This window comes from Streptomyces oryzae (genome assembly GCF_017676365.1).
Taxonomy (GTDB): Bacteria; Actinomycetota; Actinomycetes; order Streptomycetales; family Streptomycetaceae; genus Streptomyces; species Streptomyces oryzae.
On record NZ_JADKMA010000038.1, the window covers coordinates 1 to 42,872 of the forward strand.

29 protein-coding genes and 1 pseudogene are annotated in these 42,872 nt (G+C 69.0%); 15 read left to right on the top strand and 15 right to left on the bottom strand.

Features of this window, described 5'->3' with window-relative positions:
* Nucleotides 1-17 precede the first annotated feature (17 nt).
* The 3 genes from ITI46_RS10085 to ITI46_RS10095 all read left to right on the top strand — a co-directional run bounded on the left by ITI46_RS10085 (nt 18) and on the right by ITI46_RS10095 (nt 2,606).
* A complete protein-coding gene (locus ITI46_RS10085) occupies nt 18-821 on the top strand; it encodes a putative protein N(5)-glutamine methyltransferase (RefSeq protein ID WP_209239135.1) in 804 nt (267 codons plus the stop codon).
* Between the two features lie 66 nt (nt 822-887).
* A complete protein-coding gene (locus ITI46_RS10090) occupies nt 888-1,313 on the top strand; it encodes a MerR family transcriptional regulator (RefSeq protein ID WP_209239111.1) in 426 nt (141 codons plus the stop codon).
* A gap of 54 nt (nt 1,314-1,367) precedes the next feature.
* Entirely contained in the window at nt 1,368-2,606 is a 1,239-nt protein-coding gene (locus ITI46_RS10095; protein WP_209239112.1) for an MFS transporter, read from the top strand.
* Here the strand turns inward: ITI46_RS10095 and ITI46_RS10100 are convergent.
* A complete protein-coding gene (locus ITI46_RS10100; protein WP_209239113.1) occupies nt 2,560-3,444 on the bottom strand; it encodes a Gfo/Idh/MocA family protein in 885 nt (294 codons plus the stop codon). The genes ITI46_RS10095 and ITI46_RS10100 overlap by 47 nt on opposite strands.
* 226 nt (nt 3,445-3,670) lie before the next feature.
* On the opposite strand from ITI46_RS10100, the gene ITI46_RS10105 reads away from it, so the two are divergent.
* The 3 genes from ITI46_RS10105 to ITI46_RS10115 are packed head-to-tail and all read left to right on the top strand — an operon-like array spanning nt 3,671 to nt 8,270.
* The gene (locus ITI46_RS10105; protein WP_209239114.1) at nt 3,671-5,137 is read left to right on the top strand and encodes an aldehyde dehydrogenase family protein; all 1,467 of its coding nucleotides are present in this window, start codon (nt 3,671-3,673) and stop codon (nt 5,135-5,137) included.
* A gap of 53 nt (nt 5,138-5,190) precedes the next feature.
* A complete protein-coding gene (locus ITI46_RS10110; protein WP_209239115.1) occupies nt 5,191-6,753 on the top strand; it encodes a GMC family oxidoreductase in 1,563 nt (520 codons plus the stop codon).
* On the top strand, nt 6,753-8,270 hold the full coding sequence (locus tag ITI46_RS10115) for an APC family permease (protein ID WP_247745753.1): 1,518 nt from the start codon (nt 6,753-6,755) through the stop codon (nt 8,268-8,270). The genes ITI46_RS10110 and ITI46_RS10115 overlap by 1 nt, the downstream gene beginning before the upstream one ends.
* 73 nt (nt 8,271-8,343) lie before the next feature.
* On the opposite strand, the gene ITI46_RS10120 is transcribed toward ITI46_RS10115, so the two are convergent.
* On the bottom strand, nt 8,344-10,662 hold the full coding sequence (locus ITI46_RS10120; RefSeq protein WP_209239116.1) for an MMPL family transporter: 2,319 nt from the start codon (nt 10,660-10,662) through the stop codon (nt 8,344-8,346).
* 388 nt (nt 10,663-11,050) lie between these two features.
* Between ITI46_RS10120 and ITI46_RS10125 the strand changes: the two genes are divergently transcribed.
* Entirely contained in the window at nt 11,051-12,259 is a 1,209-nt protein-coding gene (locus ITI46_RS10125; RefSeq protein WP_209239137.1) for a sensor histidine kinase, read from the top strand.
* Between the two features lie 170 nt (nt 12,260-12,429).
* On the opposite strand, the gene ITI46_RS10130 is transcribed toward ITI46_RS10125, so the two are convergent.
* Complete coding sequence (locus ITI46_RS10130) at nt 12,430-14,196, bottom strand: NsdA family TPR-like regulatory protein (RefSeq protein WP_209239117.1); 1,767 nt, start codon at nt 14,194-14,196, stop codon at nt 12,430-12,432.
* 249 nt (nt 14,197-14,445) lie between these two features.
* Here ITI46_RS10130 and lipB point away from each other — a divergent pair, with 249 nt between their 5' ends.
* From lipB to ITI46_RS10150, 4 genes are all read left to right on the top strand, one after another.
* On the top strand, nt 14,446-15,285 hold the full coding sequence (gene lipB, locus ITI46_RS10135) for a lipoyl(octanoyl) transferase LipB (RefSeq protein WP_209239118.1): 840 nt from the start codon (nt 14,446-14,448) through the stop codon (nt 15,283-15,285).
* A gap of 196 nt (nt 15,286-15,481) precedes the next feature.
* On the top strand, nt 15,482-16,423 hold the full coding sequence (gene lipA / locus ITI46_RS10140; RefSeq protein ID WP_209239119.1) for a lipoyl synthase: 942 nt from the start codon (nt 15,482-15,484) through the stop codon (nt 16,421-16,423).
* 214 nt (nt 16,424-16,637) lie between these two features.
* Complete coding sequence (locus ITI46_RS10145) at nt 16,638-16,826, top strand: hypothetical protein (RefSeq protein ID WP_209239120.1); 189 nt, start codon at nt 16,638-16,640, stop codon at nt 16,824-16,826.
* Nucleotides 16,827-16,949: 123 nt separating this feature from the next.
* Nucleotides 16,950-17,642, top strand: coding sequence for a DUF4191 domain-containing protein (locus ITI46_RS10150; protein WP_209239121.1), 693 nt, complete (start codon nt 16,950-16,952; stop codon nt 17,640-17,642).
* An 89-nt stretch (nt 17,643-17,731) separates the two neighbouring features.
* Here ITI46_RS10150 and ITI46_RS10155 read toward each other — a convergent pair whose 3' ends face one another.
* Nucleotides 17,732-18,202 carry an RDD family protein gene (locus ITI46_RS10155; protein ID WP_209239122.1) on the bottom strand — a complete coding sequence of 157 codons (471 nt, stop codon included), beginning with the start codon at nt 18,200-18,202 and terminating at the stop codon, nt 17,732-17,734.
* A gap of 358 nt (nt 18,203-18,560) precedes the next feature.
* Here ITI46_RS10155 and glnA point away from each other — a divergent pair, with 358 nt between their 5' ends.
* Nucleotides 18,561-19,976 (top strand): type I glutamate--ammonia ligase, encoded by a 1,416-nt coding sequence (glnA, locus tag ITI46_RS10160; RefSeq protein ID WP_209239123.1) that lies wholly within the window; start codon nt 18,561-18,563, stop codon nt 19,974-19,976.
* Between the two features lie 123 nt (nt 19,977-20,099).
* On the opposite strand, the gene ITI46_RS10165 is transcribed toward glnA, so the two are convergent.
* From ITI46_RS10165 to ITI46_RS35470, 3 genes are all read right to left on the bottom strand, one after another.
* Nucleotides 20,100-21,872, bottom strand: coding sequence for a hypothetical protein (locus ITI46_RS10165; RefSeq protein ID WP_209239124.1), 1,773 nt, complete (start codon nt 21,870-21,872; stop codon nt 20,100-20,102).
* 176 nt (nt 21,873-22,048) lie between these two features.
* Nucleotides 22,049-23,422, bottom strand: a complete 1,374-nt coding sequence (locus ITI46_RS10170) for a hypothetical protein (RefSeq protein WP_209239125.1) — start codon at nt 23,420-23,422, stop codon at nt 22,049-22,051.
* Between the two features lie 460 nt (nt 23,423-23,882).
* Entirely contained in the window at nt 23,883-24,008 is a 126-nt protein-coding gene (locus tag ITI46_RS35470; RefSeq protein ID WP_280634746.1) for a hypothetical protein, read from the bottom strand.
* 273 nt (nt 24,009-24,281) lie between these two features.
* On the opposite strand from ITI46_RS35470, the gene ITI46_RS10175 reads away from it, so the two are divergent.
* Nucleotides 24,282-25,664, top strand: coding sequence for a WD40 repeat domain-containing protein (locus ITI46_RS10175; protein ID WP_209239126.1), 1,383 nt, complete (start codon nt 24,282-24,284; stop codon nt 25,662-25,664).
* Nucleotides 25,665-26,433: 769 nt separating this feature from the next.
* Here ITI46_RS10175 and ITI46_RS10180 read toward each other — a convergent pair.
* From ITI46_RS10180 to ITI46_RS10195, 4 genes are all read right to left on the bottom strand, one after another.
* Nucleotides 26,434-27,816: an IS1380 family transposase gene (locus tag ITI46_RS10180; RefSeq protein WP_209239127.1), complete on the bottom strand. Its 1,383-nt coding sequence runs from the start codon at nt 27,814-27,816 to the stop codon at nt 26,434-26,436.
* Nucleotides 27,817-27,980: 164 nt separating this feature from the next.
* Entirely contained in the window at nt 27,981-28,358 is a 378-nt protein-coding gene (locus ITI46_RS10185; protein WP_209239128.1) for a hypothetical protein, read from the bottom strand.
* Between the two features lie 509 nt (nt 28,359-28,867).
* Nucleotides 28,868-31,087, bottom strand: a complete 2,220-nt coding sequence (locus ITI46_RS10190) for an NADP-dependent isocitrate dehydrogenase (protein WP_209239129.1) — start codon at nt 31,085-31,087, stop codon at nt 28,868-28,870.
* 121 nt (nt 31,088-31,208) lie between these two features.
* A complete protein-coding gene (locus ITI46_RS10195) occupies nt 31,209-31,448 on the bottom strand; it encodes a DUF6332 family protein (protein WP_209239130.1) in 240 nt (79 codons plus the stop codon).
* Nucleotides 31,449-31,717: 269 nt separating this feature from the next.
* Between ITI46_RS10195 and ITI46_RS10200 the strand changes: the two genes are divergently transcribed.
* On the top strand, nt 31,718-32,443 hold the full coding sequence (locus ITI46_RS10200) for a hypothetical protein (RefSeq protein WP_209239131.1): 726 nt from the start codon (nt 31,718-31,720) through the stop codon (nt 32,441-32,443).
* Here ITI46_RS10200 and ITI46_RS10205 read toward each other — a convergent pair.
* Together ITI46_RS10205 and ITI46_RS10210 are read right to left on the bottom strand one after the other, a co-directional pair.
* Complete coding sequence (locus ITI46_RS10205) at nt 32,440-33,945, bottom strand: glyceraldehyde-3-phosphate dehydrogenase (RefSeq protein WP_209239132.1); 1,506 nt, start codon at nt 33,943-33,945, stop codon at nt 32,440-32,442. The genes ITI46_RS10200 and ITI46_RS10205 overlap by 4 nt on opposite strands.
* Nucleotides 33,946-34,696: 751 nt before the next feature.
* Complete coding sequence (locus tag ITI46_RS10210; RefSeq protein WP_372451893.1) at nt 34,697-37,585, bottom strand: ATP-binding protein; 2,889 nt, start codon at nt 37,583-37,585, stop codon at nt 34,697-34,699.
* A gap of 542 nt (nt 37,586-38,127) precedes the next feature.
* Here ITI46_RS10210 and ITI46_RS10215 point away from each other — a divergent pair.
* Nucleotides 38,128-40,548: a tetratricopeptide repeat protein gene (locus ITI46_RS10215; protein ID WP_247745755.1), complete on the top strand. Its 2,421-nt coding sequence runs from the start codon at nt 38,128-38,130 to the stop codon at nt 40,546-40,548.
* Between the two features lie 358 nt (nt 40,549-40,906).
* Here the strand turns inward: ITI46_RS10215 and ITI46_RS10220 are convergent, their stop codons facing one another.
* Nucleotides 40,907-42,169 (bottom strand): hypothetical protein, encoded by a 1,263-nt coding sequence (locus ITI46_RS10220; RefSeq protein ID WP_209239134.1) that lies wholly within the window; start codon nt 42,167-42,169, stop codon nt 40,907-40,909.
* A gap of 288 nt (nt 42,170-42,457) precedes the next feature.
* Nucleotides 42,458-42,872 (bottom strand): annotated as a pseudogene (locus ITI46_RS10225) (DUF5685 family protein); the annotation flags it as partial.

Consider the following 42,872-nt stretch of genomic DNA (forward strand, 5'->3'; position numbering starts at 1 on the left):
ACAGCCACCCCGAGCACATCCACGGCCATCCCGCGCACCACCCCGGCCACCCCACCGACCTCGTCGCGCAGCTCCGCGCCGCGGGCTGTGTCTTCGCCGAGAACGAGGCACGCCTGCTGTACGAGACCGCGCGCGGCCCGGCCGAACTGCGCCGGATGACCGACCGCCGCATCGCCGGGCACCCCCTCGAACACGTACTGGGCTGGGCGGAGTTCGCCGGCCTCCGGATCGCCGTGGAGCCCGGCGTCTTCGTGCCCCGGCGCCGCACCGAGTTCCTGGTACGGCAGGCCGCCGCATGCGCGTCCAGTGCCGAGCTGCCCGTACTCGTCGATCTGTGCTGCGGTACGGGAGCGATCGGTGCTGCGCTGCTCACCGCGCTGGGCGGTCGCGGCGAACTGCACGCCGCGGACCTCGATCCCGCCGCCGTACGGTGCGCGCGGCGCAACCTCGCCGGGCCGCGGGTGCACGTCCACGAGGGGGATCTGTTCGCTGCGCTGCCCGGACGGCTGCGGGGCCGGGTGGACGTACTGACGGCCAACGTGCCCTACGTACCCACCGCTGACATACCGCTCCTCCCGCCCGAGGCCCGCGACCACGAGCCGCGGCCCGCGCTGGACGGCGGACCCGACGGCCTGTCCCTGCTGCGCCGTGTCGCCGCGGACGCCGCGAGCTGGCTGGCCCCCGGCGGAGCGCTGCTGACGGAGACCAGCTCCCGTCAGGCCGAGGCGGCAGCCGGCCTGCTGTCCGCCGCCGGTCTCACCGTCACCGTCACCACCGACCCCGACCTCCACGCCACCACCCTCACCGCCCGGCGCCTGTAGGCCTGGCGCCATGTCCCGAGCCCGCGCCCGGGAAGACGGTGACCCGGCACGGTGTTGAAGGGGAGCATGTTGATCGGCGAACTGGCGCAGCGCACGGGCGCGAGCAAGCGCTCCCTCCGCTACTACGAGCAGCAAGGGCTGCTCGTGGCGGGGCGGACGGCCAAGGGCTGGCGGGCGTACGACGAGAGCGCCGTCAACCGGGTCCGCAATGTGCGGGAACTGCTGGCCGCGGGGCTGGGTACCGAGGACATCCTTCAGGTCGCGCCCTGTCTGGACATGAAGACCGAGGAGTTCATGGCCTGCCAGGACAGCCCCGCGGAGACGCTGGCGATGTACGAGCGGCGGCTGGCCGCGGTGGAGGAGAAGGCGGCCGAACTCGCCCGGTACCGCACCCGGCTGGTGGCCCGTATCGCCCGGCTGCGGGCCGCCGACCCGGACGCCGAGCTCGGCGAGGTGCTGCGCCGCGCGGAGGAGACCGACCGGACGGTCTGAAGTCGTGCGCCGCGCTTGCAGGTGACACCGGTGTCACTGCCTACCGTGCGCCGCATGACTACCGCACGCAGCACAGCGGGCAGCAGCCGCCTGCCCGGCTGGCTCTACGTCCTCTTCCTCACGCTTCTGGCCACCGCCACCGACGAGTTCATCATCGCGGGGGTCCTTCCCCGGATCGCCGGCGACCTGGGTGTCAGCGTCTCCGCGGCCGGGCAGCTGGTGACCGTCTTCGCCGTCGTCTACGCGCTCGGCGCCCCGACGCTCGCCGTCGTGTGCGAACGCTTCGCGCGCCGTACGGTGACGGCGGCCGGACTCGCCCTCTTCGTCGTCGCGAACGTGGCGGCGGCGCTCGCACCGGGCTACTGGTGGCTGCTCGCAGCCCGGGTGGTCGCGGCGTTGTGCGCCGCGGTCGTCACGGCGGCGGCCTTCGCCACAGCTGCCGCCGGGGCGCCGAAGGATGCGCAGGGACGCTATCTCGGTGTCGTCACCGCGGGGATGACGGCGGCGCTGTTCACCGGCGTACCCGTCGGCTCCTGGCTCGGTGGCGCGTTCGGCTGGCGTGCCACCTTCTGGCTGATCGCCGCCGTGGGCGCCCTTGCCACGGTCGGTGTGCTGGCCACCGCGCCCGCCGTGCCTGGCGGCGAGCCGGCACCGCTGCGTCGACGGCTGGCGCCGCTGCGGGAGGCGGCAGTGCTGCGCGTGGTGGCGGTGACGTTCCTGGCGGCGAGCGGCGGGCTGATGTTCTACACCTATCTGGGCGCCTACGCGGCCGAGGTGGCCTCCGACTCGTACGGACTGCTCTCCTTCCTGCTCTTCCTCGTCGGCGCGGCGGGGCTGGCCGGGGCGCTGCTGGCGGGCCGGGCCACCGACGCCTGGGGGCCGCGGCGCGGGCTGCGACTGGTGCTCGGCGGCCACGCGCTGATGCTGGCGACGGCGGCGGCTCTGGTCTTCAGCGGCGTACACAGCACCGCCGTACTGGCCGTCGTCATCGGCTGCTGGGCGGTCTTCGCCTGGGGCCTCAACCCGCCGGTGCAGGGCAGTGTGCTGGCAGCGGCCGGTCCTGAGGCGGGGATGACGGCCTCGGCGCTGAACATCTCAGGGCTCTACCTGGGCACCGGTGTGGCGGGCGCGCTGGGCGGCGCCGTCGTCGGCACGGCCGGTGTCCGGTACGTACCCGTGGCGGCCACGGCGCTGCTGCTGTGCTCGTTCGCCCTCGCGCTGCTGCCCGCCCGGAGCACCGGCCGGATCAAGCGGTCGGCAGCTGCTGCTGCGCCTCGTGCAGCAGTGAAGTGACCGTCTGAGCGAACCGCGCCCCGCACAGGTGCCCTTCGCCGGTACGGACCGCCGTCAGCAGCGCTTCGATCGCGCGGCCGAACGACGCGGCGGGAGCCTCGTCACGTACGGGGAGCTGCGCGACGCCCGGGGCACCCCGCACCTCCGCCGTGACCCCTGCCGCCGCGGGGGTCACCGAGTGGGTCAGCGTGCAGCTGCTGGAGGCACCCGAGGTGTGCCGCAGCACCAGGTGCACGGTGTCGCCGGTGCCGCCGCGCGCCGCCGTCACCTCCGCGACGGGGCCGAGCAGCGGCAGCAGTACGGACAGCGCGTGCGGTCCCACGTCCCACAGCGCGCCCTTCTCCCGCCGCCAGGGCGAGGCGGTGTACGGCGAGTCGGCCCCGCCGAAGACGGGGGAGAGCCAGTCGGCGCGGCCGACCTGCCAGCCTTCCGCCGCGGCCTGTTCGCGCAGCCAGCCGCCGGTCGACTCGCAGAAGTGCAGCGTGAAGAAGACGACGCAGCCGACCCCGGCCCGCTCGACCGCCTCCGCGACACCGCGGGCGCCCTCGGGTGTGGTGGCGACGGGCTTGTCGAGCAGCAGATGGCATCCGGCGTTCGCAGCCCGGACGGCGAGCGGCGCCTGGATGTCCGGCGGGAGCGCGACGGCGACCGCGTCGCAGGCGTCGAAGAGCGCGTCCAGATCGGCGTACGGCCGGGTCCCAAGGCGCTGGGCGAGCGCCCCCGTCGGCTCGGGGCGCCGCCCCCACACCCCGGCCAGCTCCACGTCCTGGTGCGCGGCGAGCGCGGGGCCATGGGTGCGCTCGGCCCAGGGGCCCGTCCCCAGCAGTCCGAACTTCATACCGGCAGCCTACGAGGTCCGGGGCCCGGTCCGGGGATGCCCGGGGCGGTCCGTCCCGTCCCCCGGGGCGTGCGGGCGGCCCGGCCCGGCCGCGGGTTGCCCCCCGATTGCCCCATCAGTGCCGAATATCCCGCTCCACGGTCCCTCGTCCGGTGTGCCCCGTAGCCAGGGATGAGGCGCTGGCGCAGTCTTGGCGCCGGTCGGGCGTGAGCGAGGGAGACGGGCGATGGCGGAGCTGTTCATCGACGGGGAGTGGCGGCAGGCCACGGCGGGCGGGCGGCGGGATGTGCTCAACCCGTTCGACGCCTCCGTGATCGCCACCGTCGACGAGGCGGACGAGACCGACGTCGACATGGCCGTACGCGCCGCCAAGCGCGCCTTCGAGCGGGCCGGCTGGTCCTCGGCGCCCACCCGGCAGCGCGCCGACGTCCTCCACCGCGTGCACCAACTGCTGCTGCGCGACCAGGAGGAGATCGCCCGCACCGAGACCCTCGACACCGGCAAGACCCTCACCGAGGCCCGGACCGACATCGAGGACGTCGCGAACGCCTTCCGCTACTTCGCGGAGCTGGCCGGCAAGGACGGCGGCCGGGTGGTGGACGTCGGCCCCGACGTGCTCAGCCGCGTCGTCTACAACCCGGTCGGCGTCTGCTGCCTGATCGCCCCGTGGAACTACCCGCTGCTCCAGGCGTCCTGGAAGGTCGCCCCGGCGCTGGCCGCCGGCAACACCTTCGTGCTCAAACCCAGCGAGGTCACGCCGCTGTCCACCATCGCCATGATCCGCCTGATCGCCGAGGCCGGGGCGCCGCCCGGAGTCGCCAACCTGGTGCTCGGCTCAGGTGCCACGGTCGGCGCTGCCATGACCAGTCACCCGGAGGTGGACCTGGTCTCCTTCACCGGCGGTCTGGCGACCGGGCGGAAGATCATGGAGAGCGTCGCCCCGGGCGTGAAGAACCTCGCACTGGAACTGGGCGGCAAGAACCCCAACGTGGTCTTCGACGACGCGGACTTCACCGCCGCGCTCGACTACGCGCTGGACGCCGCCTTCCTGCACTCGGGCCAGATCTGCTCCGCCGGTTCGCGGCTGCTGGTGCAACAGGGCATCCACGACGAGTTCGTGGAAGCGCTGGGCGCCAGGACCGCCGCCATCCGGCTGGGCAACGGCCTGGAACCGATGACCGAGTCGGGCCCGCTCAGCTCCGCCGAGCACCGCGCCAAGGTGGAGGGCTATCTGGAGCTCGCCCGCGAGGAGGGCGCCCGGCTGGTCACCGGCGGACGCCGCCCCGACGACCCCGAACTGGCCAACGGCTACTTCCTGCTGCCGACCGTCTACGCCGACTGCGACCGCTCGATGCGCATCGTCCAGGAGGAGATCTTCGGCCCGGTCGTCACCGTCGAGCGGTTCCGCACCGAGGACGAGGCCGTCGAGCTGGCCAACGACACCCGCTACGGGCTGGCGGGCGGGGTGTGGACGAGCGACGCGGGCCGCGCCCAGCGGGTGGCCAACCGGCTGCGGCACGGCACGATCTGGATCAACGACTTCCACCCGTACGTACCGCAGGCCGAGTGGGGCGGCTTCGGCCGCTCCGGCATCGGCCGCGAACTGGGGCCGACCGGGCTGCGCGAGTACCAGGAGGCCAAGCACATCTACCAGAACCTCGCACCGGCCCCCTCCGGCTGGTTCAAAGGCTGAGATCAAAGGCCGAAGGCCAAGGGCTGAGTTCAAGCGCTGAGGAAACGGACCGTATGAACGCGAACGGCGAGAGCAGCTACGACTACGTCATCGTCGGCGGCGGCACGGCCGGCTCCGTGCTGGCGGCCCGGCTGAGCGAGGACCCCGACTGCCGGGTGTGCGTCATCGAGGGCGGGCCCAGCGACGTCGGCGACGAGAAGGTGCTGCGGCTGCGCAACTGGATCAATCTGCTGGAGTCGGAGTACGACTACGGCTACACCACCACCGAACAGCCGCGCGGCAACTCGCACATCGTGCACTCCCGCGCCAGGGTGCTGGGCGGCTGCTCCTCGCACAACACGCTCATCAGCTTCCTCCCCTTCCCCCAGGACCTGGACGAGTGGGTGGGGATGGGCTGCGCCGGCTGGGACCCGCTGACCGTCCTGCCGTACCGCAAGCGGCTGCGCAACAACATCGTCCCCGTCGGCGAGGACGACCGTAACCCCATCGCCCGCGACTTCGTGACCGCCGCCGCCGAAGCGCTGCACGTACCCGTCATCGAGGACTTCAACCGCCGCCCCTTCCCCGACGGCGCCGGCTTCTTCTCCCTCGCCTACGACCCGGCCACGAACAAGCGCTCCTCCGCCTCCGTCGCCTACCTGCACCCGATCATCGGCAAGCGGCGCAATCTGACGCTGAAGCTGGAGACCTGGGCCCACCAGCTGGTCCCCGACGGCGCCGGGCGGCTCAGCCGCGTCCGGGTGCGGTACGCCGACGGCTCCGCCGGCACCGTGCGCGCGGAGCGCGAAGTGCTGCTGTGCGCCGGGGCCGTGGACACCCCGCGGCTGCTGCTGCTCTCCGGCGTCGGCCCCGCCGGCGAACTGCGGGCGCTCGGCATCGAGGTGCACGCGGACCTGCCCGGCGTGGGCGAGAACCTGCTCGACCACCCGGAGTCGGTGATCGTGTGGGAGACCCACGAGCCGCTGCCGCCCAACTCGGCGATGGACTCCGACGCAGGGCTGTTCGTACGCCGCGACACCTCCCAGCCCCGGCCCGATCTGATGTGGCACTTCTACCAGGTGCCGTTCACCGTCAACACCGAACGCCTCGGCTACCCCACACCCCTGCACGGCGTGTGCATGACGCCCAACGTGCCCCGGGCCCGGTCGGTGGGACGGCTGTGGCTGCGCAGCTCCGATCCGGCCGTCCACCCGGCGCTGGACTTCCGCTACTTCACCGACCCGGAAGGGCACGACGAGCGCACCATCGTGGACGGGCTGCGGCTGGCCCGCGAGGTGGCGAACACCACGCCGCTGCGCGACTGGCTGAAGCAGGAGATCGCGCCCGGTCCGCGGGTGAGCACCGACGCCGAACTCTCCGAGTACGGACGGCGCGTCGCCCACACCGTCTACCACCCGGCGGGCACCTGCCGGATGGGCGCAGCCGAGGACCCGATGGCCGTCGTCGACCCGCTGCTGCGGCTGCGCGGACAGGACGGGGTACGGGTGATCGACGCGTCGGTCTTCCCGACGATGCCGACCATCAACCCCATGGTGACCGTGCTGCTGGTCGCCGAACGCGCCGCCGACCTGATCACCGGGCGCCCAGGCCCGCAGCCCGAGGGAGGCGAGCGCTGATGGGCCGGTCCCAGCCGGCCTCCGGCGCGGGCGGCGAGAACGCCCCCGGCGCGGGCGCACCCGGAGCGGAGGCCCCCGGAGCGGAGGCCCCCGGCTCGGAGTTCCGCAAGGAGATGGGTCCGTGGGCGAACTTCGCCCTCGGCTTCACCTACCTCTCGCCCGTGGTGAGCACCTACACCCTCTTCGGCTCGGCGCTCGCCGAGGGCGGGCCGCCGATGATCTGGGCGTTCCTGCTGGCGGGCTGCGGCCAGTTCCTGGTGGCGCTGGTCTTCGGCGAGATCGTGGCGCAGTTCCCCATCGCGGGCGGCGTCTATCCGTGGGCGCGGCGGCTGTGGGGCATGCGGTGGGCGTGGATGACGGGCTGGGTCTACATGTGGGCGCTGCTGGTGACGATCACCAGCGTCGCGTACGGCGCCGGCCCCTACATCGCCATCCTCTTCGGCTTCAGCTCGAGCGTGCACACCACGGTGATCTGCACCGTCATCCTGATCGTCGTCGCCGCGCTGATCAACTACGCCGGTACGAAGGCACTGTCGCTCGCCGCCATCATCGGCTTCAGCGCCGAGCTGGTCGGCGCGCTGATCGTCGGCGTCTATCTGCTGGTCACCCACCGCGAACACGGACTCGGCGTCATCCTCGACACCCACGGGACCCAGGGCGACGGCTCCTACGCCCCGGTCTTCCTGGCCGCCGCCATCATCGGCTTCTACCAGTACTACGGCTTCGAGGCGTGCGGCGACACCGCCGAGGAGGTCGCCCACCCGGGCCTGGTCATCCCCAAGGCGATGCGCCGCACCATCTACGTCGGCGGCGCCGCCGCCACCTTCACCTGCGGCTCGCTGCTGCTGTCCGTCACCGACTACGGCGCGGTGATCTCCGGCAAGGACACCGACCCGGTCGTCAACGTCCTCTTCGACGCCATGGGCACGGTCGGCGCCCGGCTGGTGATGGCCGTCGTCCTCATCTCCTTCCTCTCCTGCACCATCAGCCTCCAGGCCGCCGCGGGCCGCCTCATCTACTCCTACGCCCGCGACCAGATGGTCGTCGGCCACAAACTGCTGCGCCGCTTCTCCCACAAACGGGCCGTGCCCGAGGTGGCGCTGCTGGTCGCCGCCGTCATCCCCGGGCTGATCGCGTTCGGTTCGCTGGTCTCCGAGGACGCCCTCACCAAGATCGTGTCCTTCGCGATCCTCGGCATCTACGGCTCCTTCCAGATGGTGGTCCTGGCCGCGCTGCGCGCCCGCCTCAAGGGCTGGCGCGCCACCGGCGAGTTCACGCTCGGCCGCTGGGGCGTCCTGGTCAACAGCGCGGCCCTGGCGTACGGCATCTTCGCCATCATCAACATCTGCTGGGCCCGCACCCCTGAAGAGCCCTGGTACTCCAACTACATCGTCCTGCTCAGCGGCGGCGTCGTCCTCGCCGCCGGCCTGGTGTACATGTTCACCACCCACCACTACGGCCGCGGCGACGCCCCGTCAGGCGACGCGATTCCGCAACGCTGGGAGGGAGCGCGTTGAGGGGGGTTGTGGGCACAACCCCCCTCTGTCCGGCAACGGCGAGCACCAGCCACTCAGGAAAGCCGCCGCTGGGTCACCGAACGTGCTCCGGCGGCGCAGCCACTGTCCGCGGCGGCTCACCATAAGGCCCCGCACCCCAAGCGCCCGGCGCCGCCTGCGCCGGCACGGTGGGCACAGCCTCGTGCTCCATCCGCGGCAGCCACCCCAACCACCGGGGCAGATACCAGTTCCGCTCGCCCAGCAGCATCATCACCGCCGGCAGCAACACCATCCGCACCACCGTGGCATCCAGCAGCACGGCCACCGCGAGCCCGACGCCCATCTGCTTCATGTCCTGCATCGACAGCGTCGCGAAGACCGCGAACACGGCCACCATGATCAGCGCCGCACCGGTCACCGCAGAGGCGGTGGCCCTGATCCCGTCGCTGATCGCCTCCCGCGTGCTCATGCCCCGGTCCCTGGCCTCCCGTATCCGCGACACCACGAACACGTGGTAGTCCATCGACAGACCGAACAGCACGACCAGCACGAACAGCGGCATCCACGACTCGATGGCACCTACCGCCTCGGTGCCGAACAGCGAGGCACCCCAGCCGTGCTGGAAGACCGCCGTCATCACCCCGAACGCCGCGCCGACCGACAGCAGGTTGAGGACGATCGAGGCGAGCGCGATGGGCGCCGAGCGGAAGCTGACCAGCATCAGCAGGAAGGTGACGACGGTGATGAAGACGAGCACCGGCACGATGCCGTCCTTGAGCTGGTCGTTGAAGTCCTTCGAGCCGGCGAGCTCTCCGGTGACGTAGACCTGCCCGTCGGCGGCGGCCGGCCCCAGCGTGTCCGGCACGACCTTCTCGCGCAGCACGTCGAGCGCGGCGAGGGAGGTCTCGTCGGTGCCGTTGCCCGCCAGCGGTACGTCGATGACGGCGACGTTCTCCTTGCCGTGCACGACCGTCTCGACGCCCCGGCCGAAGTGCCCGGTGTCCTTGCCGACCGTCTCCTTGAAGTCGGCGAGCGCCGCGCGGGTCTGGGGCGAGCGCACGTCGTCGGCCTTGAGGACGACCCGGGCCGGTTCGGGCCCGCCGGGGAAGGTCTCGGTGATCTTCTCGGCGTTGACGCGCAGTTCGGCGTTCTTGGGCATCTGCTTGTCGAGGGAGAGCTGTTCGGTCTTCATGCCGAGCGCCGGCGCGGCCAGTACGAGCATCGCCGCGGCCGCGAGTACGGCGAACAGCCCCGGCGCCGCCAGCACCGGGCGCAGCAGCGCACCGGCGATCCGCCCTGCGGGCTTGCGCCGCCCGGCTGCACGGTCCCGCTTGCGGCCGCCCAGGAAGGGCACCTTGCCCTTGTCGATCCGGTCGCCCAGCCAGGACAGCAGCGCGGGCAGGATCGTCACCGAGCCGAGCATCGCGATGAAGACGACCAGGATCGTGGCGACGGCGAAGCCCTTGAACAGCAGCAGCCCCGACAGGAACATGCCCGCCATCGCCACCATCACCGTCACGCCCGACACCAGAACGGCACGGCCACTGGTGGCCGCCGCGATCCGCAGGGCGGTCTCCGCGTCCCGTCCCGCGGCCCGCTCGTCGCGCTCCCGGCGCAGGTAGAACAGGCAGTAGTCGACGCCGACGGCCAGCCCCATCAGCAGCATCACCGAGTTGGTCGTCTCATCGATGTGCAGCTGGGTGGAGAGGAGCGCGAGGATGCCGTTCGCGGCGATAAACGCGGTCAGCGCGAGCGCCACCGGCAGCAGCGCGGCCACCAGCGCCCCGAACGCCACCAGCAGGATGCCCAGCGCCAGCGGGACGGCCGTCCACTCGGCCTTGGCGAAGTCGTCACCGAGGATCTTGTTCAGCCACTTCATGGCGCTGGCTTCGCCGTACTGGTGGATCTCGATGCCCTCGCCGCGGTGCGCCTCGCGGACCTTGCCGACCGCGTCGATGACCTCGTCCACCGGCTTCTCGTCCGTCGAGTCGGGATCGCCGCGCATCTCGAAGCCGATCAGGCCGGCCCTGCCGTCCTTGGAGGGGAGCGGATCGCGGACGTTCTTGACCCGGCCGGTGTCCTCGACGGCCCGGACGACCTCCTTCGCGGTCGCCCGCCAGCCGCCCTTCTCGGTGCTGGAGACCATCACCGATTCGGCCGGCGGCTCCTCGATCCCGGCGTCCTCCAGGATGGTGGTCGCCCGCGCCGAGTCCCGTACGGACTGCTCGCTGTCGGTGGGCTCCGTCAGCCCGGCCATCCCGCCGAGCGTCGCGGCGAGCACGACGAACAGCAGCCAGCCGATGACCGCCGTCTTGCGGTGCCGGGTGCTCCAGCCGCCGAGCCGCGCGGCAAGACCCGCGCGTGGCGGCCGGGTGGATGCCGCCGGGCCGGTGGGTGTGGGTGGTCTGCGCATCGGGCTCTCCCCGTTTCCGTGTCTGCGTCGTCGGCCCGGCCTGGGCCTAGGTGGGCAGCAACGACGCTAGAAACGGCGGGCGTTCGGCCACAGCCGCCGAGCACCCCTGGCACGGAAGCAAAGGGAGAGCCTGAGGGTGGTGCTAGGTCTACCTGCGGGACGGTAGCCCGGGCCAGTGCACCGGAGGGGCGGCAGCGCGCAGACTGGCACGGTGACCCGGAAAACGGGCAGCGGAGGAAGACGGAGCTGGGGGCGAGTGGTGACTGAGGCCAAGGTGACGGCTGCGGTGCGGACCGACGGTGCCGAGCGGTCGGCCCCGCCCCGGCGGGGCTTCGGGAGGGGACGCCCGGCGGGCGCGCTGCTGGCGGCCGCACGCGGCCTGGTGCTGATGGTCCTCTCCCTCGGCGTGTCCCTGGCCCTGTTCCTGATGACGCTGGTGTCGCTCGTGCTGACGCTGCTGGGCATCGGCCTCTTCACCACGCCCTGGCTGCTGTACGCCGTACGGATGCACGCCGGCCAGCGCAGAGTGCTGGCAGGGGAGTGGGCGGGCCTGAGCATCCCAGCCTCCTACCGGCCGCTGCCGCCCGGTCCGCGCGGGGTGACGGGGCACGTCGAGCGCTGCGTACTGATGCTCAAGGACCCGGCCACCTGGCGGGACTTCATCTGGCTGATCACCGACGCGATCGCCGGCTTCGTCCTCGCGCTGCTGCCGGTCGCGCTGATCGGCTACGGAGCAGAGGGCTGGGTGATGTTCGCGGGCGTGTGGCGCGCCGTCGCGGGGGACTACTGGTACGGCTTCATCCACGTCGACACCTTCGGCGACGCGGTGCAGTGCGCGGCCCTCGGCAGCTTCGTCCTGCTGCTCGGCTGCTACGCCAACCCGCATCTGATCAAGGCCCACTTCCAGCTGGCCCGCGGCCTGCTCGCGCCGCCGCGTGGCGCCCAGCTGGCCCAGCGGGTGGAGCAGCTGTACGAGACGCGGCACGACGCGGTGGACACCTCCGCCGCCGAGCTGCGCCGTATCGAGCGGGATCTGCACGACGGCGCGCAGGCCCGGCTGGTCGCCATGGGCATGAACCTCGGCACCATCGAGGCCCTGATCGAGCACGACCCCGGCAAAGCCAGACAACTCATCGCGCAGGCCAGGCAATCCTCCGCCGAGGCCCTGACCGAGCTGCGCGATCTGGTACGGGGCATCCACCCGCCGGTCCTCGCCGAGCGCGGCCTGGGCGACGCTGCGGAAGCCCTCGCGCTGCGGATGCAGGTGCCCGTCGAGGTCGACATCGAACTGCCAGGACGGTTCGCCGAACCGGTCGAGTCCGCCGCCTACTTCGCGGTCAGCGAGGTGCTCACCAACGCGGTCAAGCACGCCGGGGCCGAGCACATCTGGCTGGACATCCACTACACCCACGAAGCGGGCGGCATGCTCCGGATATCCGTCACCGACGACGGCCAGGGCGGCGCCGACATCTCCAAGGGCTCCGGCATAGCCGGTGTCGAGCGCCGACTGGGCCCGTTCGACGGCGTCCTGGCCATCACCAGCCCCCCGGGCGGCCCCACCATGGTCACCATGGAAATCCCCTGCCGCCCGACCTGACCCGCGCCCCGGAGGGAGAACGCGCCCCGAAGGGGCGCGGGGAACGGCTCCCCCAAGCTCTTCGAGCAGGGGGTGCCCCCACAACCACCCCCAACCCGCAGTCTGCAACGGCCAACCAGGGGCAGCCCCTCCCCAGAACAGCGTCTCAGGACAGCCTCACAAGAAAAGTCTCACACCAACGCCGAGACCTTCTCCCGATACTGCCGGACGGCCGCCGCATCCCGATACGGCTCCAACCGCCGCTCGAAATCCCGTACGTACTCATGAGCACGTACGGACCGCATCTCCGCCGCCTGGTGGGCCGCCTCCGCACCCAGCGCGCACGCCTGCTCGATCTCGCCCAGCCCCAGCCGCGCCGTGGCCAGCACCACCCGGCAGAACAGCCGGCTGCGCGCGAACCCGGCGCTGCGCAGCTGGAGCGAGCGCTCGGCGTGCTGCGCGGCGGCGCGGTACTGCTGGAGGTCGCGGTGGCAGTGCCCGAACTCGTCGGCCAGCTGCGCCTCGTCGAAGAACCGCGCCCAGGCGGGTACGTCCTCGCTGGGCCGGGCGGACTCCAGCGCCCGCTCCGCGCGGGCCAGCGACGCCGTGCAGGCCCGCACCTCGCCCAGCACCCCGTGCCCGCGCGCCTCAGCCGCGTGCAGCAGCGCCTGGACCACCGGCGGCACCGAGGTGCCGACGCCCTGCTGCGCGACCCGGGCCAGCTGCACCGCCTCGCGCCCGTGCCCCAGATAGACGGCCTGCCTGCTCATCGTCACCAGCACATAGGCGCCGAAGGCGCGGTCGCCGGCCGCCTGGGTCAGCCGCAGCGCCTGCACGAAGTAGCGCTGCGCCAGGCCGTGCGCGGCGATGTCGTAGGAGGTCCAGCCCGCCAGCCGGGTCAGATCGGCAGCGGCCGCGAACAGCCTCCTGCCGAGCTGCTCCCCGTAGACGCCGCGCAGCATCGGCTCGGCCTCGTGCTCCAGATACCGCACCAGGGCCTGCCGCGCGTGCCCGCCGCCGTAGGCGTGGTCCAGGGCGCGGAAGAGCTCGCACACCGAACGCAGCGCCGCCACGTCGCCCCCGGACACCCGCTGACCCGGGCCGCGCTCCACCCGGTCCAGCCGGGCAGCGGCCAGCGACGGCGGCCTGGTGTTCGCCCCCGGCCCGCCGCCGACCCGGGACTGTGCCGGGACCCGCAGCCCTGTGGCGCCGTGCCCCATGCCGCCCGGACCCGCGGCGGCGGATCCGGAAGCAGGGCCGTGCCCGTGGCCGAGTCCGTGGCTGTGCCCGTGCCCCGCTCCGTGCGCCTGCCCGAGGCCCTGTCCGCGGGGTGCGCCGAGCCCGGTGCCGGTGCCGGGCGCCGACTGGCCGGCTCCCGGCACGGAGCCAGGCCCGGCGCCGGTCGCTCCGCCGCCCGACCCTGGGCCCCCGGGCCCTGCCGGGCTGCCCGAGCCGTCCGGTTCGGGGCCGCGTGCCACGCGCTCGTCCGCCCGGCCGATCAGCCAGTCCCGGCTCGGCACCACGAGTCCCGCCGGAGTGAACGCGATCTTCCGCAGCTCCGCATGGCTGCCGGAGTCCTTACGCCACAATCCGCTGACGATGTCGACCGCCTCGGCGGGCGTCGCCGCGAACTCCAGCCCCGCGTACACCGGCGCGCAGGCGTCGAGGCCGAGATCCTGTGCGGTCAGCCGCCGCCCCAGGCGCCGGGTGAAGACCTCGGCGATCAGCGCGGGCGTCGTCCCCCTGGGCTGCTGGCCGCGCAGCCACCGGGTCACCGACGTCTTGTCGTAGCGCAGGTCAAGACCGTGTTCGAGGCCGAGCTGGTCCACGCGCCTGGCCAGGCCCGCGTTGGAGAAGCCCGCCTCGGCGATCAGCGCTGCGAGCTGGCGGTTGGGGATGCGCTGCTGGGATGGCTGGGCCGCGTCGTTCACGGACTCCCCAGGTCGTTCCATCGTCATCAGGTCTACGGTCTCCTGCCCTCACGGCTTGTGTCAGACGCCGGGGCGCCCTGCTGGAACGGCGCGAATGTAACGGGCCCTCGTACATCGTTCGCCGCCTTCGTCGCGCATTCATCCGTACGTGTGAGGGGGCGGCCACCTGCGGGGACGGAGCGCGACGGCCGTACAGTGGCTGAGGGCGCGCTGCGCGAAGCGGCCCGCATCCGGTGTGCGCAGGCGTACGGCGCGGGCTTACGAAGGAGAGAAGGCATGGGAGAACCCCGGCTGGAGAGTCCGGCGGACGGTCCGGTGGACGGCGAACTCCGCTTCGTCCACCTGGGATTCGGCGACAACGCCGTCGACTACCTGGACGCCTGGCAGGAGCAGAAGCGGGTGCACGCGGCACGCTTCGCCGACGAGATCCCCGACACCTGTCTGCTGCTGGAGCACCCGCCGGTCTACACGGCCGGGCGGCGTACCGAGGACAGCGAACGCCCGCTTGACGGCACCCCCGTGGTCGACGTCGACCGCGGCGGCAAGATCACCTGGCACGGCCCCGGACAGCTCGTCGGCTATCCGATCCTGAAGCTGCCGCGTCCGGTGGACGTCGTCGCACACGTCCGCCGCCTCGAGGAGGCCATGATCCGCGCCTGCGCCGAGCTCGGCCTGGAGACGACGCGGGTGGAGGGCCGCAGCGGCGTATGGGTGCTGGGCGACGCGGTGGAGAAGCCCGCCGGGCCGGGGACGAAGCCGTCCTCGGGCCTGGCGCTGGACCTCGACCCGCGGCTGGACCAGGAGGACTACGACCCCCGTCTGATGGGCCCGGAGTACGCGCCCTCCAACGCGGGCCAGCGCGGTGAGGACCGCAAGCTGGCGCAGATCGGCATCCGCGTCGCCAAGGGCGTGACCATGCACGGCTTCTCCCTGAACTGCAACCCGGATACGACCGGTTTCGACCGGATCGTCCCCTGCGGCATCCGTGACGCGGGCGTCACCTCGCTCTCGCAGGAGCTGGGCAGGAATGTTCCGGTCTCCGAGGTGCTTCCCCTGATGGAGAAGCACCTGCGCGAGGTGCTGGAGTCCGCGACTCCGATGCCCCGCGCGGTCTGAGCCCGGTCCGGGTCCGGTTCGAGTCCGGGCCCGTCCCTGGTCTCCTGCATCTCCGCCGCAGGCCGGAGCGTCGGATGTTTCCCGGGCTCCGGCCGGTACGAAAGCCATGAACCGCAGGCGTAGGCTGATACCCGCCGCTGAATCGAAAGTACGTAGGGAGCCGGACGTGTCCGCTGTCGCACCCGACGGGCAGTCAATGCCAAGGCCTGACGGCCGGCGATTGCTCCGCCTTGAAGTCCGCAACAGCCAGACCCCCATCGAGCGCAAGCCCGAGTGGATCAAGACCCGGGCGAAAATGGGCCCCGAGTACAACGCCCTCCAGAACCTGGTCAAGAGCGAGGGCCTGCACACGGTCTGCCAGGAGGCGGGCTGTCCCAACATCTTCGAATGCTGGGAGGACCGCGAGGCGACCTTCCTGATCGGCGGCGAGCAGTGCACCCGCCGGTGCGACTTCTGCCAGATCGACACCGGCAAGCCCGCCGAGCTCGACCGCGACGAGCCGCGCCGCGTCGCCGAGTCCGTCCGCACGATGGAGCTCCGCTACGCGACGATCACCGGCGTGGCCCGCGACGACCTCGAGGACGGCGGCGCCTGGCTCTACGCGGAGACCGTCCGCCAGATCCACGGGCTGATGCCCGACACCGGCGTCGAGCTGCTCATCCCCGACTTCAACGCCGAGCCCGACCAGCTCGCGGAGGTCTTCTCCTCCCGCCCCGAGGTGCTGGCGCACAACGTGGAGACGGTGCCCCGCATCTTCAAGCGCATCCGCCCCGGCTTCCGCTACGAGCGCTCGCTGGAAGTCCTCACCCGCGCCCGCGAGGCCGGTCTTGTCGTCAAGTCCAACCTGATCCTCGGTCTGGGCGAGACCCGCGAGGAGATCAGCGAGGCTCTGCGCGATCTGCACGAGGCCGGCGCCGAGCTGATCACCATCACCCAGTACCTGCGCCCCACCCCGCGGCACCACCCGGTCGAGCGCTGGGTGAAGCCGCAGGAGTTCGTCGAGCTGAAGCAGGAGGCCGACGAGATCGGCTACGCGGGCGTCATGTCAGGACCGCTCGTCCGCTCCTCCTACCGCGCCGGACGCCTCTACCAGCAGGCCGTCGAGGCCCGTCGGACGGGCACGAACTCGGCCGCCTGAGCGCGGGTTCCAGGAGGCTGTGCGGCGAGGTTTCCGATCGCCCGGAGTGAGCTTCGCCGCACAGGCTTTCGTGGACTTTGACCCTCCGGTCATCGCCTGGTAACACCGAGGCGTAACGCTGAAACCACACACCGCGCTCGCGCAGCTTCTCGACCTGTTCTCGACTGCGCGGGTGGCGCCCGGTTCAGACGGATGACTGACGGAGGGGACGACAGTGCGAACCACCCTGTGGGCACTGGAAGGTCTGGAGCACCTTTTCTTCGGCAACGGGCAGCGGGTCGCCCGGCGCAACGCGTGGACGGCGGTCCAGGAGGACCGCCGCCGCGCCCGGGCCCGCCATGAGGCGGAGACCGTAATGAACGCCGCCTCGGCCCCCCGCCCCATGCTGACCGGCCGCGGCTGACCGTTCAGCGCGGCTGCTCTTGGAGCCGTACGGGGGCCCGCCGGCCCTCCCAGTGCGGGGGGCGGCCCCCCGTACCCCCGGCCCCGAAGCGGTCCCTCCGCCCTCCCACGTAAACTTCACCGCATGGCGAGGAAGGACAACACCGAGAACCCTGGGCGGCTCAAGCAGATCGCTCAGACGTACAAGATGACCCGGCGCGTGGACCGGAAGATCGGTTGGATCCTGGCCGGTGTGGGGCTTGTCACCTTCGGTGTACTCCTCGCGATCGGCTTCCTGATCGACCACCCGGTCTACCTGGGAATTCTGGGCGTGCTCCTGGCCCTGCTGGCCTGCGCGATCGTCTTCGGGCGGCGCGCCGAGCGGGCCGCGTTCGGGCAGATGGAGGGCCAGCCGGGAGCGGCGGCCGCAGTGCTGGAGAACATCGGCCGAGGCTGGCAGGTGACCCCGGCCGTGGCGATGAACCGCAGCCAGGACGTCGTCCACCGCGCGGTCGGCAAGGCCGGCATCGTGCTCGTCGGCGAGGGCAACCCGAACCGGCTGCGCGGGCTGCTGGCGTCCGAGAAGAAGAAGATGAACCGTGTCGTCGGCGATGTGCCGGTCCACACCCTGGTCGTCGGCCCGGACGAGGGCCAGGTCGAGCTGAAGAAGCTCCGCGTCAAGATCATGAAGCTGCCCCGTACGCTCCAGGGCGCCGAGGTCACTCAGATCAACGACCGGCTCCGGGCGCTCGGCGACCTCATGAGCAACATGCCGATCCCGAAGGGCCCGATGCCCAAGGGGATGAAGCTCCCCAAGGGCCCGCAGGGCGGCCGCTGACCGCCACTGCGGGAGCAGTCAGGGCGGGCTCCCTCTCCGGGGGCCCGCCCTGACTGCTTGACTGCTCGCTGTCTTCAGACTCGGCCGGCTCAGATCCTCACCTGGACCGAACCCGAGAGCCGGTCGTGCAGTCCGCGGTTGTCGCGGTCCCAGATCAGCGCGGGGATGGCGAGGCCGAGCAGCACCGTACGCACCGCCGTACGCCACACCGGCAGCTTCGTCAGCCCGTCCAGGGAGACGACGCGCAGCCCCAGCAGCCGCTTGCCGGGCGTGGAGCCGACCGTGCCGACGGTCAGCAGGCTCATGACGAGGAAGACGATCAGCGCCCAGTTGTTGGTGGCCTCCAGGCGGCGGTCCGCCAGCAGTCCGTAGGCGATGAGCGCGGAGAGCGCCCAGTCGATGAAGAGTGCGCCGATCCGGCGCCCGACCGGCGCGACGGCTCCGGAACCCTCCTCGGGCAGGCCGAGCCGCTTGCCGCGGTAGCCGAAGTCGGCCCCCATCTCCTCAGCCGCGGCCCGCGGTCCCGACAGCCACGACCCGATTGCGTCCCTGTTGTCCACCCGACAACGGTATCGCGCGGGTTTCGCGGCGGACCGGTCGGCTGCGGCCGGCCGGTACGGTGCACGCCTCACGTCGTACGCCGTACACCGGCCTGCTGTACGCCGTATACGCGCCAGGTCTCACACCGGGGCGTAGCCGAGTAAACACAGGCAAGCAGAATGCAAACTGAACGTAACAGTGGCACTCCGGATCGTTATCCGCCACCGTTCCGGCCTGGTGGTTAACATCGGCGAAACAGATGGGTCATGCTGGAGAAATGGCACCTGCCTATGGTCGGCCACCAGGCGTGCGGCGCCACCGTGCCCGCACCCGGAGCCGGAGCAAGCCCGTCCCGACGCGGCGGGACTAGGAGGATGGATGTTCCAGAACGCCGACGAGGCTAAGAAGTACATCGCGGACAACGACGTCAAATACATCGACGTCCGCTTCTGCGACCTGCCCGGCGTCATGCAGCACTTCGCCGTTCCGGCGGAGGCCTTCGACCCCGCCGAGAGCCTGATGTTCGACGGCTCCTCGATCCGCGGCTTCCAGGCCATCCACGAGTCCGACATGGCTCTGGTCCCGGACCTGTCGACCGCCCGGGTGGACCCGTTCCGCTCCGAGAAGCACCTCAACATCAACTTCTTCATCCACGACCCGATCACCGGTGAGCAGTACAGCCGTGACCCGCGGAACGTGGCCAAGAAGGCCGAGGCGTATCTCGCCTCCTCCGGCATCGCCGACACCGCGTTCTTCGGTCCCGAGGCGGAGTTCTACGTATTCGACAGCGCCCGCTTCGAGACCACCGCGAACCGCTCCTTCTACGAGATCGACTCCGAGGCGGGCGCCTGGAACACCGGCGCTCTCGAGGACGGCGGCAACCGCGGCTACAAGGTCCGTTACAAGGGCGGCTACTTCCCGGCCCCGCCGGTCGACCACTTCGCCGACCTGCGCGCCGAGATCTCCTCCGAGCTGATCCGCGCGGGCCTCCAGGTCGAGCGCCAGCACCACGAGGTGGGCACCGCGGGCCAGGCGGAGATCAACTACAAGTTCAACACGCTGCTGGCCGCGGCCGACGACCTGATGCTGTTCAAGTACATCGTCAAGAACACGGCCTGGCGCAACGGCAAGACCGCCACCTTCATGCCCAAGCCGATCTTCGGCGACAACGGCTCCGGCATGCACGTCCACCAGTCCCTGTGGGCCGGCGGCGACCCCCTCTTCTACGACGAGCAGGGCTATGCGGGCCTCTCGGACACCGCCCGCTACTACATCGGCGGCATCCTGCGCCACGCCCCCTCCCTCCTGGCCTTCACCAACCCGACGGTGAACTCCTACCACCGCCTGGTCCCCGGCTTCGAGGCCCCGGTCAACCTGGTCTACTCGCAGCGCAACCGCTCCGCCGCGATGCGTATCCCGATCACGGGCTCCAACCCGAAGGCCAAGCGCGTCGAGTTCCGCGCCCCGGACCCCTCGTCCAACCCCTACCTGGCCTTCTCCGCGCTCCTCCTGGCGGGCCTGGACGGCATCAAGAACAAGATCGAGCCCGCCGAGCCGATCGACAAGGACCTCTACGAGCTCGCCCCCGAAGAGCACGCGGACGTCCCCCAGGTCCCCACCTCCCTCCCGGCCGTCCTGGACGCCCTGGAGGCCGACAACGAGTACCTCCAGGCCGGCGGCGTCTTCACCTCCGACCTGATCGAGACCTGGATCGACTACAAGCGCACCAACGAAATCGCCCCCATGCAGCTCCGCCCCCACCCGCACGAGTTCGAGCTGTACTTCGACATCTAGAAACTAGAACTCGAACTCGGCGAGTAGTTGGCCGAAGGACCCCCGAGCGTCTACCTCCAGCTGGTCCCGCTGGAGGTAGACGCTCGATCCGCTCGTAGGGCCTGGTCGCCGTCGGCTGCGGACTCAGTCTCCCTCCGGCGTTACCCACCATGGATCGTATTCGCGCACGAGTGGCTGGGTAACTGGATGGTGGCGCAATCCGTGAGGCCCTGAAACGGTGGCTTCGGGCATGTCGATAAGCCAGTCCAGTACTGCGTCGGACTGCAGGTCCGGGTGTTCCAAGTCGTCGATCAAGGCGTCAGGACCACGGCAGTCGTATGGCTGTGGCAGCGAGAAGCCAGCTTCTACAGCATCGCGGACGATCTCTTCACAGATGGCGCGCCACCGCCCTTGTCCCCACCAATGGCATGTGTAGCTGGTCGAGCCACCGATCGTCATGAGCCTCAAAGTGGTGTCCAGACCCAGAATTTCGCTGTCGAGGCGTTGCCATTTCCGGACCTGCTCACGCACCGTCGACTGCACCTCCGGCCATCCGTCGCCGAACAGGGAGGAGATGGTTCGACCGTTGGGGAGTTCCCAGTCCGTATCAGTCAGTGACTGCTCGATCCCGCCCCAGTCGATACCTTCGTACGGGCAGACATGAGGCAGCACCGCGCGAGTCACCGCAATGTCCACTCGAGCCATCAGCACGTCCGAGGACAGATGGTGAGTCTCCACAGCCGTTTCATTGCGCCAGCACCAGGCCGCGATACCCAGAGCGGCCCCATCGGGCACCGGATCCGGGTGCACGTTGCGGCCTGCCATTCCGACAACCCAGCGCAGATAGGTGCTGAGATCAGGGTGCTGGACAGCTTCCTTGAGGACCTCCGCAACCGGGATGTTCCGATACGAGGCTGCCGGGCCGAAGAGGGACAGTAGCGATTTCGCTTCGAGCGCCTCTGCGGCTTCTGGATCAGCCCCCTCCGCCACACGGACGCGAGTTGCATCCAGCAATCCCATCGCGCCAGCTCGACGTCGGACCGTCGTGACGGCCTCGTCGCCCCGGAGGGTGACCGTGAGTTCGACCTCTTCATCGAGTGCGGAAGAAGATACCGGGAAGTCGCCGCATACGTCTTCGTAGGGAAGAAACCGGAGGCGGTTCTCGCGCGGGTAGTACTCGACATCCAGTGCGGCGTTGGTACGCCACAGCGTGGCGGAGAGCATTTGGCCACTTTCGGCATCCCAGCCCGAATCATATTCGTCCGGGACTTCCCAGCCGGCCCAGTCGAGCGGGCTGAGTACTTCCATGAGCCGGTCTACGTACTCGCCCCACTGATCGGCGTCCGGGGGACCTGCTTGTCTCTCGGGTACTGCTTGGCTGCTCAGCTTGCCGATGAGAGCTGCCGCACGTCGGCTGAAGAGGGATTCGGCCGACTCACCTTCCTCCGGGGTGACACCGGTGAGACTGTTGAGGTACGCCGAATCGTCTGCCAGTTCCTGCTTGCGGCAGCGTGCGCACAAGTATCTGAAGGACTTGCCCCACTTGGCGGAGTAGCGCGTCAGTGACCGGCGCTCTCGGCAGTCCCGACACGGCCCGTAGCCTTTCTTGGGCCACCACAGCCACCAGTCGCCGTCGTACTCGCCGGGCGCGGGCACGATCCCGCGGCCCAGTAGGGCTTCGGCAAGTGCCTCGAGGCTGCCGCCGTTCCTGCGAGGCATCTTGGCGTGCAGCTGGTCATGCGCCGCAAGCAGTTCGTCGTCCGTGACCGCCTCTTTTCCCTGTAAGCGGCGCCGCACGGATACTGCTGCGGCGAGGGCCTGGACGGCGGGATCATCTCGTCGAAGTGACTGCCTGTTGCTGTCCCCGACGACCATCGCCTCGTCGACATCGGCTTCTGTGACTTTGGTGCTCTCCATGCTCCAGAGCTTACGAGCGACCTCTGACGGACCTTAAGCCAGTGAGATCTTTCAGCGTTGCTCCTCACATGGCGTGGGCAGCTGGAGCAGCAACGCTGAATGATCTCAGTCTCCGACGTGGCCATCAGCGCGCGGACATGCTGGTCCTGGTCCACGCACCACTTCTGTTCGCCTTCTTAGGGGAGAACACGCAAAGCCATGACGGTGCCGTCCTCGCCGAAGGAGACCGGGCCCCACCCTGGAGCGGTCGCATCACTCGGCAGCGTGGGGCGGAGGTCATATGCCCGGCGCCGGTACGCCTCGACTTTCCCTCCAATCAGAAGCTGGTACAGGTCCTCTGCGAGCCCTGAGAACGCCTCGACGCGGATCCCGTTCAACCTGAAAACCTGGTCGGTGCCGAAGAAGTGTGTCGTGCCGAAGCGGTGATCTGTGTCCCGCACGCTGGATGATCCCGCGAATGTTCGCTGTTCGTATTGCTTGCGGCCCTGATCGCTGGTCAAGTACTGAGCGATCTCTGTGCCGGCGCCGGCGAACGCCAGTTGACCTGCGGCACCTGTTCGGGCAAGTACTTGACCGAACCATGCGCGGTCCTTCCGTGGAATGAGAAAGCCGTCGTGGAAACTCTCCTTGCCAGCGAGGGCCGGGACTCTCACAGAGTTGACGTAGGGAGGGTTCCGCTTCGATGGCACGGTGTCTGCACTATCGCTTCCTGTGGCCGGTCGCTGAGGTAACAGCCCCTGACCGGGTGCCTGCAGAGCGTTGATGGTGATGCCCTCCTTGGCCAGCAGCTCGGTGGACATCAGCAGGCAGGGTGTGGTGTTCCACTCGGCGAGGTGGAAATGTTCGGCACGCTCACTGGCCCTGGCCAGCTGCTTGAAGGCTGAGCGGTCGGTCTTCCCTGTGCGCTTGGGCGCCTTCTGGTGATTTCCGTTGGTCGTCACCACGAACAACCGGGATGGTTCGCCGGGCTTCCATGCCTCGATGAAGAAGTCCGGTCGTGGTCGAGCACCCAGGGAAGGCCGCGGGTCGGAGCGCCCGAAACCAGCCAGCAATACCGCCTCGGCGTCGACAGTCGAGACCAGGTGATCCGGGAAGCGGGCCCGCACTGTGCGCTCCGCGATTGCGAGCCCGAGTGCGCGCCCCAACTCCCGGGCCTGCATGGCCCTGTAGGAGAGTTCTGGGTTCTGCCCCTCCTCGGTGAGGGCCAGGTATCCGCTGGCACCGGCTCCCAGGGCCTGGCAGTACTTCAGGGCCTGCCAGTGCTCGGCCAAGCCTCTGCCGCGCCCATGACGAGCCAGAGTGGCGGCTCGTGCGAAGACGCCGAGCAACCACCAAGGCGTGGTGGTGAGATCGTTCCGTTCGTCGGTGGACAGCGGTTCAAGCCCGGGTTTTCGAGGAACTCGTTCCTCCTCGCCTCGCTCGCGTGCACGTTTGCGGGCGATAGCTGTGGCTGCCTTGTCGGTGTCCATCACCAGCGAGGCTGTCGAATTGACGCGTACGGGGAACCGGCGGCGCAACAGTGCGAGGATGCGTTCTGCAGGTACTGACATGGTGTGTCACGGTATGGAGGGGGGAGCGGGCGCACGCAAGTGCGCATGGGCGCCCAGAGGTTTCCCTGCAGGCTGACTGCTGCTCGGACGGTGGCACTCCTGTCCGCAGCCCTCGGCGGGTGCACAGCGTGCACCCCTTGTGCGCCAGGCCCGTCATCAAGTCCGCGTATCCGCAGGACAGAATGGCTTCCCTGCTAGGTGACCTCCTGCTGTACTTCGACCTCCAAGCGGGTCGGGTGACCTTGGCCGGAGCCTTGGAAGTCGATTTTGACCTGCGGAACCACGTCTCAGTGTCTCTCGTGGATACTTCGGTTTTCAGGACCGCACCCAGTGTGGCCCGGTCGGCCGAAATGCCTGATGCAGCGTCAGTAATTGCTGGTGGGGTCGCTGTCCCGAGTGGGGCCGTGATCCCCACCGCTTCGCAAGCGCCTGAAGGTCTTCCTGCCGCTGGGCAGTCCTGTCACTGGCCGCGGAGCCAGATGTCCAGCCAGGCAACAGCGGCCCGCCCGACGCCGAAAGCCACTCCCTTGGCGGCGTTGGCGGACAGCTCACGGGGGGCGTGTGAGGCACGGTCAGCGGTAGTCATCCGACGGAGCGTCTGCGCGCGGAAAAGAGATCGGACACGGGCTGCTCGGCTCCGAGACGGGGTCGCTTTCTTTGTCATGCACTAAGTGCACCGCCACAGCGACGCCGGGTCCCAGAGCTGCGAAAGAACTCGTACGAGTCTGGCTGCTACCGCGAAGGCACCACGAGCTGGAGGAGTTTCATGCTTCTTCGGCGACCTGCGGTCTCCTTCGCAAACCTTCGGCGAACTTCGCCCATGTGGCTCTAGCATGTGCCCGATGAGGGAAGGGAGCCCATGGAGCACGACATTGAAATGCAGACGGAGTTAGAAGCATGGGCCAAGGATCTGCAGCAACTCCGCATCGAAGCTGGCGAGCCCACTCTGGCGCAGATCGCGGCGCGGGCGCCCAAAAATCGGCCGTTGTCGGCCTCTGGTGTCAGTGAGGTCCTCAACGGTAAGAGGCTGCCCACATACGACTTTTGCCTGGCTCTTGTCCGTGTGATGCTGACCTACCCCGGGGACCCCGCGCCATACCATGACAAGCGGCTGGCCGAATGGCGTGAACGCTGGCAGCGTCTCAAGAAGCTGGAGGCGAATCAGAAGAGCCGCTGGCGCCGGGGTGGCCAGGGTGCCCCGGTAGCTGGTCGCCCTCTCGCACCAGACAGCGGGATAGCTGGCCGAATGCTGCTGAGTGCCCTGAACCAGGGGCGCGGACTGGAGATCGGCCCGCTGAAGCAGGAACGCTGGGCCGGCATGGAGGCAGTGGCGTTCTCTCCGGACGGAAGCGTCCTGGCCGCCGATTACCGTGGGCAGGTACGAGCGTGGGATCTCGCCGCAGACGCTTTCCCATCGGGGGACACTGCCAGAGAACTCGGCGGACGATCCGACCATTCCGTCGAGTCCTTGGCGTTCTCGCCGAACGGGGGCTTGCTGGCAATCTGCTATTCCAGTGGCACCACTCGCCTGTGGGATGTGCGTGCCCGAACGCGGGTGGGCAAAGCCTTGACCGGTCAGGAGGGCCTACGCACCGTAGAGTTTGCTCCCGACGGGCGTCATATGGCTGCCGCAGGAAGGACCTTGCGGGTGTGGGATGTCACGGATCCTGCGCAGCCGCGCCGGGTCGGAAAGTGGCTCAGCCAGCCGTATACCACCACGGCGATGGCGTTCTCCCCAAGCGGCCGACTTGCCGTCGCTCTGGCCCTTGACGGAGAAAACGGAGGTGTTCGCTTCTTGGAGCCGTCCACTGGCGAGGAGACTGGCGAGGAAGTCGTCGGGCATCGGACACCGGTCACGGCTCTGGCTTTCTCACCCGACGGCCGATATCTCGCCACGGCTGGCGAGGACACCACGGTCAGGCTCTGGGACGCATCGACCCGGAAGGAATCCGGTAATCCTCTCAAGGGCCACGACGGCCCAGTTACTGCCCTCGCGTTCTCGCCGGACAGCCGATGCTTGGCCACGGGCGGTGAAGACGCCACCGTGCAGGTCTGGGACACGATGACAAACGCACGGGTGGGCACGCCGCTGACGAGCCACACTGAGCCGATCAGAACGATTGCGTACTCACCTGACAGCCGTGTCCTGGCAACTGGCAGCGGCGACGGGATGCGCCTCTGGGTGCCTCCTCGGGATTCGGACCGACGGGAGGTCAGCGGCGCATGGACGGGGCCGTGGTAATGCTGTGAATCGTGTCCCAAAGATCTGCTGGAAAGTGCTGCCCCGCCGCGTTGATAGGCGGCTTCGCCCTGGTGGCTCGCGCTCTTCAGTGGCGCGCGGCACGACACGAATCCCCTCCGCGGCCCTCTCCCGGCGGTGGGCACCCAATATGCACCCGCCTACCGCAGTGGGCCAGTCTGCGCAGATCAGGAGAATATTCCGGCTGTACTTCGACATCTAAACCATCGAGCCGGGCTGGCTGCGAGAGGAGCCCGGAGCGGTCGGTGGCCGGCGGGGACGCTTCTTAGCGGTTCCCCTTGTTCCGGCGGCCTTCTGCACCTGTGCGCACCGGATTTGTACTGGGCAACGGTCGGCTGAGGATTGTCGGAAAGGCTGGGCTGCTGGCTCCTGGGCGGGAGCCGGCAGCCCCGGCCTTTCTGTGTGACGAGATATGCGGTCGGGGGCACAGGCGCTGTGCGGCATGACGCTTTGCTTTTTGCCACCGAGGCCGCTGGCGTCCGACACTGGTCGCGATTCGGTGGATGGACAGAAGTGACTACCAATTCTCTTGGTTCGGTCAGGGCAGAGCTACACCGGAATCACCCTCACCCAGGGCTTAGCCTCGATCTTGCATGAGGGTCCGTCAGCTTGCTGACGGACCCTCTCTGCTCGTTTGGAGCGGGGATTTCTGCTTGTGGGCATGTTGGTGGCCCGGTTGTCGCGCCGGGTGGGCGCCGGGTTCCACGGCTCCGGGGTGTGCTTGCTGCTCGTAGGAGCGGGACGCTGCTGGTCAGCCGGGGTTCGGCAGGGCGTCGAGGCGGGTGAGGGCGCTGGTGATCACGTCGGTCCAGGGCCAGTGCTTTGCCAGGCGGAGGATGCGGCGGCGTCCGCTTGTGACGAGCTGGGCGGCGGCGGAGAACAGCCGCAGTCGCAGACGGCGGGGCTCCCATAGGCGGGCAGCTCCGGTGAGAGCGAGCATCGGCATCCAGGCCAGCAGGTCCAGGGCGATCTGGACGATCTCCAGCCAGATCTGGTTCTGCGCTGTGTCATACAGGGGCAGGTTGCGCAGGCCGGTGGAGCGGGCGGCGCGGATGCGGTCCTCGGCGCGGGCCCGCTGGCGGTGACGCAGTTCCAGTTCGGCGATCGGGGCGTGCTTGGTGTTGGTGGCGAAGCAGGTCAGCCGCATCCCGTCGACGTCGGTGAAGCGCAGCTGGGCGCCCGGATGGGGGCGTTCCTTGCGGACGATCAGTCGTATGCCCTTCGGCCAGCCGGTCAGGCAGTCGCTCTCGGTGTCGATCTCGGCGACCCAGGCGCCGTCGCGGATCTCGCCGTCCTGCTCGACCGCTGGTGTCCATGCCGACGCCGGTATCTTCAAAGCGGCCTGGTGGATGGCGTCGGTGATCGTCATCCCGACCGAGTAGGACAGCCATCGTCCGCGGGCTGCGAGCCAGGCCACGAACTCATGGGTGCCTCCGCCGGAGTCGCAGCGGATCAGCGTGTGCCGTCCGCGCCGGTACTTCTTCGGCAGCTGGGCCAGGGCCAGTCTCGCGGCCTCGATGTGATCGGCGGCGGTGTTGGAGCCTGCATTCCCTGGCCGCAGCAGCCCCGCCACCGGTTTTCCGGTCCCACCGCGGCCATGGTCGACAAAGCCCATCAGCGGGTGGTGCCCGAACGTCTTCTTCCAGGTCGCGGCGGCGTCCTGCTTCTCGGAGTGCGCGATCACAAGGACACCGTCGATGTCCACGATCACCTGCCCGCCCGCGTCCGGCGCCGCATCCCCGGCCAACCGCCATACGTGTTCGCGTACTTCAGCACGTGCGGTGCGCAGCGCGGCCAGGACCCGCTGCCCGCCCGACGCCAGCTTGCTGATCAGCCGGGAGACCGTCGGGTCGGAAGCTACCGGACCGAACAGGGCCGGCTCGGCCCGCAGCAGGCCGACGTCGGCCAGGCAGTCCCCGCCCAGTGCCACCGCGAGCGCGACATCCATCAGGATCTTGCCCGGATCGTGCACCGCACGTGGCTTGCGCCAAGGCGCCAACGCCGCCGATATCGCGCTGTCCAGCCCAGTCTTTCGGACCGTCTTCGCCAACAGCACCGCCCCGGCCTGCGAGACCATTCCACGACCGTTGCCCTCAACACGCACTCGCGGGTACGACCCGCTACGCTTCTTCACCTGGAAGTGCCTCCGGCGGATGCGGGAACAAGGACCTCGACAATCCTCATTCTCGCTGGTCAGAGGCACTTTCGGCTTAAGTGACCAGCAGTCGGACACTCCGCTTGTGAAACGCGAGATCAATCACTACCAGCGCTGCAGCGCGAGCAAGCTGCTCGCCGACTTCAGACAGGTCTTCCACGCTCCGCATCGAGCGCGCCGCGCAGTTCCACTGCGCGTTCGGCAAGCCAGTCGAGGTAAGGCTCAGGTGTGACCGACGCCGGGGCACCGAACCACAGATCGGCGCTGCGCTCCAGCGTGCGGGCGGCCCACTCGGGTTTGCCGACCACGACCCTCTCCACACAGTCGACGACATCCGAAGCCCACCAGGCGGCGTTCCTGGCTCTGATCCTGAAGACTTCCAGGGCTTCATCGTCGGGAGTGGTGCGCCACAAGTCATCACAGAGCTCCGCGAAGAACAGGTCAGGGTTCTCCTCGCGCCACTGATGATCTTGTTCGATCAGGTGGAGAATCCGCCAGCCCCGTTCATTGTTCTCACTCATGCAGTCCCCCGTCGGTCCTGTTCCTGATGGTCATGACGCCACGGCAGACGGGAGAATACGCGCCGACTCGATCAAGACAGAGCTCAGTCCTTCGCGCCGGCCCACGACTGCCATCCTCAACACGAACACGTGGTAGGGCGCGGGCTTCTTCACCCGGGAAGTGCTTCCCTCGTCGCAGCCAACAGGACTCTCGACAGGCCTCATCGTTGCAGGTCAAGAGTTCTGCCCGCGTGTACGATCAAGCCTTGGGCAGCCCGCCTCGTGAAAGCGCGAGGTTAGGTCCGGCCGTGGTGTGGGGGCCTGGACGTGGTGGCGCACGGCATGACGGCCGGACAGGTGGTGTCAGGCCGAGGCCGCAACTGGTTTTCAGGAGCCAGCCCGAACAGTGCTGCGGTTGCTCGGGGGCGTCGGCGCTGCCAGATGGCTCCCTACTGAACCTGGTCAGCGAACGACGGGAGGGCCCGGAAGCGGTGACCGCCGCTCCCGGGCCCTCCTACCGGTGAAAGCTGTCAGCTCAGCGAAGCCAGCGCCTCGTTGAAGGTCTTCGACGGGCGCATGACGGCCGCGGCCTTCTCCGGGGACGGCTGGTAGTAGCCGCCGATGTCGGCGGGCGAACCCTGGACGGCCAGCAGCTCCTCGACGATGGTCTGCTCCTGCTCGGCCAGCGTCTTGGCCAGCCCGGAGAACGCCTGCGCGAGCTGCGCGTCCTCGGTCTGCCCGGCCAGCTCCTGCGCCCAGTAAAGGGCGAGGTAGAAGTGGCTGCCCCGGTTGTCGATGCTGCCGAGCTTGCGGCTGGGCGACTTGTTCTCGTTCAGCAGGGTGCCGGTGGCGCGGTCGAGGGTGTCGGCGAGGATCTGGGCACGCGCGTTGCCCGTCTTGTTGGCCAGGTGCTCGAAGCTGACGGCCAGGGCCAGGAACTCACCCAGCGAGTCCCACCTGAGGTAGTTCTCCTTGACGAGCTGCTGCACGTGCTTGGGGGCCGAGCCGCCCGCGCCCGTCTCGAACAGCCCGCCGCCGTTGATCAGCGGCACGACGGAGAGCATCTTGGCGCTGGTGCCCAGCTCCATGATCGGGAACAGGTCGGTGAGGTAGTCGCGCAGCACGTTGCCGGTGACGGAGATGGTGTTCTCGCCGCGGCGGATGCGCTCCAGGGAGAACTTCATCGCCTCGGCCGGGGACATGATCTCGATCCGCAGGCCCTCGGTGTCGTGCAGCGGCAGGTACTCGCGGACCTTCGCGATGAGGTTCTTGTCATGTGCGCGGGTCTCGTCCAGCCAGAAGACGGCCGGGTCGCCGGTGGCGCGGGCGCGGGTGACGGCCAGCTTGACCCAGTCCTGGATCGGCACGTCCTTGGTCTGGCACATCCGGAAGATGTCGCCCTCGCCGACGGCCTGCTCCAGCACCAGCTCGCCCTCGTCGTCCAGGACGCGGACCGTGCCGGTCGCCGGGATCTCGAAGGTCTTGTCGTGGCTGCCGTACTCCTCGGCCTTCTGCGCCATCAGGCCGACGTTCGGCACCGAGCCCATGGTGGCCGGGTCGAAGGCGCCGTTGGCGCGGCAGTCGTCGAGGACGGCCTGGTAGATGCCCGCGTAGCTGCTGTCCGGGATGACCGCGAGGGCGTCCTGCTCCTGGTCGTCCTTGTTCCACATGTGGCCCGAGGTACGGATCATCGCGGGCATGGAGGCGTCCACGATGACGTCGCTGGGCACGTGCAGGTTGGTGATGCCGCGGTGCGAGTCGACCATCGCCAGGTCCGGACCCTGGGCGAGCTCGGCGTCGAACGACGCCTTGATCTTGTCGCCCTCCGGCAGCGACTCCAGGCCCTTGAAGATGCCGCCCAGACCGTCGTTCGGCGTCAGACCGGCCGCGGCAAGCTTGTCACCGTAGGTGGCGAAGGTCTGCGGGAAGAAGGCGCGGACGGTGTGCCCGAAGATGATCGGGTCGGACACCTTCATCATCGTCGCCTTCAGGTGCACCGAGAACAGCACACCCTCCGCTTTGGCCCGCTCGACCTGCGCGGACAGGAACTCGCGCAGCGCGGCCACCCGCATCACGGCGGCGTCCACGACCTCGCCCGCCTGCACCGGCACCGACTCGCGCAGCACCGTCGTGGAGCCGTCGTCGCCGTGCAGCTCGATACGGAGCGCACCGTCCTTGGCCAGCACGACGGACTTCTCGGTGGAGCGGAAGTCGTCGCCGTCCATGTGCGCGACGTTGGTCCTGGAGTCGGCACGCCACTCGCCCATGCGGTGCGGGTTGGCCTTGGCGTAGTTCTTTACGGAGGCCGGGGCGCGGCGGTCGGAGTTGCCCTCGCGCAGGACCGGGTTGACGGCACTGCCCTTGACCTTGTCGTAGCGGGCGCGTACCTCCCGCTCCTCGTCGGTCTGCGGGTCGTCCGGGTAGTCCGGCAGCGCGTAGCCCTTCTCCTGCAGCTCCGCGATGGCGGCCTTGAGCTGCGGGATGGACGCCGAGATGTTCGGCAGCTTGATGATGTTGGCCTGCGGGGTCTTGGCCAGCTCGCCGAGCTGGGCCAGGGCGTCCTCGATGCGCTGGTTCTCGGCCAGGCGCTCGGGGAAGCCGGCGATGATCCGGCCGGCCAGGGAGATGTCGCGGCTCTCGACGGCGACACCGGCCGTCGAGGCGTACGCCTCGACCACGGGCAGGAACGAATACGTCGCCAGGGCCGGGGCCTCGTCGGTTTGCGTATAGATGATGGTCGAGTCAGTCACCGCTACTCCGCTTCGCGTCTACATCGTCTCGATATCAAGATATCCCGTGGGGTGGCGCCGGAGTAAAGCGGCCCGCGCTCGGGTGCAGCGCGCAGCCTTGGGCCCATCCCGGCCGTCCCGGCTACCGGCCCTCGCTCTCGTGCCGCCTCAGCACGCTGACCACTCGCCACAGGAGCACTGCGACGGCAGCGCCGATGGAGACCCGGCCGATGATCTCCTCGGCCACACCCTCGAGACCCAGCAGCCACAGTGGGCTCGCCAGGACAAGTCCAGTCACACCGGCCAACACCACCGCCGTCACCACGGCGTAGCCGATCTCGACTGTGACCGCGTCCCGCTCGGCTTGACTGCGTTTCGCCATGGTCCCCGTCCCCCTGTTCCCCTCGCTTCCGGTTGCCACCGTCCCGTTCCCCTCGCCACCGCCCCGGGCTGGACCGTGCCCGGACCGCGGCCGGAGCAGTGACGTCAATACCCCGCGCCAGCCTACGGATCGGTCTCGGATTCAGGGCGGGCTACTGCCGTCGCGGTAACGCGCGGATCGTCCTCGCGAGGGATGGCCCGTATACCCCCTACCCGTACCGTGGGCGGCATTCGGCGACGAACGGCAGGGTGCGGTGAAGGGAGAGCGGGATGCTGTTGATCGAAGTGTTCGCGCCCAGGGGTGTGCTGAGCGAGGGCGAGCGGGAGGCGCTCGGGCGGCGGCTCATCGACGCGCTCATGGTGGAGGACGACAGTCACGCCATCGAGGTCATCGATGCGCAGCGCGCGATCACGCAGGTGCTCGTGCACGAGCCCGCGGCCTGGGTTCTCGGCGCACGGCCGACGGCGGGCCGGGCGGGCCGGGCGGACCCGGCGGATCCGCCGCGCTATCTGGTACGGGTCACCGTTCCGGCGTCGTGGCGCAAGGAGGTGAGCACGCACATGGTGCGGATCATCACCGATGTGCTGGCCGAGACGGAACGCTCGGCGGGGCGCGACCCGGAGCGAGTGCGCCGTGAACCGCACGCCGTGATCCTGGTGGACGGCATCTCGGAGGGGAGCGTCGGCATCCACGGCAGGGCGATGAGCAGCCTGGATCTCACGGAGCTCGTCTCCCGGGAGTACCGGGACGCAACTGCGGGGCGCCCGGCGCCGAGCCCCTCACCTCACACACTGATCGACCCGGTCTGCGGGATGAGTGTGGAGCTGGAGGACTCCACACTCACCCTCGTACACGAAGGGGTGATGTACGGCTTCTGCCACGGCCTGTGCCGGCGGGCGTTCGCGGACGAGCACGGACTCCCGCTCGGCAGACCGCAACCGGACGAGGCGGCCGGCACCCGAAATCAGACCGCCGAAGACGGAGCCGAGAACTAATCCGAGATCGAAGCCGAGGCCGAAGCCGAATCCGGTGCCGGTGCTGAGGCCGACTCCGGTGCCGGGTAGGTCGGGTGCTCCGTTCCGGACACGTACTGGACGACGCGGATGACCTGGCAGGAGTAGCCGAACTCGTTGTCGTACCAGAGGTAGAGAATCGCGTTGTCGCCGTCCACCTTGGTGGCGCCGGCGTCCACGATCGAGGCGTGGCGCGAGCCGATGAAGTCGTTGGAGACCGCGTCGGGGGCGGTGATGAAGTCGATCTGGCGCTTGAGCGGCGAGGTCAGGGAGACGTCGCGGAGGTAGTCGAGCACCTCCTCGCGGCTGGTCTCGCGGGCCAGCTGCAGATTGAGGATGGCGATCGAGACGTCCGGCACCGGAACGCGGATCGAGCTGCCGGTGATCTTCGCCTTCAGGTCCGGCAGCGCCTTGGCGACGGCGGAGGCGGCACCGGTCTCGGTGATCACCATGTTCAGCGGCGCCGAGCGGCCACGCCGGTCCGACTTGTGGTAATTGTCCAGCAGGTTCTGGTCGTTGGTGAACGAGTGGACGGTCTCCACGTGACCGCGCAGCACCCCGTACTCGTCCGCCATCGCCTTCAGCGGCGGCACGATCGCGTTGGTGGTGCAGGAGGCGCAGGAGATGATCTGCTCGTCCGGCTTGATCATGTCGTGGTTGACCCCGTGCACCACGTTCGGCACATCGCCCTTGCCCGGCGCAGTCAGAATCACCTTGTCGACACCGGGGCGCAGGTGCTTGGAGAGCCCCTCGCGGTCCCGCCACCTGCCGGTGTTGTCGATGAGGATGGCGTCCTCGATGCCGTACGCGGTGTAATCCACCGACGTCGGATCGTCGGAGTAGATCACCTTGATCTCGTTGCCGTTGGCGACGATGGTGCTGTTCGCCTCGTCGACGGTGATGGTGCCCTGGAACTGGCCATGGATCGAGTCGCGGCGCAGCAGCGAGGCCCGCTTGACGAGGTCCTGCCCGGCCTCGCCCGCACCCTTGCGTACGACGATGGCGCGCAGCCGCAGCCCGTTGCCGGAGCCGGCCTTCTCGATGAGCAGCCGGGCCAGCAGGCGACCGATCCGGCCGAACCCGTAGAGCACGACGTCCCGCGACGCGCGGCGCTCACTCTTGTCGGGCCCGGTGGCCCCGGCGACGGCCCGCGCGGTGAACTCCTCCACCGACAGCCCGCGGTCGTCGCCCTTGTACGTCGCGGCGAGCATCCCGATGTCGATCTGGGAGGGGCCGAGGTCGAGCGCGGTGAGGGCCTGGAGGAACGGCAGCGTCTCGGTCACCGACAGTTCGGCGCCGGCTATCTGCCGGGCGAACCGGTGGGCCTTGAGGATGCTGATCACCGACTTGTTCACCAAGGAGCGGCTGTGCAGCAGGACGGTCACGTCCCGCTCGCGGTGCAGCTTCCCGATGATCGGGATCATCGACTCCGCGATCTCCTCGCGGTGCTTCCAGTTGGTGAACACGTCGTCGTTGACAGTCACAGATTTATCTTTCGAGCTAGGCGGTGCTCATATGCTAACCCCTGGGCGGGGCAGCCTTTGCCCAGGGGCTTGCGCGGAGTCGCCAAGCTGCGGCTGGCTTCGGGAACCTCCAGAGCCTCGGAGCCGGTGACCGAGCAAGCCCACTGTGCCGTCGCTATCAAATCGCCAGAAGGCCTGCGAAGCTGACCGCGGTGACGGCGAGGAGCGAGAGCAGCGCGGTAGCGGCGGAGGCCGCGGCCGTCATGCGCCCGTCGAAGACCTTCAACGAGGCGCTGGCTTCACTGAGCTGACCCGACTCTCGCTTGCTGAGGGGCTCCGGGGACGGTGGTGACCGTCCCCGGAGCCCCTCATGGTGTTCGGCCGTCCTTCCCGCGGTGCCCCTCAGCGTGGAGCAGTGACTGTCAGATGGATATGTGACGGGGCAGGTCGGCGGGGCCCGCTCCCGGCGGGGAACTGAGGCTGGAGGGGATGCAGACTGCCTGCTCTGCTATGCCGTACCGGCCGGACTCGGTCACGTGGAGGGCGGCATCGACAACAAAGGCGATGGGCGACTCGGAATTGAATCCGAGTTTCGAGTCAGCGGCAGGGTTTTCGGTGGTTCCGGCCCCCGAGATGACAAAAACCGGCGGAGGTGGCGGCGGTGCGAACATGCGCGTAAGGCTTTCTTGTTCAATGGGTTCGGTCTCGACGCGGTGTGCGCGAGGGCATGAACATTAAAGCCTACGACGAGGCGTGATCAACTCGGGAATCGCTACCCGCGTAGATCTTGTGCGTAACGGATGCGCTGCTTTATACGGGCTGCCTCGGAAGTGTCGAGGTGAATGAATATGCCAAAGGCAGATTTCCAAAGCACTGTCGCTTGGTCTATGCGTCCGTCGGAAAGTTCCAGTTCCGCCAGCGAGTCCTGACTGCGTGCTTCTTCTTCTGGCGACTGCATGCTGGCGGTGAGGGTCAGTGACTCCTCGAGGTGCCGTCGCGCGGTGGTGTGTTCCCCCAGGTGGCGCTCGGCGGTTCCCAGGCCCCGGAGGGCCTGGGCCTCTTCCAGGCCCGCTCCGATACTGCGTGCCAGCGTCAGGGAGAGCCGGTGCTGTTCCAGGGACTCCTCGTGGCGACCGGCCTTGCGGAATGCGTCGCCGAGGGCGATGCGGGTAATGGTCTCGTTCCGTCTGTCGCCGAGCCGTTGGAAGGACGCGAGGGCCTCACCGTACAGATCGAGGATGACGTCCATTTCTTCCGGGACGGCCAGGGTGCTGCCCAGGTTCAGTTGAGTCATGGCCTGCTCCCAACGGCTGCTCGATTCTGTTGCGATTTCCAGGGAGCGCGAGAAGAGTTGACGTGCCGACTCGATATCGCCTGCATGCAGATGGGCGTCCGCGAGATTGTTCAGTGCCTGCGCCTCGCCTCGGGAGTCTCCTATCTCGCGGAACTGCAGCAGTGCTTCCTGGAAATATCGGAACGAGGCTCCGCTGTTCCCCAGATGGAGATGGGCAATCCCTATCGTGTTCGTACTCCTGGCCTGGTTCCACTGATCATTCGACCGGATGCGTATTTCGAGCGCTTCCTGCTGGAGTTCCAGCATTCTGCGGTATTCTCCGCGGTGCCAGTGAAGTATTCCCAGCTGGTGGAGTGCTTCAGCGGTGCACTCCGGGTCCCCTGCACCGCGGGCCACCGTCAGGGCCCGCTGCCCCGCGGCGGCAGCTTCGGTGTAGCGTCCCGCGTGGGCGTGGGTGATGCTCAGATCGATCCGCGCCAGGGATTCGGCCCGGGATGCGCTGTGCTCGTGCCAGTGCTGCGCGGCGTGTCGGTGCATCAGTTCCGCCTCGTCCCACAGCCCTTCGGCGTCCAGGAACATCGCGAGGACATGGGCGAGATGGGCCGCTTTGTGCGGAGAGCCGTGCGTACGTGCGTAGTCTTCTGCGGCGACCAGCGCGGAGCCCTCGGTGAGCAGCCACGTTCTGGCTTCCAGCTCGTCGCGCAGAAACGGGATCTCGGGCGGAGGTGGTGCGGACCGTTCGGGGACGATGTCGACGCGGGCACGGCGGGGGTGTGCCGACAGGTCGGCTTCCAGCGCGGCGGCGAGGTAGAAGTCGACCAGTCGTTCCAGCGCGTCCGCTTCCTCTCCGGGGTCCTGCCGGGCGAGGGTCAGCGCGTACTCACCCAGCAGGTCGTGGAAGCGGTAGCGCTCCGCTTCGGGCTCGGTCAGCAGGCTGGAGTCGAGCAGGCCCTCGACCAGGTGCTCGGCGTCGTCGACCGAGGTGCCGATGAGGGCAGCAGCGGCGTGTGGGCCGAAGTCCGGCCCGAAGTGCAGCCCGAGACGGCGGAATGCGGTTTGCTGCTTGCGGGTCAGCGTGCGATAGGAGAGTTCGAAGGCCCGGTCGATCCCCGAGCCCCGGTCCCGTATCTCCCGCAGCCTGCTGCGGCTCTGCGCCAGCTTTCGGTGGAGGTGCCGAACGGTCCATGCAGGCCGGGACCGCAGTCGTCCCGCAGCCAGTTCGATGGCCAGCGGCAGGCGGCCGCACAGCTCCACGACGGCGCTCACCTGATCGGCATCCCGGGCCCGTTCCGGGCCGACCAGGCGGGTGAAGAGTGCCATGGCGTCCGGCTCCGGCAGGACGTCCACGAAGAGTGAGCGAATGCCCGGCACACCGGTCAGCCGCTGACGGCTGGTGAGCAGCACAAGGGAGGACGAGCCAAGAGGCAGCAGCGGCCGAATCTGTTCGGCAGTCGCGGCGTCGTCGAGGACGACGACGGCGCGTCGGTCTCGCAGCAGGCTGCGCCACAGCGCTGTCCTTTCCTCGATGCTGTGCGGGATGCCTTCTGAGGGGAGCCCCAGCGTTCTCAGCAGTGAGGCGAGCGCGGAGGACGGGGTCAGCGGCCGTCTTCTCGGGGAGTGTGCTCGCAGATCGACGTACAGCTGTCCATCCGGGTAGGCGGACTGCAGTTTTCGCGCGGCATGGAACGCCAGGAGAGACTTACCGACGCCCGCCATTCCTGAAATGCTCTGCAGGGCGATGATCGTTCCCTCGCCGGGCGGCTCTTGCAGGGCGGCGAGTTCATGCTCGCGCCCGACGATGTCGACGTGCGCCGGCAGGTTGTTGACGGCCGGTACAGAAGCGACGGCGTCCGGCTGCGCGGGGAGGAGTTCGCTCATCGGCGCCTGTTGGAGGATCAGGCGGTGTATCCGGCTGAAGTCCTTACCGGGATCGACTCCCAGTTCCTCCCGGAGCCGCCTGCGGACGTGCTCATACACGTGCAGGGCATCGGCCTGCCTCCCGCAGCCGTAGTACGCGACCATGAGGTGGCCGGCGATGGTCTCGTTGGTGGGCTGCTGTCGGAGCAGCAGCGACAAATCGTGCGCCGGGCCCGAGAAGTCTCCGGTCCGTAGCTCGAGATCCGCCTGTTCGACGCGAGCCGTCAGGCGTCTGGCCTCCAGTCCGGCGCGGATCTCTGCGGCCCAGCTTCCGGCCAGCCCGGCCAGCGGCTCGCCGCGCCAGAGCGCGTCGGCTTCTCGCAGGGCGGCCAGAGCTTCTGCACCGGACCGGTCCCGCATGCTGTGTGCATGCGTGGTCAGGCAGTGGAAACGGTGATAGTCGATGACATCCGGGGTGACGTCGAGCGTGTAGGTGCGGGCCTGTTGCACCAGGAGAGCGGGGTCTGCCGAGTGCCGCAACCGCCGACGCAGCCTGGCTGCGTACACATGCAGGCCGGCGTGAGGCTTGGCCGGCAGCTCTCCGTCTTCCCAGAGACGGTGTACGAGGGTGTCGGCCGCGACTGCCTTTCCCGCGTCGACGGCGAGTGCCGCGAGGAGGGTGCGTTCTTTGGCTGATCCCAGGGGGTCGTGCCGACCGTCCACCCATAGGCCCACGGGTCCCAGGAGAAGGATCTCGAAGTCCACCAGCTCGCCCCTCGCCGGTTCGACTTGTGTGACTTTGCCAGAAGATGACTTCTCTTTGTCCGAGGATGACAGGTCGAGGGGTCCCCTACCAGAGCGTCCCTCTTGATCGGACTAATTGGCTGAAACCTTCTACGTCCTTTCTCACTCGTTCGAAATCGGCAGGTCTCAGTCGCAAGCCGAGCGGGTAACACTCGCTTCGGTCCGAGCCGGTGACTGTGATCTGGGAGAACAGGGGGAGGCCCCGGATGCGATCTATTTCGGTACCTGAATTGGCCACGACAATGACCATGGTTGCCCGAGAGCCGGTGCTCTGGAATGGTTTGTCGGAGATTGTGAACGGAATCGCTCAGGAGCCGGAAGACGAGCTGTTCCGAGCCATGGTCAGTATCGAACTGGAACCGGGTGATCGGAAAAATGCAATTGCATTTGCCGAAGCGCTGCTCGCTCGTGCCCGCGCCCAGCCCGGATTCCTGGCCGTGCTACGCGTCTGGTTGCTCCAATGTCAACGCTTCTCCGAGGCCGAGGACAGCAACAGGCAGGCATCGGGATCGGCGAACGCCATTGACGGCTCCGTGCTGTCGGGAACCGTGATCCAGACCCGCGAGATCCGGGGGAATGTCCAGGTACGGACGGAGCCGCCACCGAGACCTCCTGTGCCACGGCAACTGCTGCCGATCCCCGCTGACTTCGTGGACCGGGACAGCGATCTCGCCGCACTCGAACGCATCCGGGTCGGACACCGGGGAGAGTCCACACCGATCGTCGTGGTGACCGGGCCCGCCGGCGTGGGGAAGACGGTGCTGGTGTCACGCTGGCTGAATCCGCTCGCACCCTCCTTCCCTGACGGTCAGCTCTACGCGGATCTGACCGGCTACTCCCTCAGTGGCGCCCAGCGCCCGAGCGACGCGCTCGGCAGGCTGCTGCGGTCGATGGGCTGTCAGCAGGCTCCCGCCGAACTCGCGGAAATGGCGGCATTGTGGCGCTCCTTGACAGCTGAGAAGCGAGTGGCACTGGTACTGGACAATGCGATTAGCGCGGCCCAAGTCCGGCCCCTGCTGCCCGGTGGCGGGGAGAGCCTGGTGGTCGTCGTCAGCCGTCGGCGACTGGCCGGACTCGGGGTGGACGGGGCGGCGTTCCACTCGCTCGACGTGCTCGGCCCCGAGGAATCGGTTGAGCTGCTCAACCGCCGGATCGGAGACCGGCGCGCCGAGGACGACCCTGCCTCGGTACGTCGAGTAGCGACGATGTGCGCCGGGTTACCGCTCGCAGTGTGCGTTGCTGCGGCCCGTATGGCAGCCCGGCCTCAGCAGAGCATAGCTGCCGTAGCCGGTGCGATGACCGCGCGGACCCAGCGACTGGACAGCTTTCGGCTGGAAGGGGACCAGGTTGTGGAGTCGGCTCTGGATGAGTCCTACCAAGTGCTTACACCGGATGTGGCGTGCGCCTACCGGCGGCTCGGCGTCCTGCCTGTGGACGTCTTCGGTATCCAGGCGGCTGCTGCTGCCTGCGCCGCGGACGTACAGACAATGCGGGGCCTCCTGGAAGAACTGATCGAAGCCAGCCTCCTCGAGGAGCTCGGCCCTCACCCCACAACAGGCCGGGTCGGATACCGCCTCCATGACCTCATCCGACTGCATGCCGCCCAACGGGCGGCTCGGGAGGAGACGGAGGCCGCTTCGGCCGACACTGTGCGCAGACTCGCCGACTGGTATCTCAGCACAGCCACGGCCGCCCGGACGCTGCTCGCTCCGAGCCATCGCCGGCTACGGCGGGACTATGTCTTTCCTCCTGCCGCCGCACTCGGCTTCGAGGAGGCGGGTAGGGCCCTGGACTGGATGAACAGCGAGGGTCCGAATCTGATGCAGCTGGTCCGATTGTCTGCGGAGCGGGGCTGGGACGCCACCTGCTGGCAGCTTGTCGATGCCATGCAGCCATGGTTCCTGCGCACCCGCCCCTACGACTTGTGGGTCGAATCGCACCAGTTGGGGCTGGCCGCTGCCCGGCGCGCGGGTCATCCGGACGGTGTCAGCCGGATGTTGACGACGGGCGGCAGCGGCATGTACAACGCAGGCCGCCTCGACGACGCTCTCGACTGGTTCGGTCAAGCACTGGAAGACGCGCGCAGCCGCGGTGACCGCCGGGCGGAGGCGCAGGCCCTTCACGGGCTTGGGCAGACGCATCGGCTGGCAGGCGGGCTGAAGCGAGCAGCCCTCCTCTTCACGGAGTCCCTCGACATCCGGTCAGCCATCGGCTATCGGCGCGGTGAGGCGCTGACCCGGATCTGTCTCGGCGACGTCGCACTCGCAGCGGACCGGCCCGACCAGGCCCGGCAGTATTTGTCGCAGGCCCGGACGGAACTGCTCGCCGTCCAGGACACATACGACGCGGCGCGCGCGCTGGCGTTCCTGGGCCGTGCCTGTGCACATCCTTCCGTGCGGGAATACCAAGAAGCCGTGCGCCTGCTGAACACGGCCCTCGGCGAGTTCCGCGCGGTGGGCTCGGTGCACTGGCAGGCGCACGTTCTGGAGATGCTCGGGCAGACCGCGCAGGAGCAGCAGGAAACCGAGGCTGCCCGGCGGCATTTCTTGGACTCGCTTGCCCTCTACGAACCCGTAAGCCCAAGCGACGCACGAAGACTGAGGAAGCGTCTTGGCGCCACCTCGCGGCAGGCTGGAGGCTTGACGGGTCCTCCCGGCCCGGAGGCATGAGCTGCGGCGCGTCCGAGCACGTGGCCCAACTGGTCCGGTGGCACGCCCTCCAGCAGCCAGCTGTACACGGCAGAGGCGAAACTCCGGTGTGCGTCAGCCGATGGCACGCAGCGTAGGCTCACTTCGAGTTGCCAGCTGCCTCTGCACAGCACCGTGTACGACGTGCCCCGACCGGTGGTCTCCGCCGCGCGGAGGGTGACGCACAGACACCCGGGGTACCGCCTCAGCAGCTCCTCCGGGCAGTGCAGGCCACTGCCGTACAGCACATCGGCGCACTGCCGCACCCGTTCGTCCGCGCACAGGTCGAGGTCCACGCACACGCAGTCGTCGTCGTGCGGTGACACGAAGCGCAGGCCGGTCACAGGGCTACGCTCCGCGGTCGGCTACTGTCCGGCTGCCCCAGCATCTGCAACGGCGGTGGCAACGGCAGCGGTTCGGTGACCGGAGGACAAGCGGGCTGACCGAGGCCCAGCACGCGGTAGAGCAGTCGGCGGAAGTTCCGGCTGAACAACCCGGGTTCGGAGGAGATCCGACCGGCTATCCGGTCGTAATCGGCGCGTGGGTACTCCGCTGCCGCGTAGGCGAGTTGATCGCAGAGCGGGTGGGCGGACGAGAGGGCCGGCGCCGTCAACGCCAGATCGATTCCAGGAGATGCCGGATTCGCGTCCCGGTGCGGAAAGTGGGTGAGGAGGATCGGTGCCGGGGTGATGGTGCCGTACAGCGTCACGGAGCCGTAGTCCCCGACGAGCCAGTCGGCAGCGATCAGCGGCTGCCGCCAGTCGGCTTCCGGGGGCAGCACGGTGAATCCCGCCTTCGCGCACCCTGCCAGCCAGGCGCGCACCTGCCAGGCCCCGTACCGCGACCAGACGTTGGGATGGACTAGCACGGCCACCCGGTACTCCTCCTGCGGCAACTCGGACAGCAACCGCGGGAGCAGGGCACCGATCCGGTTGAACGATGAAGTGTGCCCCCACGTGGAGGTGACCATGACCAGTTTCTGACCGGCCGCCAGGCCCAGCGCCCTCCGGTAGGTCTCGCGCAACGGCAGACTCTGGCGGATACGGTCGTAGCACGGGTCACCGACCACCTCAGCGGCCGGAAGAGCCTCGGGACACCAGCGTTCCAGTGCTGCCAGATCGTCCCGGTGCGGCAGTGCGACCGCCTTGGGCACGATCCTGCCCTTCCAGGTGAGGTATCCGCGGCCTGTGATACCCCCTGGTGCGCGGGGCTCCCCGGGGCCGACCTCTTCCGCACGGGTAAGTTTCAGGTGGCCGGCCCCGTGGGAGACCCGCACCAGGGGCGCATTCAGCTGTTCAGTGCCCCGGGACCCCGCGGCCAGTGCCAGATCGAACTCCGTTCGTACGGCTTCCTCCCAGCTGAGCACCGTGGCGCCCAGCGATCGTAGGAAGCTCATCGCTCCTTCGTTGAAGGCGTGCGGGGCGACCGTGAAGGCCACCTCGAGCCGCAGATCCGATTCCAGCAGCGGCAGCAGATCCTGAAGCCGCTTGCCGTACACCTCGGTGTGCACGACGACCAGTACCTTCTTGCCCTCCGGCAGCGTGGCCCACATGCTGGCGGGCTGTCGCGCCGGTGCGCTGCTGCTGATGTCCAAGACGGACATGCTCTCCCCCATATCATCGCCGAATGGTGCGAGGGAGGGTGTGCCCGGCGGGGCATGCGGAACCCTGGTCATGGGCTTGACGAATTCTTGCAGCGGCTGGCCCGGCGACGGCAGGCACGGGGCGGGGGCGACCACCTCGGGGAGGTACCTCGCACTCTGCCACGCCCCGCACCACCGCAGCCGTGGCTTTCCGTTTCTTTGGTACACCCGTCATCAGTCGCAGCCAGCCTCTCCCGGCGGGGCCGCCAGGGGATCGGGGAGTGGCGGGGTCCGTACGGCGCGCCGTCCTCAGCAGTCGCAGCAGCCGCAGTCACAGTCGCAGCAGCCGCCGTCACCGCCGCCGCTGTCGCCGCCACCGCCGCAGCAGTCACAGTTGCAGTTGCTGCAGCAGTCGCAAGCGTCGCAGCAGTCCGAGCAGAGGCCCTCGCGCTTTTTGCGGGACCAGGGGCCCTCGTACTGCGAGGCGCAGCACAGCTGGCAGGTGCAGCAGAGACCGACGAAGGCGGCGCAGCCGGCGAAGAAGCCGCGCGGGGGGCGCTGGGGCGTGTTGGGGCCGCCGTTGCCCTGGCCGCCCGAGCCGTCGCCCCAGCCGCCCCAGCCGCCACCGCCGTTGCCGCCGCCCCAGTCCTCACCGCCGCCACGCTGCCGGTTGTCGCCTCGGCCCGCGTGGGGGTTCACCGGGCCGTTGAGGTTCTGCGGTGCC

What these genes read in the sequence shown, in the direction of transcription:
- ITI46_RS10090 (WP_209239111.1), top strand. Translation starts at nt 888, where the DNA reads ATGTTGATCGGCGAACTGGCGCAGCGCACGGGCGCGAGCAAGCGCTCC.
- ITI46_RS10095 (WP_209239112.1), top strand. Translation starts at nt 1,368, where the DNA reads ATGACTACCGCACGCAGCACAGCGGGCAGCAGCCGCCTGCCCGGCTGG.
- ITI46_RS10100 (WP_209239113.1), bottom strand. Translation starts at nt 3,444, where the DNA reads ATGAAGTTCGGACTGCTGGGGACGGGCCCCTGGGCCGAGCGCACCCAT.
- ITI46_RS10105 (WP_209239114.1), top strand. Translation starts at nt 3,671, where the DNA reads ATGGCGGAGCTGTTCATCGACGGGGAGTGGCGGCAGGCCACGGCGGGC.
- ITI46_RS10110 (WP_209239115.1), top strand. Translation starts at nt 5,191, where the DNA reads ATGAACGCGAACGGCGAGAGCAGCTACGACTACGTCATCGTCGGCGGC.
- ITI46_RS10115 (WP_247745753.1), top strand. Translation starts at nt 6,753, where the DNA reads ATGGGCCGGTCCCAGCCGGCCTCCGGCGCGGGCGGCGAGAACGCCCCC.
- ITI46_RS10120 (WP_209239116.1), bottom strand. Translation starts at nt 10,662, where the DNA reads ATGCGCAGACCACCCACACCCACCGGCCCGGCGGCATCCACCCGGCCG.
- ITI46_RS10125 (WP_209239137.1), top strand. Translation starts at nt 11,051, where the DNA reads ATGGTCCTCTCCCTCGGCGTGTCCCTGGCCCTGTTCCTGATGACGCTG.
- ITI46_RS10130 (WP_209239117.1), bottom strand. Translation starts at nt 14,196, where the DNA reads ATGACGATGGAACGACCTGGGGAGTCCGTGAACGACGCGGCCCAGCCA.
- lipB (WP_209239118.1), top strand. Translation starts at nt 14,446, where the DNA reads ATGGGAGAACCCCGGCTGGAGAGTCCGGCGGACGGTCCGGTGGACGGC.
- lipA (WP_209239119.1), top strand. Translation starts at nt 15,482, where the DNA reads ATGCCAAGGCCTGACGGCCGGCGATTGCTCCGCCTTGAAGTCCGCAAC.
- ITI46_RS10150 (WP_209239121.1), top strand. Translation starts at nt 16,950, where the DNA reads ATGGCGAGGAAGGACAACACCGAGAACCCTGGGCGGCTCAAGCAGATC.
- glnA (WP_209239123.1), top strand. Translation starts at nt 18,561, where the DNA reads ATGTTCCAGAACGCCGACGAGGCTAAGAAGTACATCGCGGACAACGAC.
- ITI46_RS10165 (WP_209239124.1), bottom strand. Translation starts at nt 21,872, where the DNA reads ATGGAGAGCACCAAAGTCACAGAAGCCGATGTCGACGAGGCGATGGTC.
- ITI46_RS10170 (WP_209239125.1), bottom strand. Translation starts at nt 23,422, where the DNA reads ATGTCAGTACCTGCAGAACGCATCCTCGCACTGTTGCGCCGCCGGTTC.
- ITI46_RS35470 (WP_280634746.1), bottom strand. Translation starts at nt 24,008, where the DNA reads ATGACTACCGCTGACCGTGCCTCACACGCCCCCCGTGAGCTGTCCGCC.
- ITI46_RS10175 (WP_209239126.1), top strand. Translation starts at nt 24,282, where the DNA reads ATGGAGCACGACATTGAAATGCAGACGGAGTTAGAAGCATGGGCCAAG.
- ITI46_RS10185 (WP_209239128.1), bottom strand. Translation starts at nt 28,358, where the DNA reads ATGAGTGAGAACAATGAACGGGGCTGGCGGATTCTCCACCTGATCGAA.
- ITI46_RS10195 (WP_209239130.1), bottom strand. Translation starts at nt 31,448, where the DNA reads ATGGCGAAACGCAGTCAAGCCGAGCGGGACGCGGTCACAGTCGAGATC.
- ITI46_RS10200 (WP_209239131.1), top strand. Translation starts at nt 31,718, where the DNA reads ATGCTGTTGATCGAAGTGTTCGCGCCCAGGGGTGTGCTGAGCGAGGGC.
- ITI46_RS10215 (WP_247745755.1), top strand. Translation starts at nt 38,128, where the DNA reads ATGGTTGCCCGAGAGCCGGTGCTCTGGAATGGTTTGTCGGAGATTGTG.
- ITI46_RS10220 (WP_209239134.1), bottom strand. Translation starts at nt 42,169, where the DNA reads ATGTCCGTCTTGGACATCAGCAGCAGCGCACCGGCGCGACAGCCCGCC.